This is a genomic window from Geomicrobium sp. JCM 19055 (genome assembly GCF_000698185.1).
Classification (GTDB): domain Bacteria; phylum Bacillota; class Bacilli; order Bacillales; family Marinococcaceae; genus Geomicrobium_A; species Geomicrobium_A sediminis.
Genome location: NZ_BAXL01000002.1, coordinates 168,289 through 222,491 on the forward strand (window position 1 = coordinate 168,289; position 54,203 = coordinate 222,491).

At 41.9% G+C, this 54,203-nt stretch carries 64 protein-coding genes and 14 pseudogenes (1 of these 78 running past the window's edge); 44 read left to right on the forward strand and 34 right to left on the reverse strand.

The window, feature by feature from the left end; translation table 11 throughout:
• Positions 1-547: 547 nt before the first annotated feature.
• The 6 genes and pseudogenes from JCM19055_RS31145 to JCM19055_RS22525 form a co-directional block, all read right to left on the reverse strand.
• A pseudogene (locus JCM19055_RS31145) lies at positions 548-1,359 on the reverse strand (tripartite tricarboxylate transporter permease).
• Positions 1,356-1,883, reverse strand: a complete 528-nt coding sequence (locus JCM19055_RS28265) for a tripartite tricarboxylate transporter permease (RefSeq protein ID WP_265181728.1) — start codon at positions 1,881-1,883, stop codon at positions 1,356-1,358. Before JCM19055_RS28265 ends, JCM19055_RS31145 begins: the two are co-directional and overlap by 4 nt.
• A gap of 192 nt (positions 1,884-2,075) precedes the next feature.
• A complete protein-coding gene (locus tag JCM19055_RS22515) occupies positions 2,076-2,531 on the reverse strand; it encodes a tripartite tricarboxylate transporter TctB family protein (protein ID WP_152549724.1) in 456 nt (151 codons plus the stop codon).
• An 85-nt stretch (positions 2,532-2,616) separates the two neighbouring features.
• Positions 2,617-3,641: pseudogene (locus JCM19055_RS31150) on the reverse strand (tripartite tricarboxylate transporter substrate binding protein).
• Between the two features lie 582 nt (positions 3,642-4,223).
• Positions 4,224-4,820 carry a CPBP family intramembrane glutamic endopeptidase gene (locus tag JCM19055_RS03195; protein WP_052365850.1) on the reverse strand — a complete coding sequence of 199 codons (597 nt, stop codon included), beginning with the start codon at positions 4,818-4,820 and terminating at the stop codon, positions 4,224-4,226.
• Positions 4,821-4,857: 37 nt separating this feature from the next.
• Complete coding sequence (locus JCM19055_RS22525) at positions 4,858-5,064, reverse strand: hypothetical protein (RefSeq protein ID WP_052365851.1); 207 nt, start codon at positions 5,062-5,064, stop codon at positions 4,858-4,860.
• 589 nt (positions 5,065-5,653) lie between these two features.
• Here JCM19055_RS22525 and JCM19055_RS03200 point away from each other — a divergent pair.
• The 3 genes from JCM19055_RS03200 (at position 5,654) to JCM19055_RS03210 (ending at position 7,214) form a co-directional block, all read left to right on the forward strand.
• Positions 5,654-5,881, forward strand: a complete 228-nt coding sequence (locus JCM19055_RS03200) for a hypothetical protein (RefSeq protein WP_042358483.1) — start codon at positions 5,654-5,656, stop codon at positions 5,879-5,881.
• Positions 5,882-6,123: 242 nt separating this feature from the next.
• Positions 6,124-6,906 carry a PhzF family phenazine biosynthesis protein gene (locus JCM19055_RS03205; RefSeq protein ID WP_042358484.1) on the forward strand — a complete coding sequence of 261 codons (783 nt, stop codon included), beginning with the start codon at positions 6,124-6,126 and terminating at the stop codon, positions 6,904-6,906.
• Positions 6,907-6,908: 2 nt separating this feature from the next.
• Positions 6,909-7,214: a TIGR04104 family putative zinc finger protein gene (locus tag JCM19055_RS03210; RefSeq protein WP_042358485.1), complete on the forward strand. Its 306-nt coding sequence runs from the start codon at positions 6,909-6,911 to the stop codon at positions 7,212-7,214.
• A 193-nt stretch (positions 7,215-7,407) separates the two neighbouring features.
• Here the strand turns inward: JCM19055_RS03210 and JCM19055_RS03215 are convergent, their stop codons facing one another.
• Both JCM19055_RS03215 and JCM19055_RS25100 read right to left on the reverse strand, forming a co-directional pair.
• Entirely contained in the window at positions 7,408-8,226 is an 819-nt protein-coding gene (locus JCM19055_RS03215) for a LysR family transcriptional regulator substrate-binding protein (protein WP_052365852.1), read from the reverse strand.
• A gap of 22 nt (positions 8,227-8,248) precedes the next feature.
• Positions 8,249-8,368 (reverse strand): LysR family transcriptional regulator, encoded by a 120-nt coding sequence (locus tag JCM19055_RS25100; protein WP_081833402.1) that lies wholly within the window; start codon positions 8,366-8,368, stop codon positions 8,249-8,251.
• A gap of 165 nt (positions 8,369-8,533) precedes the next feature.
• On the opposite strand from JCM19055_RS25100, the gene JCM19055_RS03220 reads away from it, so the two are divergent.
• The 9 genes and pseudogenes from JCM19055_RS03220 (at position 8,534) to JCM19055_RS03250 (ending at position 14,527) form a co-directional block, all read left to right on the forward strand.
• Positions 8,534-8,881 carry a hypothetical protein gene (locus tag JCM19055_RS03220; protein WP_052365853.1) on the forward strand — a complete coding sequence of 116 codons (348 nt, stop codon included), beginning with the start codon at positions 8,534-8,536 and terminating at the stop codon, positions 8,879-8,881.
• Between the two features lie 15 nt (positions 8,882-8,896).
• Positions 8,897-9,663: pseudogene (locus JCM19055_RS31155) on the forward strand (ATP-binding cassette domain-containing protein).
• 21 nt (positions 9,664-9,684) lie between these two features.
• On the forward strand, positions 9,685-10,818 hold the full coding sequence (locus tag JCM19055_RS03230; RefSeq protein WP_042358487.1) for an LLM class flavin-dependent oxidoreductase: 1,134 nt from the start codon (positions 9,685-9,687) through the stop codon (positions 10,816-10,818).
• Complete coding sequence (locus JCM19055_RS26970; protein WP_193745283.1) at positions 10,815-10,967, forward strand: hypothetical protein; 153 nt, start codon at positions 10,815-10,817, stop codon at positions 10,965-10,967. The genes JCM19055_RS03230 and JCM19055_RS26970 overlap by 4 nt, the downstream gene beginning before the upstream one ends.
• Positions 10,957-11,790: an aliphatic sulfonate ABC transporter substrate-binding protein gene (locus tag JCM19055_RS03235; protein WP_052365854.1), complete on the forward strand. Its 834-nt coding sequence runs from the start codon at positions 10,957-10,959 to the stop codon at positions 11,788-11,790. Before JCM19055_RS26970 ends, JCM19055_RS03235 begins: the two co-directional genes overlap by 11 nt.
• A complete protein-coding gene (locus JCM19055_RS28280) occupies positions 11,780-11,932 on the forward strand; it encodes a hypothetical protein (RefSeq protein ID WP_265181731.1) in 153 nt (50 codons plus the stop codon). The genes JCM19055_RS03235 and JCM19055_RS28280 overlap by 11 nt, the downstream gene beginning before the upstream one ends.
• Before the next feature lie 124 nt (positions 11,933-12,056).
• The gene (locus JCM19055_RS03240) at positions 12,057-12,581 is read left to right on the forward strand and encodes an ABC transporter permease subunit (protein ID WP_370542967.1); all 525 of its coding nucleotides are present in this window, start codon (positions 12,057-12,059) and stop codon (positions 12,579-12,581) included.
• A 59-nt stretch (positions 12,582-12,640) separates the two neighbouring features.
• Positions 12,641-13,926, forward strand: a pseudogene (locus JCM19055_RS03245) (LLM class flavin-dependent oxidoreductase).
• Positions 13,927-14,296: 370 nt separating this feature from the next.
• Entirely contained in the window at positions 14,297-14,527 is a 231-nt protein-coding gene (locus JCM19055_RS03250) for a hypothetical protein (RefSeq protein WP_042417270.1), read from the forward strand.
• Between the two features lie 3 nt (positions 14,528-14,530).
• On the opposite strand, the gene JCM19055_RS03255 is transcribed toward JCM19055_RS03250, so the two are convergent.
• On the reverse strand, positions 14,531-15,103 hold the full coding sequence (locus tag JCM19055_RS03255; protein WP_042358490.1) for a class I SAM-dependent methyltransferase: 573 nt from the start codon (positions 15,101-15,103) through the stop codon (positions 14,531-14,533).
• 137 nt (positions 15,104-15,240) lie between these two features.
• Between JCM19055_RS03255 and JCM19055_RS26975 the strand changes: the two genes are divergently transcribed.
• Both JCM19055_RS26975 and JCM19055_RS28285 read left to right on the forward strand, forming a co-directional pair.
• Entirely contained in the window at positions 15,241-15,747 is a 507-nt protein-coding gene (locus JCM19055_RS26975; RefSeq protein ID WP_042358491.1) for a hypothetical protein, read from the forward strand.
• Between the two features lie 54 nt (positions 15,748-15,801).
• Positions 15,802-15,933, forward strand: coding sequence for a hypothetical protein (locus JCM19055_RS28285; protein WP_265181732.1), 132 nt, complete (start codon positions 15,802-15,804; stop codon positions 15,931-15,933).
• A gap of 49 nt (positions 15,934-15,982) precedes the next feature.
• On the opposite strand, the gene JCM19055_RS03265 is transcribed toward JCM19055_RS28285, so the two are convergent.
• The 6 genes and pseudogenes from JCM19055_RS03265 to JCM19055_RS03285 all read right to left on the reverse strand — a co-directional run bounded on the left by JCM19055_RS03265 (position 15,983) and on the right by JCM19055_RS03285 (position 20,352).
• Positions 15,983-16,699, reverse strand: coding sequence for an NAD(P)H-dependent oxidoreductase (locus tag JCM19055_RS03265; RefSeq protein WP_042358492.1), 717 nt, complete (start codon positions 16,697-16,699; stop codon positions 15,983-15,985).
• Positions 16,696-17,004 (reverse strand): annotated as a pseudogene (locus JCM19055_RS28290) (deaminase); the annotation flags it as partial. The pseudogene JCM19055_RS28290 and the gene JCM19055_RS03265, both read right to left, overlap by 4 nt.
• A gap of 5 nt (positions 17,005-17,009) precedes the next feature.
• Positions 17,010-17,918 (reverse strand): deaminase, encoded by a 909-nt coding sequence (locus JCM19055_RS03270; protein ID WP_265181733.1) that lies wholly within the window; start codon positions 17,916-17,918, stop codon positions 17,010-17,012.
• Between the two features lie 26 nt (positions 17,919-17,944).
• Positions 17,945-18,928, reverse strand: coding sequence for an ornithine cyclodeaminase family protein (locus tag JCM19055_RS03275; RefSeq protein WP_042358493.1), 984 nt, complete (start codon positions 18,926-18,928; stop codon positions 17,945-17,947).
• A 276-nt stretch (positions 18,929-19,204) separates the two neighbouring features.
• A complete protein-coding gene (gene deoD / locus JCM19055_RS03280; protein ID WP_042358494.1) occupies positions 19,205-19,918 on the reverse strand; it encodes a purine-nucleoside phosphorylase in 714 nt (237 codons plus the stop codon).
• 80 nt (positions 19,919-19,998) lie between these two features.
• On the reverse strand, positions 19,999-20,352 hold the full coding sequence (locus JCM19055_RS03285) for a helix-turn-helix domain-containing protein (RefSeq protein ID WP_042358495.1): 354 nt from the start codon (positions 20,350-20,352) through the stop codon (positions 19,999-20,001).
• A gap of 136 nt (positions 20,353-20,488) precedes the next feature.
• Here JCM19055_RS03285 and JCM19055_RS03290 point away from each other — a divergent pair, with 136 nt between their 5' ends.
• The 3 genes and pseudogenes from JCM19055_RS03290 (at position 20,489) to JCM19055_RS25105 (ending at position 23,377) form a co-directional block, all read left to right on the forward strand.
• The gene (locus JCM19055_RS03290; protein WP_042358496.1) at positions 20,489-21,556 is read left to right on the forward strand and encodes an LLM class flavin-dependent oxidoreductase; all 1,068 of its coding nucleotides are present in this window, start codon (positions 20,489-20,491) and stop codon (positions 21,554-21,556) included.
• A gap of 1 nt (position 21,557) precedes the next feature.
• A pseudogene (locus JCM19055_RS03295) lies at positions 21,558-22,119 on the forward strand (NADPH-dependent FMN reductase).
• Positions 22,120-22,948: 829 nt separating this feature from the next.
• Positions 22,949-23,377 (forward strand): CPBP family intramembrane glutamic endopeptidase, encoded by a 429-nt coding sequence (locus JCM19055_RS25105; RefSeq protein WP_193745284.1) that lies wholly within the window; start codon positions 22,949-22,951, stop codon positions 23,375-23,377.
• A 183-nt stretch (positions 23,378-23,560) separates the two neighbouring features.
• Here the strand turns inward: JCM19055_RS25105 and JCM19055_RS03305 are convergent, their stop codons facing one another.
• The gene (locus JCM19055_RS03305) at positions 23,561-24,064 is read right to left on the reverse strand and encodes a hypothetical protein (RefSeq protein ID WP_265181734.1); all 504 of its coding nucleotides are present in this window, start codon (positions 24,062-24,064) and stop codon (positions 23,561-23,563) included.
• 345 nt (positions 24,065-24,409) lie between these two features.
• Here JCM19055_RS03305 and JCM19055_RS03310 point away from each other — a divergent pair, with 345 nt between their 5' ends.
• Positions 24,410-24,901, forward strand: a complete 492-nt coding sequence (locus tag JCM19055_RS03310) for a hypothetical protein (protein WP_042358498.1) — start codon at positions 24,410-24,412, stop codon at positions 24,899-24,901.
• A gap of 309 nt (positions 24,902-25,210) precedes the next feature.
• On the opposite strand, the gene JCM19055_RS03315 is transcribed toward JCM19055_RS03310, so the two are convergent.
• Complete coding sequence (locus JCM19055_RS03315; protein WP_042358499.1) at positions 25,211-25,456, reverse strand: hypothetical protein; 246 nt, start codon at positions 25,454-25,456, stop codon at positions 25,211-25,213.
• Positions 25,457-25,723: 267 nt separating this feature from the next.
• Between JCM19055_RS03315 and JCM19055_RS03320 the strand changes: the two genes are divergently transcribed.
• The 10 genes and pseudogenes from JCM19055_RS03320 (at position 25,724) to JCM19055_RS03360 (ending at position 31,107) form a co-directional block, all read left to right on the forward strand.
• On the forward strand, positions 25,724-25,981 hold the full coding sequence (locus JCM19055_RS03320; protein WP_042358500.1) for a hypothetical protein: 258 nt from the start codon (positions 25,724-25,726) through the stop codon (positions 25,979-25,981).
• A 603-nt stretch (positions 25,982-26,584) separates the two neighbouring features.
• Complete coding sequence (locus tag JCM19055_RS03325; RefSeq protein ID WP_042358501.1) at positions 26,585-27,133, forward strand: RNA polymerase sigma factor; 549 nt, start codon at positions 26,585-26,587, stop codon at positions 27,131-27,133.
• The gene (locus JCM19055_RS03330) at positions 27,123-27,611 is read left to right on the forward strand and encodes a hypothetical protein (protein WP_042358502.1); all 489 of its coding nucleotides are present in this window, start codon (positions 27,123-27,125) and stop codon (positions 27,609-27,611) included. The genes JCM19055_RS03325 and JCM19055_RS03330 overlap by 11 nt, the downstream gene beginning before the upstream one ends.
• Before the next feature lie 97 nt (positions 27,612-27,708).
• The gene (locus JCM19055_RS28295; RefSeq protein WP_265181735.1) at positions 27,709-27,870 is read left to right on the forward strand and encodes a hypothetical protein; all 162 of its coding nucleotides are present in this window, start codon (positions 27,709-27,711) and stop codon (positions 27,868-27,870) included.
• Positions 27,870-28,290, forward strand: a pseudogene (locus tag JCM19055_RS31160) (ATP-binding cassette domain-containing protein); the annotation flags it as partial. The gene JCM19055_RS28295 and the pseudogene JCM19055_RS31160, both read left to right, overlap by 1 nt.
• Positions 28,276-28,737, forward strand: coding sequence for an AAA family ATPase (locus tag JCM19055_RS31165; protein ID WP_370542973.1), 462 nt, complete (start codon positions 28,276-28,278; stop codon positions 28,735-28,737). The pseudogene JCM19055_RS31160 and the gene JCM19055_RS31165, both read left to right, overlap by 15 nt.
• Positions 28,734-29,702: an ABC transporter permease subunit gene (locus JCM19055_RS03345; RefSeq protein ID WP_042358504.1), complete on the forward strand. Its 969-nt coding sequence runs from the start codon at positions 28,734-28,736 to the stop codon at positions 29,700-29,702. Before JCM19055_RS31165 ends, JCM19055_RS03345 begins: the two co-directional genes overlap by 4 nt.
• Positions 29,689-29,970, forward strand: coding sequence for a hypothetical protein (locus JCM19055_RS03350; protein ID WP_042358505.1), 282 nt, complete (start codon positions 29,689-29,691; stop codon positions 29,968-29,970). Before JCM19055_RS03345 ends, JCM19055_RS03350 begins: the two co-directional genes overlap by 14 nt.
• Positions 29,971-29,987: 17 nt before the next feature.
• The gene (locus JCM19055_RS03355) at positions 29,988-30,806 is read left to right on the forward strand and encodes a hypothetical protein (RefSeq protein ID WP_042358507.1); all 819 of its coding nucleotides are present in this window, start codon (positions 29,988-29,990) and stop codon (positions 30,804-30,806) included.
• Entirely contained in the window at positions 30,781-31,107 is a 327-nt protein-coding gene (locus JCM19055_RS03360; RefSeq protein WP_042358508.1) for a hypothetical protein, read from the forward strand. The genes JCM19055_RS03355 and JCM19055_RS03360 overlap by 26 nt, the downstream gene beginning before the upstream one ends.
• Before the next feature lie 501 nt (positions 31,108-31,608).
• On the opposite strand, the gene JCM19055_RS03365 is transcribed toward JCM19055_RS03360, so the two are convergent.
• The 7 genes and pseudogenes from JCM19055_RS03365 to JCM19055_RS03385 all read right to left on the reverse strand — a co-directional run bounded on the left by JCM19055_RS03365 (position 31,609) and on the right by JCM19055_RS03385 (position 36,590).
• A complete protein-coding gene (locus JCM19055_RS03365) occupies positions 31,609-32,412 on the reverse strand; it encodes an ABC transporter ATP-binding protein (protein ID WP_042358562.1) in 804 nt (267 codons plus the stop codon).
• Positions 32,412-33,444: pseudogene (locus JCM19055_RS03370) on the reverse strand (FecCD family ABC transporter permease). The gene JCM19055_RS03365 and the pseudogene JCM19055_RS03370 overlap by 1 nt, the downstream one beginning before the upstream one ends.
• A pseudogene (locus JCM19055_RS31170) lies at positions 33,441-34,478 on the reverse strand (FecCD family ABC transporter permease). Before JCM19055_RS31170 ends, JCM19055_RS03370 begins: the two co-directional pseudogenes overlap by 4 nt.
• Entirely contained in the window at positions 34,471-34,758 is a 288-nt protein-coding gene (locus tag JCM19055_RS25110) for a hypothetical protein (protein ID WP_081833406.1), read from the reverse strand. Before JCM19055_RS25110 ends, JCM19055_RS31170 begins: the two are co-directional and overlap by 8 nt.
• A 41-nt stretch (positions 34,759-34,799) precedes the next feature.
• Positions 34,800-35,594 carry an ABC transporter substrate-binding protein gene (locus JCM19055_RS03380; RefSeq protein ID WP_081833407.1) on the reverse strand — a complete coding sequence of 265 codons (795 nt, stop codon included), beginning with the start codon at positions 35,592-35,594 and terminating at the stop codon, positions 34,800-34,802.
• A gap of 369 nt (positions 35,595-35,963) precedes the next feature.
• A complete protein-coding gene (locus JCM19055_RS26980) occupies positions 35,964-36,131 on the reverse strand; it encodes a hypothetical protein (RefSeq protein ID WP_193745286.1) in 168 nt (55 codons plus the stop codon).
• Positions 36,132-36,221: 90 nt separating this feature from the next.
• The gene (locus tag JCM19055_RS03385) at positions 36,222-36,590 is read right to left on the reverse strand and encodes a hypothetical protein (protein ID WP_042358510.1); all 369 of its coding nucleotides are present in this window, start codon (positions 36,588-36,590) and stop codon (positions 36,222-36,224) included.
• Between the two features lie 362 nt (positions 36,591-36,952).
• Between JCM19055_RS03385 and JCM19055_RS03390 the strand changes: the two genes are divergently transcribed.
• The 8 genes and pseudogenes from JCM19055_RS03390 (at position 36,953) to JCM19055_RS03420 (ending at position 41,845) form a co-directional block, all read left to right on the forward strand.
• Complete coding sequence (locus JCM19055_RS03390; protein WP_042358511.1) at positions 36,953-37,249, forward strand: twin-arginine translocation signal domain-containing protein; 297 nt, start codon at positions 36,953-36,955, stop codon at positions 37,247-37,249.
• On the forward strand, positions 37,225-37,539 hold the full coding sequence (locus JCM19055_RS22535; protein WP_265181755.1) for a gluconate 2-dehydrogenase subunit 3 family protein: 315 nt from the start codon (positions 37,225-37,227) through the stop codon (positions 37,537-37,539). Before JCM19055_RS03390 ends, JCM19055_RS22535 begins: the two co-directional genes overlap by 25 nt.
• 34 nt (positions 37,540-37,573) lie before the next feature.
• Positions 37,574-37,642 (forward strand): annotated as a pseudogene (locus JCM19055_RS28315) (hypothetical protein); the annotation flags it as partial.
• A gap of 92 nt (positions 37,643-37,734) precedes the next feature.
• A pseudogene (locus tag JCM19055_RS03400) lies at positions 37,735-39,463 on the forward strand (GMC family oxidoreductase).
• A gap of 12 nt (positions 39,464-39,475) precedes the next feature.
• The gene (tatA, locus tag JCM19055_RS03405; protein WP_042358512.1) at positions 39,476-39,709 is read left to right on the forward strand and encodes a twin-arginine translocase TatA/TatE family subunit; all 234 of its coding nucleotides are present in this window, start codon (positions 39,476-39,478) and stop codon (positions 39,707-39,709) included.
• A gap of 287 nt (positions 39,710-39,996) precedes the next feature.
• Positions 39,997-40,800, forward strand: coding sequence for a twin-arginine translocase subunit TatC (gene tatC / locus JCM19055_RS03410; RefSeq protein ID WP_052365857.1), 804 nt, complete (start codon positions 39,997-39,999; stop codon positions 40,798-40,800).
• 233 nt (positions 40,801-41,033) lie between these two features.
• Positions 41,034-41,300 (forward strand): autorepressor SdpR family transcription factor, encoded by a 267-nt coding sequence (locus tag JCM19055_RS03415; RefSeq protein ID WP_042358514.1) that lies wholly within the window; start codon positions 41,034-41,036, stop codon positions 41,298-41,300.
• Between the two features lie 2 nt (positions 41,301-41,302).
• On the forward strand, positions 41,303-41,845 hold the full coding sequence (locus JCM19055_RS03420; RefSeq protein ID WP_042358515.1) for a hypothetical protein: 543 nt from the start codon (positions 41,303-41,305) through the stop codon (positions 41,843-41,845).
• A gap of 283 nt (positions 41,846-42,128) precedes the next feature.
• Here the strand turns inward: JCM19055_RS03420 and JCM19055_RS03425 are convergent, their stop codons facing one another.
• Entirely contained in the window at positions 42,129-42,332 is a 204-nt protein-coding gene (locus JCM19055_RS03425) for a hypothetical protein (protein ID WP_042358516.1), read from the reverse strand.
• A 106-nt stretch (positions 42,333-42,438) separates the two neighbouring features.
• Positions 42,439-43,809 carry a phospholipase D-like domain-containing protein gene (locus JCM19055_RS03430; protein WP_265181737.1) on the reverse strand — a complete coding sequence of 457 codons (1,371 nt, stop codon included), beginning with the start codon at positions 43,807-43,809 and terminating at the stop codon, positions 42,439-42,441.
• 175 nt (positions 43,810-43,984) lie between these two features.
• Between JCM19055_RS03430 and JCM19055_RS03435 the strand changes: the two genes are divergently transcribed.
• Complete coding sequence (locus JCM19055_RS03435; RefSeq protein WP_042358519.1) at positions 43,985-44,707, forward strand: gamma-glutamyl-gamma-aminobutyrate hydrolase family protein; 723 nt, start codon at positions 43,985-43,987, stop codon at positions 44,705-44,707.
• Here JCM19055_RS03435 and JCM19055_RS22540 read toward each other — a convergent pair.
• The 4 genes from JCM19055_RS22540 to JCM19055_RS03445 all read right to left on the reverse strand — a co-directional run bounded on the left by JCM19055_RS22540 (position 44,704) and on the right by JCM19055_RS03445 (position 46,690).
• Positions 44,704-45,207: a class I SAM-dependent methyltransferase gene (locus tag JCM19055_RS22540; RefSeq protein ID WP_052365859.1), complete on the reverse strand. Its 504-nt coding sequence runs from the start codon at positions 45,205-45,207 to the stop codon at positions 44,704-44,706. The genes JCM19055_RS03435 and JCM19055_RS22540 overlap by 4 nt on opposite strands.
• Positions 45,204-45,434, reverse strand: coding sequence for a bifunctional 2-polyprenyl-6-hydroxyphenol methylase/3-demethylubiquinol 3-O-methyltransferase UbiG (locus tag JCM19055_RS22545; protein ID WP_052365860.1), 231 nt, complete (start codon positions 45,432-45,434; stop codon positions 45,204-45,206). The genes JCM19055_RS22540 and JCM19055_RS22545 overlap by 4 nt, the downstream gene beginning before the upstream one ends.
• Positions 45,435-45,463: 29 nt before the next feature.
• Positions 45,464-45,628, reverse strand: coding sequence for a hypothetical protein (locus tag JCM19055_RS26985; protein WP_193745288.1), 165 nt, complete (start codon positions 45,626-45,628; stop codon positions 45,464-45,466).
• Between the two features lie 321 nt (positions 45,629-45,949).
• Positions 45,950-46,690: an SDR family NAD(P)-dependent oxidoreductase gene (locus JCM19055_RS03445; RefSeq protein ID WP_042358520.1), complete on the reverse strand. Its 741-nt coding sequence runs from the start codon at positions 46,688-46,690 to the stop codon at positions 45,950-45,952.
• 127 nt (positions 46,691-46,817) lie between these two features.
• On the opposite strand from JCM19055_RS03445, the gene JCM19055_RS03450 reads away from it, so the two are divergent.
• The 6 genes from JCM19055_RS03450 (at position 46,818) to JCM19055_RS03470 (ending at position 51,051) form a co-directional block, all read left to right on the forward strand.
• Positions 46,818-47,471, forward strand: coding sequence for a TetR/AcrR family transcriptional regulator (locus JCM19055_RS03450; RefSeq protein WP_042358521.1), 654 nt, complete (start codon positions 46,818-46,820; stop codon positions 47,469-47,471).
• A gap of 101 nt (positions 47,472-47,572) precedes the next feature.
• The gene (locus JCM19055_RS28320) at positions 47,573-48,127 is read left to right on the forward strand and encodes a YitT family protein (RefSeq protein ID WP_265181738.1); all 555 of its coding nucleotides are present in this window, start codon (positions 47,573-47,575) and stop codon (positions 48,125-48,127) included.
• On the forward strand, positions 48,108-48,488 hold the full coding sequence (locus JCM19055_RS28325; protein WP_265181739.1) for a YitT family protein: 381 nt from the start codon (positions 48,108-48,110) through the stop codon (positions 48,486-48,488). The genes JCM19055_RS28320 and JCM19055_RS28325 overlap by 20 nt, the downstream gene beginning before the upstream one ends.
• A 30-nt stretch (positions 48,489-48,518) precedes the next feature.
• A complete protein-coding gene (locus JCM19055_RS03460; protein WP_042358522.1) occupies positions 48,519-49,448 on the forward strand; it encodes a YitT family protein in 930 nt (309 codons plus the stop codon).
• A 299-nt stretch (positions 49,449-49,747) separates the two neighbouring features.
• Positions 49,748-50,548, forward strand: a complete 801-nt coding sequence (locus JCM19055_RS03465) for an N-acyl homoserine lactonase family protein (protein ID WP_052365861.1) — start codon at positions 49,748-49,750, stop codon at positions 50,546-50,548.
• A gap of 17 nt (positions 50,549-50,565) precedes the next feature.
• Positions 50,566-51,051 carry a MarR family winged helix-turn-helix transcriptional regulator gene (locus JCM19055_RS03470; protein WP_052365862.1) on the forward strand — a complete coding sequence of 162 codons (486 nt, stop codon included), beginning with the start codon at positions 50,566-50,568 and terminating at the stop codon, positions 51,049-51,051.
• Between the two features lie 184 nt (positions 51,052-51,235).
• On the opposite strand, the gene JCM19055_RS28330 is transcribed toward JCM19055_RS03470, so the two are convergent.
• The 4 genes and pseudogenes from JCM19055_RS28330 to JCM19055_RS03485 form a co-directional block, all read right to left on the reverse strand.
• Positions 51,236-51,670 (reverse strand): cation diffusion facilitator family transporter, encoded by a 435-nt coding sequence (locus JCM19055_RS28330; RefSeq protein WP_265181740.1) that lies wholly within the window; start codon positions 51,668-51,670, stop codon positions 51,236-51,238.
• Positions 51,671-51,749: 79 nt separating this feature from the next.
• Positions 51,750-52,136, reverse strand: a pseudogene (locus JCM19055_RS28335) (cation diffusion facilitator family transporter); the annotation flags it as partial.
• A 91-nt stretch (positions 52,137-52,227) separates the two neighbouring features.
• Positions 52,228-52,526, reverse strand: a pseudogene (locus tag JCM19055_RS03480) (ArsR/SmtB family transcription factor); the annotation flags it as partial.
• A 91-nt stretch (positions 52,527-52,617) separates the two neighbouring features.
• On the reverse strand, positions 52,618-54,012 hold the full coding sequence (locus JCM19055_RS03485; RefSeq protein ID WP_042358523.1) for a PLP-dependent aminotransferase family protein: 1,395 nt from the start codon (positions 54,010-54,012) through the stop codon (positions 52,618-52,620).
• A 157-nt stretch (positions 54,013-54,169) separates the two neighbouring features.
• Between JCM19055_RS03485 and JCM19055_RS03490 the strand changes: the two are divergent.
• Positions 54,170-54,203, forward strand: a pseudogene (locus tag JCM19055_RS03490) (LysE/ArgO family amino acid transporter) (it continues 534 nt past the right edge of the window).

A 54,203-nucleotide genomic window follows, 5' to 3' on the forward strand; every position in this document is an offset into this window, starting at 1 on the left:
ACGACAATTCACCCTAAACACGTTATATTACTTTTGAGACGAAGCTGAAATATGACCGCTACTATTAAAGCTTCATAAGTGCAAAGGTCATATAACATGGAAAATCCGAACGAATTCACATTCTATTAAGTAGAATAATGAATTTGTTCGGATTTTCTTATTTCAAGGCTATCTAACGTAGCGATCAAAGAGTACGGCCTCTTACTTTCTGTCATACAGGCAGACATTAGATTTACCACGATTACTTATCATATCTATGCATTACAGGCACGTTTTTGAATGGCAATATTGTCAATACAAGTTGGATGGAATAGAAGTATTGAACAAGCAGAATTTGAAATGAGGATGTTTTATAAGGGTTTAAGTTGAAACAACCTAACTATATGTCGAGAATGCACACATAGTTGAGGTAAGCTAACCGTATCAACAAATCTGGAAAGTTCGAAGAAAAGTGAGCTGAATGTTAATGATACGATTATGCAAGAAAAATGCTACAAGAGTATACATCCCATACTCTTGTAGCGTTTTGTTTTTAATGAGTCTATAGTTAAGCTTGCTGCTTCTTAGGAAAGACTCTTTGCTTTAGCTTTTTGTAAATCGGCGTTTGAGAAAAGATTGTAAATACGATAACAATTGTGAGCACAAGACTGATTGGATTTGTTACAAATCCTGATAGAAAATCGGGCATTGAACCGTTGGCAGACATATAAGCTCGTCTAAATGAAGTGTCAATTAGTGGTCCTAGTATGATGCCTAACACAAGAGGCGCAACTGAAAAATTATGCACTTTCATAAAGAATCCGATTAATCCAAATCCAAGCATCCAATAGACATCAGTTAGACTATAATTCATTGCGTACGAACCAATCACTGTGATAACTGCAATGATTGGGAGTAGAATTTGTTTAGGAACCGTGACAATTCGAATGAATATAGAGACGACCATTAAACCGAAAATGAGTAGGAATACGTTTGCAAGAATGGAGGATCCTACCATTACCCAAAAGAGGTCACCACTTTGAGCCATCAGCATTGGGCCCGGTTGAAGTCCGTGTATAAAGAGAGCGCCGATGAATATTGCAGTTACGGCATCCCCTGGGATCCAAGTGTAAGCATTGGAATCATTGCACCACCAATGGCTGCACTGTTCCCTGCCTCAGGCGCAATAACACCTGCATGAGCTCCCTCTCCGAATGGTCGATTTGGATTCTTCGTTGAACGTTTTGCATGATCATATGAAAGGAGTGCGGCAATTTCACCACCTGCACCTGGTAATGCACCCGTCAACACTCCTAAAATTGAAACACGCAAGGAGAGAGGTAGAAACTTAAAGATAAATCGCAAAGGTGGGATAATCATCTTTTTTTTAACTCAACTGGCTTCCCTTGGCGTTTAAGTTCACGCATCTGATAGAGGATCTCTGACATTCCGAAGAGACCAAGTAATGCTATGATAAAGTCCACACCATTCATTAATTGTAATGAACCAAACGTAAAGCGTGAACCTCCACCAATAGGATCCATCCCGATCAATCCAATGATAATTCCAGCTCCAGCTGAGAAAAGACCTTTTGCGATTGTTCCATTGCTTAAGTTACCAACTAGCAAAAGTCCGAGCATTGCGAGTAGAAAATAATCACGGTTTGCGAATTGTACAGCAAATGAGGCGACAACAGGAGCTGCGCTTGCTAGTACGATGACACCAATAAGTCCACCAACAAACGAAAAGATGGTTGTCAGAAAGAGCGCAAGACCGGCTTCGCCCTTCTGAGACATTGGATATCCGTCAAGAGATGTTGCAACAGAAGCAGGTGATCCAGGGATATTTACGAGAATGGCTGCTCTCGATCCTCCGTAAACCCCTCCATAATAAACACCGAGCATGAGCGCAAGGGCTGGTAGCATATCCCAAGAATAGGTAAGGGAAAGTAATAGGCGACGGCCATTGTAACGGATAACCCTGGAATTGCACCGATAAAGATACCTGCCAGTGTACCGGCAGCCACAAGTAAGAGCAGTTCCCAATCAAAAAAAAGGAATTAAAATTTGTTGTAAGAATTCCATTATGCTGGCTCCTTAGGGGAAGACAATGTTAAAAAGCTGTGAAAACAAGAAATAAATAATCATGACAGTAACAACAGAGACAATAATATTCGTGTACCACTTAATACCTTTAAGTAAATAGATGCTGATGATCAAAAACAAGATCGTGCTTATGAGAAAAGGCAAAAAGGATAGTGACAATACATACAGGACGATAAAGATAAAGTAAGAAAAGATAAGTAGGTAATCACTTTTGGAAAATGATCGTTCTTTCTCTTCATCAGTTTTTGTGGTTACTTCTTTTCTAAGGTCGTTAATGATGGTGACGATTCCACAAATGATGAGTACAATGGCAATGATTCCGGGTAGAAAACCACCACCTGAAGGGTTCAGCTGTTCAGTTCCCTGAATTAGAAGAGATTGGTATAAAATGACCAAGCTGACGATAATCATCACAATGCCGGGTAGCGTTCGTCGTAATGTAAGCATGTACTCTCGCGTCCTCACTTTTTTTGTAGATGGAATAAAAATAAATTGAAAGAGAGGGCGCACATCGCACCCCCATCTTTAGAATTTAATTAAGATCTTCAACTCTTGGGATCCCAAATTCTTCAGGTGAACTTTCAGTTGCACCTGCATCGTAGAGTAGCCAAGCCGACACCGCCTGTGTTTGTTGCATCCACTCGACTGCTTCATCACCGCTAATATTAATAGGCTCTGCGCCTAATGAGGAGAGAAGTTCTTGAAACGATTCTTCATCGACTGCTTCATTAAATGCATCAACCAGGTTTGATTTAATGTCATCCGGTGTATCTGGGTGGACAAATGCTCCGTAAAATGGTCCCCATGGAAGGTACTTGTCAAATTCAGGATATATATCACTTAATGCAGGAGCATCCCAAGCATCAACTTCTTCGTTATGAACAATTGAAAGCATTCGTATATCGCCAGCTTCAACATATTCTTGTGCACCTGCAACACCAACAACGGTCGCATCAATTTGATTCCCAAGCATTGCAGTAAACAATGGGCCGTCTCCATCGTATGGGACTTGGTTGAATTCAGTACCAAGCTCTGCGGAAAGCATTGAGCTACGACGTGTGGCAAGCCACCTTCGCCACTTGTTCCTAACGTTAAATCACCAGGGTTGTCTTGCGCATACTCAACGAGATCTTCTAATGTTTCGAATTCTGAATCATCTTTCACGACGATTCCTGCAAGACCTTGTCCAATAATATTGACCGGATAGAAATCTTCAATGTAATCTCTTTCAGATATACCTAGAACATTATAAATGAGTGGATTCTCTGCCCCGAACAGCACATTGTAGCCGTCTGCAGGCTGATCATACACATATTGAGTTGCAATTGCACCAGTAGCACCCTCCCGATTTTGCATGACAAAGGATGCATCCAAAGCTTCCTCAGCTTGAATTGCGAGACTGCGTGCAACATTGTCAGTTGCTCCGCCTTCACCCCACTGAATAATTCCATTAATGTCTCGGGATGGATAGTTACTTTCTCCAGAAGTCTCCGATGATTCACATGCACCGAGGACACTAACTGCCATCATCCCCATCAACAATCCAAACTTTTTCATAAAATAACCCCCTTCGTATATAAAGCGCTTACAAATATCGCTAATTGTTCCATTCAATGGAATTAAATATTGTATAATGGAACTTATGATTAACAGAATTGTAGCACTGTTTTTACATCATGTCACGAACTTTTTTTATGACCTGCTTAAAAGCGTTTGACAGCGAGTGGTAATCGATTTAAACATTGGATAATGTGGGGAGCTAGATAGGTAATTAGGAATAAAGTGGACAAGATTAATGCAGTAGGTAAAGAAATTATGATCGAAAATTCAGAAATACATAGCTAACAATTGTTAATTAGTTCTTTATTTAAATGAGCACGAACTATTATAGGAAGATAAAGAGAATTGAGTTGTACTCTTGGTTTAATTCTTTTAAATGCAATAGATGTAATACTAATTATGTAAATACTAGTATTAAGAGTGCTTTTCAATTATACCTTTATTTCAATTAATTTAAAATGAAGAAGTGTACGTGTTAGTTCTATCAGAATGATAGAATGCACAAATTGAATTTGCATTCTATCAAGATCTACAGTCACTAAAACTAACTGCACACAAAAATTTTGAGTTTTTGCGAATTCATTGTTCTAAAATAGTGTAAATAAATACTAAACCTTTTTTTCTACGCAACTTTCTAACGAGCAGTAGAAGTAACATGATGCCGATGCAACCATAAATCATCGTATCGATCATGAAAGTGGGACCTAAGTTTAGTTCAGAGGTGCTTTCATACGAGACGATTGGAGATACGCCGTATTCTACGGGCATGATTAAAAATCGTGCCATCATTAAGTAGCCCAAATGAAAACCGATGGCTGCCCAAAGACTTCCGGTATAGATTCGAATGAGCGCTAAGGCAATACCGAATACAAAAATTAGAATAAGGTGAGGTAGTTGCATGAAGAACAAATCGAATGTCGACATTCCAAAGAGCACTTGCAAGAAATTAACAGTAAGTGCCATAGCCATAAACGCAATTGTTTGAAAAAGTACGGCAAGAAAGACAGCAAACCGATGGTTTAAAGCATCGAAGATCAATCCCCGTAACGCCAATTCTTCTGGTAATGCTTCATAGAAAAAAGCAATCAATAGATTTAAAAGCAGTGCTCCAACCCACACACTTGGTACATTCCATTGATTAATTTCAACAAGGTTTAACGCACTTGTAATAAACAATCCGACGATCGCTAATCCTGCTGCTAGTATAAATCCACTAAAAAAAGTGATGGGCTCGTTTCATTGAATATGCCGGTGTTCTTGATGTAGGGAATGCTTTGTTCATTTTTTTGTATAAGATGAGAATCGTCGGTACAACAACCCCACTCATCACGACTGCATGAATAAGCTGCTGCCCGTTACCTGTGATTCCGAAATTCTCTGTTGCAATCGATCCGAAAAAAAGAAGCCAAAAACAGTCCAACCGTTACGGCTGCCCACCCTGTTAAAACGTAAAACCATGCGTTTTTCATTTGAAAGATCGCTCCTCATCTGTATAGTTGTATTGAATTTAAGAACATAAGTACATGGTTAGTATGGGGGCTATTCTCAGACTAATCGATAAAGTGGTCATAAGACGTATGCATAGCGGTATGAAAAGAGATTGATGTTGTAAAGCAGGTGTTTTCGGTTGCGAAGAGAACCGAAAGAGGTTTTTGCAACTTAATAAAGTGGTCTACAAGAACAAAGTAAGCATAAGCATACAGAGTTGAGGTTTGTTATGGTGGGGATATAAATAGATAAATCGCGGTCATCCAACTCATCACTTATTGTGGGACAATTTATAATTTGCGCCCAATTTATGAGTGGTCTATGTTACACTGCCCGTTCAGTCTTTTTTCAGGTGGTGAGAAAAGGTGATTCATGTTGGATGGTCTTCCATAATGCTAATCATTGTCATAATTGGTCTAATCATTTTGGGGTTTTATGGTCTGCTCAAAATGAATAGAAAATCATAATAACTTCCTCAAGGTTTGGATCTACAAGTTTAATCGCTGGATGAGGGGTGTCGTGTGTATATTATTTGTCGTGAACACAAAGGGAAACTTGAAGTATTAACGCATGCCAACCGAACAGACGAAAAACAGTATGAAACGAAACAAGAAGCGGAGCAGATGATGCATACGTTAAATGCGTACCGATTAAGACATTTTGCACCTTGGTTTTTACAAATCGTTTCAAACACAGTAGAAAAAAAAGGTCGATGCCCCGTCTTAGACTGTCTAGAAACCAAATGTTAATGAGGCGTAAGCGCAAACGACGAAGCGGCTTCTATAGCTAAGCTTGCCACGGGTGTTGCTTCACCTTGCACTTTGCGTGATTTAGGTTTCTGTTTCAGGATTTTTCGCCACGATAGTTGCTTTTCTATTGTTCACTTCGTTCAACTCTCTAAGAAGGTTTATAAACCTTCTTTTTTATATGCAATTTTAATATCTTAGCGTACGATAATAGAAAAGAAACGTTGAAAAGGATGGGACTGACGATGGATTATTACGTTGTAGATGCGTTTGCAGAAAAGGTGTTTGAAGGAAATCCAGCGGGCATTTGTGTGATGGACCGTTGGTTAGACGATGAGACGATGCAAAAGATTGCTATTGAGAATAACCTTTCCGAAACAGCTTTTACAGTGAAAGAAGGGGAAGTTTACCATCTTCGATGGTTCACACCAGGTGGGGAAATTGATCTTTGTGGCCATGCAACGCTAGGAACCGCTTATGTGATTTGCAACTATTATGAAGAAGATGCAACCGGTGTTACGTTTCTTACGATGAGTGGCGAGCTTCTTGTGAAGCGCAAAGGAGATCTTTATGAGATGGATTTTCCGAGTCGCATGCCAGAGATCATCTCCTCAACTGCTGAGTTGGAGGATGTTCTTGGATTTACGCCGCTTGAAGTCTACTTAGGAAGGGATGTAATGGTTGTCGCTCCTCATGAAGAACTTGTTGAACAATTCCGTCCGAACTTTGAGAAAATCAAGCAATTACCGGATGGAATTGGATTAACGATTACAGCATCAAGCACAACATATGATTTTGTTTCACGGTGTTTTTTCCCTAAATTACAAGTGAATGAAGACCCTGTATGTGGCTCGGCACATTGCAACTTCATTCCCTATTGGGAACAGCAACTTGGCAAGTCAGAACTTGTCGCTCGTCAATTGTCAGCACGCGGAGGCACGCTCTACTGCAAATCAGAAGGAGACAGAGTTAAAATTAGTGGCTTCGTTACCTTGTACTCAAAAGCTACGCTCTACATAGGGAAATGAGCATGCCAACATGTTGGAAGTGTGAAGTGGCAATGAGTTGGCGCCAGTGCATCGGGTTGTATCACCGGATTGACTGCTCGGCGTGTGGTACGAGAAATTATCTTTCGTCGAAGGCGCAGTGGAATCTAGCGACACCGTATATCATCGTGCTCATCTTGCAGACGGTTCTGAATCCATTTCTAGATATCTCGTTTACAAGTGGTCTACTCTTTATCGTCGTATATGCCGTGTTCATCCATCTATTTATTCAGCCTTTCTTGCTAGAATACAAGGAAGACAAACAGTATTTAATTGATGGGTTTAACTAATTGTTGACGTTTAGGGCTCGTTTTCGTGAATACAGAAGATAGTCGAACATTTAAGCCGAGGGCTACTTCGGTTTTTCGTTTCTTTGGGAAGAGTGTTGACGATTTAGCATACATAGTGAACTTCTCCTCTAAATGGTAGTGTTCTAAGTTTAACTGGAGTATCTGTATTTGCGATGTGGCTTTTGTAAAGATTCTATGAATAGAAGCGTAAAGAAACCCGGTTTGAGTCAGCCTCAAGTCGGGTTTCTTTGTGTCTAATCAATGAGTGTAGTGGGTGGTAGATCGAATGAATATGAGCGATGAATTGAGATAGCGCGGGGCTCGGATTTAAATTGGTCGTTTTTGTCATCATTCCAATAGGGAGCTGTCCATTGAAGTCTGCTATAGGTAAGTATCGTGTTTCAGTAAAAGGTGGCTTTGCAATGATTTCTGGAATGACTGCAATGCCAATACCGGATTCTACGTATGGTTTTAAAGCTAAGAGATTACTAATTTCAATGTTTTTGCTTACTTTAATGTCATTTTCTAGTAGCACTCGGTCGAGTGTCGCTCGAAATGGACACGAAGGGGTCGTTTGTAAGAGTGAATGACCGTGTAAGTCACGGAGTGAGACAGTATCTTTTGTTGCTAGAGCGTGTGAGGTGGGTGCTAATAACCCGAATTCCTCATTAAATAACCAAGAAAATGAAACGTCATCGTTGTATGTCGTTGGTGTCGTTCCAATTGCTACGTCAAGTTCTCCAGACTGTACGAGTTCTTCAAGTGCATTTGCGTTATGCACTTGTATTGAAAGTTTCATTAATGGGTGCTCTTCTTGAAAGGCAGCGAGAAGTTGTGGCAATCGAAAGCTAGCCGTGGGTTCCATCACCCCGATCGTAATAAACCCACTTTTTCCACTTTGTAAACTCGTCATCATTTCTTTCAACATATCAAAGTCTCGCAGGAGTACATCGCTTTGTTCATACAACAACTTTCCTGAACTCGTAAGCTTTAGTTTTGGCAGGCGTTCCAATAACGTGACGCCGAGTTCTTCTTCAAGATTTTTTTATGTGCATCGTTACCGTTGATGGTGCGTAATTCAACGTTTCAGCAGCTGCATGGAAGCTTCCTAACTTCACGATGGATTGAAATGTAATAATATTGCGAAGATCCAAATAGTATCACCTCTCTTAATTCCCTACTGTAAGCGTATTCGAATGAACCGTTCAGTAAAACTGAATTCCGAGTTTACTTATTTGAAATTGATTGTACAGCACTATTGACGTATATTCAATAAAACAGATCAATTTAATAAGAATTATATGAAATGTGGACTTAGAATGACGATTCTTGCTGCAGCACTTAAGGGAGAAGAAATTGTTCCAATTGTTGAAGGCGATTGGGTTCGAATTTATAACACGGAAACAAACGGGTTTGAAGATCATCGTAACCCTGCATTATCTGTAGAGGAAGGACGACGTGGAGAGGTATTAAAGTTCGTGAACAACTTCAACGTCACTGTCTTTTTAGCTCCACCTAATACGTTTTGTGAGCGTTCTTATGATAAAGCGAAAGAACAAGACATTCAGTTTGTCCAATTAAATCCGGGCACGTTGTTTCAGCAATTTTTAGAGTCATCGTATCAATTTAGCACGGAGCTTCCGCAAAAAGAGATCGTCCCTAGCTAAGAAAGGAGAATGAAGATGACCAACCAACAAAATGGCGTGCAATTATGCATTGAAAATATGAAAAAGAAGTTCGGCAGCACGGAAGTCATTAAAGGAATTGATTTGCAAGTTGATGCTGGTGAGTTTGTCGCAATTGTCGGGAAAAGTGGATGTGGGAAAAGCACGCTGCTTCGATTAATTGCAGGACTTGAAGAAAAAACGGAAGGCACGATTTATCAAAATGATGCGCCTTTATCTAAGGAAAATGACGATGCGCGAGTGATGTTCCAAGAAGATCGTCTACTTCCATGGCAAGATGTCCTCACAAATGTTGGTTTCGGTCTGCAACTCCAAAACGATTGGCAAACAGGTGCAAAACAATTACTTCAAGAGGTCGGTCTCGAAGACCATGCTTCTAAATGGCCTTCTCTTTTGTCTGGTGGCCAAAAGCAACGAGTAGCACTAGCGAGAGCACTTGCAGCAAACCCAAGATTATTGCTATTTGATGAACCACTCGGTGCCTCGATGCGTTAACGCGTATTGAGATGCAAGGTCTCATTGAGGAGATCTGGAAACGCAATCAATTCACAGCCTTACTCGTGACACATGATGTGAGTGAAGCGATTATGCTCGCGGATCGAATTATCGTCATTTCAGAAGGGACGATCTCTTATGATCGAGACGTACCCTTACCGAGACCTCGGGAGCGTAGTCATCCAGTATTTAAAGAAATTGAACGTGAACTATATGCAGAATTATTAGAAGAAAGTCACAAACAGCAGACGTTTGCAATGCAATCGTAAGGCAACGAAGGAGGAAATAACATGGTTGAATTTATAACGATGGCACCTACTTCCGGTGATGGGCGAGTCATCGCAACAGGAAATGCCGGTTGGACGAATGGAAAAGGGAAGACGGAACGGGAACCGACCTTTGAATACATTCGAGATATTGCGTTAGCAGCGGAACGCGGTGGATTTTCTTCACTACTCTTGCCTACTGGCGCAGGTTGCTTAGACTCCCTTGCGGTTGCTGCGAGCTTGAGTACTCAAACAGAGTCATTGAAGTTCCTTTTCGCAGCAAGGCCGGGTGTGATGTCGCCGTTTACGTTTGCAAAGCAATTTGCAACGGTAGATAACTGGTCTGGTGGTCGTGCGCTCGTGAATATCGTGACCGGAGGCTCACCAACAGAGCTTGCTGCTTACGGTGATTTCCAACCACACGACGTTCGCTATCGTCGTACCGAAGAGTACATTCACGTATTAAAGCGCCTTTTCACAGAAGAAAGTGTGACGCATAGTGGTGAGTTTTATGAATTGAACAATGCGTCACTCTTTCCAGAACTTGCGCAGTCTAAAGCGCCAGAAATTTACTTTGGTGGTGCATCGGAAACAGGGAGAAATGTCGCCGCCAAACAAGCGGATGTCTATATGATGTGGGGCGAAACGCTTGATAATACGAGAGAGACGATCACTGATGTAAAGGCAAGGGCAGCAAAGGAAAATCGAGAACTTTCGTATAGCGTTTCATTCCAAGTGATTCTAGGTGAAACAGAAGAACAAGCATTTGAAAATGCGGAACAGTTAATTAAGGATCTTTCGCCAGAAGCGTTGGAACAAAAACAAACGGATCGCAAGAAAGGTGATTCTGAAGGGGTACGAAGGCTTCACGATTTAATGGAGAACAGCAGGGAGAGCAACTTCCTACTCGCCCCAAACCTTTGGGCTGGGCTCACGCAAGTGTTATCGGGGAACTCCATTGCTCTCGTTGGAACACCAGAACAAGTGGCAGCACGAATTGTCGAGTATGTTGAATTAGGGTTCGATAAAGTGTTGCTACGTGGATTCCCTCACTTGGAAGTGATTGAACAAATCGGCAGGGAAGTTCTGCCTCTCGTACGAGAGCAACTAAAAAAAACCTGTATAGAGACTAAGGTAGGGTCGGAGAGGATGAGATGATGCGAAAAGCAACAGGTGCTTTATTGGGGATGATTACGTCAGTAGGTGTGCTTTTTGCATGTAGCCATGAAGCCACGACGCATTCGCAAGAAATGAATGAAGTCACAATCGGGTATCAAAAAAAACGCGATTACGCTCATGTTACGTGAAGATGAACAATTTCACGCTGATCTGGAGGCGCTTGGTTACTCAGTGGACTGGGCAGAATTCAACACAGGTAGCTCCACACTTGAGGCACTCGGAACAGAAAGCGTGGACATTGCAAATGCGGGCGACATACCTTCTCTTTATGCGATTGCGAACAATCATCCGATCCGATATATTGCCTCAACCGAATCAGCGCCACATAGTCAAGGTATTTTAGTGCAAAGGGATACGGATATTGAGGACGTGGGTGACCTTGAAGGAAAACGTATTGCCTTTAATCGGGCATCAATTGCTCATTATTTAACACTGAAGACGCTTGAACAAGAAGGTCTCAATTTAGATGATGTGAGACCGGTGTACCTTGATCCTCCTGACGCTATTTTAGCGATGGAACGAGGAGAGATTGATGCTTGGGTCGTTTGGGATCCGTATTTAGCAGCAGGTGAAGAACGGGGACATGAGGTGATCTCAACGTCAGAAGATGTCGTTGCGTACCGCTCGTTTTATTTTACGAATGAAGCATTTTTAACGGATCATCCAGAAGCGTTGGAAGTGTATGTTGATGCGGTCATTCGAATCGGTGAAGAAGTTGAAAAGGATCCTTCCATTGCAACACCGTTATTGTTTGAGGAAACAGGGCTGTCTGAGGAGACGTGGCACCGGATATTAGATCGTGGTATTAACATTGCAGATTACAATGGACCGGGTGTGGAAGAGGATTTACAGCAACAAGCCGACGATTTACTAGAATTAGGATTTATTGATGATCCTTTAGAAATGGATTCTTATATTGTAGAAGGGAAGGAGCTGTCAAATGACGAATAAAGCAATTAGTAATCATGGTCTTAAGCATGTGTACAAAAGCTCCATTGCCCCTTGGGTTCTGCCAATCGTATTACTCGTTGTTTGGCAAGTTTCTGTTTCTACCGGAGCGATGCAATTAATTGCAAGCCTTATGAAGTGCTGACAACGGCAATCACATATACCGTAAGTGGGAGATTTTTGAACACATCGGTGTTAGCTTCTTCCGAGCAGCAGTAGGGTTCTTAATCGGTGGGGGACTAGGCTTTATCCTCGGAGTGTTAAACGGAATGTCAAACTCATCGGAGCGGTATACCGATACGACGATTCAGATGTTCCGTAACATTCCAATTCTCGCGATGATTCCGCTCGTTATTATCTGGTTTGGAGTTGGAGAGACGGCGAAGATCTTTCTCGTGACGGCAGGGGTCATGTTTCCGGTCTATATTAATACATTCCACGGAATCCGTTCTGTTGATCGCGGGTTACTTGAAATGAGCCGTATTTATTGCATTTCGAAATGGCATTTATTTACGAAGGTGATCTTACCAGGCGCAATGCCATCCATTCTCGTTGGCGTCCGTTATGCACTCGGTGTGATGTGGGTCACATTAATTGTTGCAGAAACGATTGCTGCGACATCTGGTATCGGTTATATGTCGATGAATGCAAGAGAATTCATGCAGATCGATGTCATCATTCTCGCGATTTTACTTTATTCGGTATTAGGAAAAATCGCAGACACTTTGGCGAAGCTATTGGAGAAACGACTTCTTAATTGGCACCCAACCTATCAAAACTTACGAAACTCTTAACTTCTGAAAGGTAGGAACTTGTACTATGGATCGTAAAATGAACATCGGTGTTTTTTTTGATGGGATTTGGTCATCATATCGCTTCATGGAGACAACCGAACACACCAGCAGATAGTCCTGAAAACCTTGATTTTTACCGCGATGTTGCTCAAATTGCTGAGCGAGGGAAACTTGATATGCTCTTCGTATCAGACGGATTATCATTTAATCACTTATCACATCCGTCAGAGTTAGTACGCTTTGAACCGTTCACGTTACTCGGGGCGTTGAGTGCCATGACATCGAAGATTGGTCTGGCCGCAACAGCCACAACGACGTATAACGAGCCCTTTCATATTGCGAGAAAGTTCCTTTCGCTTGATCATCTAACCGTGGACGTACAGGTTGGAACGTCGTGACGTCGTATTATACGGGTGAAGCAGCGAACTTCAGTCAGAACATTCATATGGAACATAATGAGCGTTACACGCGCGCAGATGAATTTCTTGATGTTGTGAAGAAGCTTTGGGGAAGTTGGGAAGAAGGGTCGCTCATTCGTGATAAGGAAGCAGGCACCTACTTCGATTCAGAGCGCCTACATGAAACAAACCATGACGGTCATTATTTTAACGTCAAAGGTCCCGTAAATGCTTCAAGCTCTCCGCAAGGTGAACCCGTAATTATCCAAGCAGGGTCTTCACCGCAAGGTAAGGCATTTGCAGCTAAGCATGCTGAAGTGATTTTTACGGCCCAATTGACGTTAGAAGAAGGACAGCGTTTCTACGATGAAGTGAAGAAACTTGCAAAAGAAAATGGGCGCAATCCAGACGAAGTGAAAGTCTTACCAGGTGTGTCAATTTACGTAGCAAAGACAAAAGAAGAAGCGCAAGCGAAGTACGATGAATTGCAAGAACTCATCGTCCCAGAAGTAGGATTAGAGTTGTTATCAGAGTATATGGGTGGCTTTGATTTTACAAATTATGATTTGGATTCGCCGTTGCCAGAAGACTTGCCTGAATACAACGGCAACCAAAGTCGTCGGCAACTCATCCTCGATCTCGCTAAGCGTGAAAATATGAGTGTTCGCCAACTTTACAAGCATGTTGCTGGTTCAAGAGGGCACCGTATCTTAATTGGGAATCCCGAGCAAGTTGCTGACGATCTTGAGCGTTGGTTCAAAGAAGGGGGCTGTGACGGGTTCAACCTTTGCCCAGGTAACTATCCAGACGGGCTTTCAAGCTTCGTAGATCTCGTCGTACCAGAGCTTCAAAAACGCGGCATTTTCAGGGAAGAATACGAAGGAACAACGCTTCGCGACCACCTAGGTCTAGAAAAGCCGAAACCATCGGTCGTTGTAAATGCATAAAGCGCAATGTTGAGAGACAGTCCCTTAATGAGGGTGCTGTCTTTTTTTGGAGCTCGTTTTGGCGAAAGATTTTATCTGACTGATTTGAAAATTCCGCTTGTTCGTGTTACATTACGTTTACTCTGATTGGAATGGGTGGTTGTGTTGTCTGGCATTCAAGCGGGCGTTGCACTTATGCTTATAATCGCTATGATTGCACTGTTTTTTTTGCAGGAGTGCGCGTTGTTGTGGATCGAACCTTAGGTACGTTTTATGACAACCTTTTTCGTAAATGTTATCAATTGTATCGAACCATCGTGGAGCGCCTTAGGTGAAGAAATCGGCGCGCCAACGAATGACTCTACAAACTTATATTGTCGGGAGGTTGAAGATGAGCTTAAAAGCTACGGTCGTACTCAAACAAGTCATGCGTTTATTCGTCTTAGTTTTAGGTTTGTTTATCTTCATTGTCTCACTTGTGCAATTAATGGGAGTTTCATTGTTACCAGCTGTTCATTACATGGTAAATGGTTCAACGATCTTGATGGTTCTAAGTCTCTTTTTGTTTCTCATGTTTGAAAAGCATGAGAAATTGAAACAACAAAACCAAGTTCCCTTATAAAATTTATGGACGGGTAGCTAGGTGAATATAGACAGGTTCGTTTGCAATCGTTAAATCTGGAAATAAAGTTTGACTAATCACAAAGCCCGCTTCTTCAAGTGCTGCCGACATATCTTTAGGAGATACTCTCGGCCCCCGTGACTTTTCTGTGGCTTCAATTTCTACGACTTGAATCATCCCACCTCGTTTTAGTACGCGAAATGCTTCGTCTAAAGCGCTTGAAAGTGGTTTGATTTCATGAAGCGCAATGGATGCGATTACAATATCAACATGCTCATCTTCAAGTGGAATGGATTTAAAGTCTGCTTCAAGCGTGGTGATGTTCGTTAATTGTTGCTCACTCGCAGATTGCTCTAAATAGATTAATATGTTTAAATCCCGGTCAAGTGCGTACACATCACCTGAGGTTTGCTTTGCAGCAGGCAGTGTTACATAGCCCGTTCCAGCACCTAAATCCAGAATGGTACTTTCAGTTGATAATGGGAGTAAGTCAAGTAACGTACTTGCTGGAAAATGCGTGTGGCGATGCTCATTTTCTAATGCTTGGATTTTCTTTACGTGCTTTTCATTATTCATTGTATCATCCTTTTTATATCGTAGACATAAAGTATCTTTAATAACTTTAATATAGAAATTCGAAGAAGTAAACGGGAAATTGCAGAGTAGTTTCCAGTATATTGAAAATGGGTAAAGACCTACAAAGGGGGAAGACAATGCGAATTATGATTATTCCTTTGTTTGTCATTTTTATGGTTGCTTGCTCTAATGGTGATGTTTCTGAGGCACAACAACAAGTGAATGAGACATCGTATAGTGTGAACATTCCTGAACATACGAGTTATGATATTTTATCAATTTGGGAAAACGAGTCAATGTCGTTAGATTCGCTCATCGTCAACTACGGGCACCGGGCATCGTCTGAACCGAATTTAGAGATTGCTGAACTTGCGGATTTTGAATATGTGTATGGAGGTTACGATGGCGAGCCAGAAATCAACCTTGAAATTCATGTGTCGCCAACACATCCGACCCATTCAGAAGAAGTAACCATTGGTGACCATACTGTCGAAGCTACTCAATTTGGAGAGGACAATGAGAACGTTTCGCACCATTTTCCTCACGGTGATTATTATTATTCGATTTATTATTTAGGTGATGAAGTAACGGTTGAAGATGCGGAAGCGTTCACGAAGCAAGTTCTTGATGAAGACGTTGAGTAGAATTAATTTTCAGACATGATATACTAAAGTGAGTAAACGTTAGAGGAGGCTCTTATGACAACGAAAGTTGAACTGAATCAAACACGTAACAGAGATACGCTACTCTCATCTTGGATTGGAGCCGTAGCTGACGCTTTGTTGTTCGTGCCTAGGCTAATTGCCTCTTTCTTTAGAAATGGAATGTAATTGACTACAAAGCGACCCTACTCTTAAAAACAGGGTCGCTTTGGTCATTCTATATACGATGTTCGGGCTTTAGTTGATGGTTCTCATCAAAGTGGTCATTCGGGTGATACTGGATTAATGGAATGTCATCAATGGCTTTCATATGTTGTTTAAAACTAGCCAACATAGCTTTACGTTCATCGGCGCTCGCTCGAGCTGGCTGGTAGGTAATATACGGTTCAGCAGGCTGCATGCCGCTAAAGTAAAGCATCCCGTGGTTAATGTGATAAAGAATGGTCGTCATGTCTCCATCAATTCCAGTTGGGCTAAACCCACTTTCAGCGGAACCTACCGTAACAGACAGCATCGCTTTACGACCACGTAAAGCTCCTTCACTATACCTGCCTAGCCCTCCACCATAAATGGTTCCTGCAGCAAACACTCGATCGAACCACCCTTTTAGAATTGCAGGTACACTGTACCACCATAATGGAAATTGAAAAATCACAAAGTCCGCCCAAAACAAGCGATCAAGTTCAGCCTGAATTTCAGGATGGAATCCATGTTCCTTAGAAGCATGTGCTTGTTCAGCTTGGTATTTAAAAAAATTCGGATCGATTTGTTGGGAAAAATCCTCACGATCTGCAATTGCCTTGAAGTTTGCATGATACAAATCCGATACACGGACCGTGTGACCTTGCGATTGTAGTTCTTCGACTGCCGCGTCCTTTAAAGCTCCGTTAAATGATTTCGGTTCAGGATGTGCATAGACGATTAATATGTTCAATGTAAGGTGCCTCCATTAAGCTTCTTTTGATAGACAAGTTGTCCGCGGTGAAAGCTGTACAGCACAGGGTTTTGTCTTGCTACAAACTCTGCAGCTGATGAACTGTCCACGAGAATGAAATCTGCCTCCATTCCTTTTTGTAACCAAGGCTGTCCTTTTGCTAAAGAAAAAGGTTTGTCAGTAATGAGACTCAATGCGTCGGTTAAGTCTTCTTGGCTTCTCATCCGATAGACTTCTAAATAGCGATTTAGCTTCTCAATCACATTCCCAGTCCCAAGAGGTGACCAAGAATCGTAAACATTATCACAGCCTAGTGAAACGTGTACCCCCGCTTTACGTAATTCTTCAAGGGTGGAAAGACCCCGTTTAAAGGCAAGCTAGAAATAATGTGAACGCCATTCTCGGCAAGTTCCTTAAATACTTCCTCCCGTTCTTCACCTGAAAAATCATTCAATCCAAATGCATGACTAATGGCAACTTTGTTTTGCCACTTCGCCTCTTTCGTTAATCGCAATAATTCACGAACGGTGTTGCGCCCGTGATCGTCTCGGTCATGAACGTGGATATCAATCGGCGCATTAAATTGTGTAGCCAAGTCAAACGTCTGATGTAGTGAACGTTCCACATCACCATCGAGTGATGAGGGATCAACACCACCAACGAGGGTAGCGCCAGATTGGAGTGCGGTTAATACATCGTTGTATGCATTTGAGTGAAGTAAACCGTGTTGAGGAAACGCAACGAGCTCATAATCAAAGGTTCCCTTATATTCGTGAAGTAATTCAATGGTTTCTTCTAAGTAACGTTGACCAACTTTAGGGTGAACATCTATGTGCGAACGAAAGAAGGTCACCCCATGTGATCGTTCAAGTTCAATTAAGTTTCTTGCCCGCTCTTTAAGGGGAAGGTCGAGGGCATCAAGTTCATCAATTTCTTTCGTGAATCGTTCGACAAGGTTACTTGCAGGTGTAACCGGTCGCCAAGGCACTCCTAACTTACTCTTATCTAAGTGACAATGCATTTCGCGAATGGCTGGAAGGAGCAACAGTTCCTTTCCATCAAACGCATCAGTGTCGGTTGGTTCTTCTGAAGCGGGAGTAATGTTTGAGACATTCCCATTTTTAATTTGAATATCGACGAGCGATGTCGCGCTTCCATAGACGAATTCATTTTCTTCTAAGTATCCTGTTTCTAGGCGTACGCGTTTTATGGTTGTCATGTGATCCGTCCTTTGTGGTTTAGTCGTTAAAAATCAACGTCAGTCCCGGTATTTGTTTCAAGCGCCTTTTCATAAAAGTAATTCGCAACGACAATATCAACGATTGCAAGGCCAACAGATTTGAAGACGGTAATTTCTTCATCATGTTCACGGCAGCTAAGTTCACCAGAAACAATCTTTCCGAGTTCCCCGTGAATTTGATTCACTTGATAATCACCATTTTCAATCGGAGTAATCAGGTCTCCAGTCTCTTCAAGTGCAGCATCAACTGCTTCGACAACAACTTTATGTGCATCTGTCACTGTATGTGTCGGTAATTCTTGCATCGTAGGTCGAAACGATCCGACCGCATTCACGTGAGTGCCAGGTCGAAGTGACGCACTGTACACGGGTGTTGAAGAATTGGTTGCAGTTACGACAATTTCAGCATGTGCAATGGCATCGTCGGCCTGATCATGGAAGTGGACGTTCACGGACTGACTTAAATCATGCTGTAGTTTATGAGCAAAAGCTTCGGCTTTGTCTTTGGAACGGTTATAAAGATGAACGTCTTTAATGTCTCTCGTAGCAAACACGGCAGCGGCGAGACCGAAAGCTTGTTCACCAGTTCCAATGATGGAGAGTGTCGTTGCGTTCTGTTTCGCTAAATATTTCGTTGCAACTCCTGAGATGGCCCCCGTCCTAATCATCGTTAAGTAGGAACCTTCTAATATGGCAACGGGCTCGCCCGTTTTGTAATCGGAGAGGGCGACAAACCCATTAATGAGTTTCTTGCCAAGATCTTTGTTATTCGGGGCAACGGTAACGACTTTCACGCCGATCTTTTGAAGACCGTCCGCCACAGATGGCATAAACAAGGCAGTGTTTTGTTCGTCATCGTAAGGAAGTGCCGTTCGGATTGGGGTGTTGGTCCTCCCGGAAGAGTATTCTTCTAAAGCAACTTCCACTCGCTGAATAATTTCTTTCATGTCCATAAGTGATGTTAATTGCTTCTCATTTACAATTCTCAACGTAGACCCATCCTTTTAAAGAAGTAGTAGAAAGAACTTTCAGAATACAAATCACCTACTAACATAATATCAAACTTTTTGCTTCGAGGCTTCGGGATATGAGGGGAGTTCGACCGGTTCTGCTCACAAAGGTGATTGTTTGTGAGCAGAAGCGAATAAAAATCACAATGATGGTCAAGTCCTACTCACATGATTTGAAGTAGAGAATAACGTCGATCAAGCTCAACAAAAAAAACTCCTTGCAAAGCGTCTGCTTTGCAAGGAGTTAATCAACGGTTACGCAAGGTTAAGTGCGATATCCATCATTTTCGTAAATGAATTTTGACGTTCGTCAGCAGTTGTTTCTTCTTGCTTGAATACGTGGTCACTTACAGTCAAGATCGTCAGTGCATTTACGCCAGCGGCAGCTGCGTTCATGTAAAGAGCAGCAGCTTCCATTTCAATACCGAGAATGCCCATGTCACTCCACTTTTTAGCAGCAGTTTCGTCAGCGTTGTAGAACGTGTCACTTGTGAGAACGTTTCCGACGTGAACCGTTTGACCTTGCTCGTCAGCGATGTTCTTCGCTTTCTCAAGAAGCTCGTACGATGCAACCGGCGCATAGTGGCCTGGTAAGTTGTACTGGCTAACATAGTTCGAGTTCGTAGAAGCACCCATAGCGAAAATAATGTCGTAAAGGTTCAAGTCGTCTTGAAGTGCTCCGCAAGAACCAACGCGAATTAAGTTTTTCACTCCGAAAATGTTAATCAGTTCCCATGAGTAAATGCCGATACTTGGTACACCCATGCCTGTTCCCATTACAGAGATTTTCTTTCCGTTATACGTTCCTGTATAGCCAAACATGTTACGAACGCTATTGAATTGAACAACGTCCTCTAAATAGTTATCTGCAATAAATTTCGCACGTAATGGATCTCCGGGTAGAAGAACCGTTTCCGCGATTTCTTTACCTTCTGGATTAATGTGAGCTGTTTGTTTATGTTCTGTCATGAGTATGTCTCCTTTACTGATGGTATCAAGAGTTCCCCTCCACTATCCTACATGAGACAGGGCTGTATTGTCCATTTCCATTAGGACTCGTGTGAAGTCGTATTTTCTTTCTTAAGGCGGTGGGCGTGGTGTTTCGTTCCCCACTCATGCATCGCTTCAAGGATCGGTTGAAGCGTACGTCCATAATCGGTGATGGAATACTCCACTTTCGGTGGGACTTGAGGATAGACTTTTCGTGAAACGATGTCTTCTTCTTCAAGTTCACGCAATTGCTTCGTGAGCATTTTCTGGGTAATGCCAGGCATCTGACTTCGTAATTCAGAGAAACGTTGGGTTCCGTGATTAAGCAGATGAAGGAGAATAATTGGTTTCCACTTGCCGACAATAATGGTTAAGGCGTCGTCTATTTTACAAAAGTCGGGTTCATATTTCATCGAATTCCCTCCTAAGTATCATTTAGTATACTATGGTTCCTAAAAGTGCGTACTTCCTAAATGGATCTATTTCACTCATACTATCATTAGTCACTCTCATAGAAAAGAAAAGATTCCGAAAGGGTGTTGAAATAGAATGGATAAAGGTCGTTTTAAATCAGGACAAGGTCTAGAGTTCGGGTTGTATACGTTAGGGGATCATTTGCCTCATCCGGAAACTGGGGAGCGCATCTCAGCAAAACAAAGAATTCAAGAAATTATAGAAGTCGCAAAGCTTGCCGAACAAGCAGGCATTGATTTCATAAGCGTTGGGGAGAGCCATCAAGACTATTTCGCAACACAAGCTCATACCGTCGTTTTAGGTGCAATCGCTCAAGCGACAGAAAAAATAAAGATCGGAAGCTCATCGACCATTATAAGTACGTTAGATCCTGTACGCGTGTATGAGGATTTTTCTACGATTGATTTAATTTCTGAAGGACGGACTGAGATTATTGCAGGAAGAGCTTCAAGGATTGGTCTTTATGATCTGTTAGGGTATGACTTGCACGATTACGAGGAATTGTATGAAGAGAAGTTCGAGCTTCTTCGTAAGATCAATGAAGAAGAGGTCGTCAATTGGAGTGGTAATTTCCGTAAGTCGTTAAAAGATGCAAAAGTACTCCCACGTCCATTAGAAGGGAAGTTACCGATTTGGAGAGCGGTTGGCGGTACACCTGCAAGTGCGATGAAAGCAGGGTATGCTGGAGTCCCGATGTTTCTTGCACATTTAGGAGGCGCGGCTAGTCATTTTAAAGGAACGATTGATGCGTATCGTGAAACGGCTAAGGCGAATGGACATGATCCAGATTCGTTACCGATTGCAACGGCTGGGTTCTTCTATACTGCAGAAACGACTCAACAAGCTCAGCGAGAATATTATCCACACATTAATGAAGGCATGAAGCTAACCAACGGTCGCGGTTTCCCGAAACAACAGTTTGCTCAAAGCGCAGATATTCGCAGTGTTGTGAATGTGGGAAGTCCACAACAAATCATTGAGAAGATCCTCTATCAACATGAGCTCTTCGGACACCAGCGCTATATCGGTCAGATGGATTTCGGAGGGGTTACGATGGCGCAACTTCGTAAAAACATTGAGCTGATCGGTACAGAGATCTTACCTGCCATTCGAAAATATACGTCTAAAGGACATGATGAATAAGATGAATGTAGTTGTTCTTTCCGGTTCAACGGTCGGTTCAAAGACGCGTACAGCGATGAACCAAGTAATGGAGAAACTTGATAAGCATACAGCTGATGCAACGTTAATCGATCTAGCGGATTACACAATCCAGTGGAGTGACGGACGTCATTACCTTGATTACGATGGGGATACTAAGTATGTGACTCAAACGATTATGGATGCGGACGTTTTTACTTATCGGTACACCGGTATTTCAGGCATCCATTCCAGGAACATTGAAAAACGTTTTTGACTTGCTTCCAGAACGTGCATTTGAGCATAAAACCGTTAGCATTGTGATGACAGCAGGATCTTCGAAACATTACCTGATCGTCGACCAACAGTTAAAGCCGATCTTAAATTATATGAAAGCTCATATTACGCAAAGCTTCGTATTTATCGAAGAAAAAGATTTCTTAAATAAACAAATCATCAATGACGACATCCACTTTAGACTTCAAGATTTAGTGGACGACACGTTGCTTTTGTCAGAAACGTTAAAGCAGCTTCGTGAACAAAAAGAAGCAGAGTTTGATTTTTGATTACGTAAGTAGGACTAGTAATACGTGATGAATGGCATTGCTCGTAAAGAGTGATGTCATTTTTAGTGTGTAATAGTTTAGACATCAATCCAAGATGCACACTAAAAAAAACCATCTAACATGAGGTTAAGGAATGGTTATAATATCAGACAATTATCCTATTCAGTTAAAGGGCCATTTAATGGAAAAACGAATACCAATAAAGCTGTTGTTTTGTGTTTACACGTATCCGTAATGAATCTAGTACGGTGAATGCACAACAGTGAGTGATCAACCAAATAATAATTGTTCATATAGAACATGTCTCCTGACCCAACTTACTAACCTTAATACTATAATACCAGTAGTAATTAGATTATATATAGATACTGAGTTGTTTTTAATTACAATTTCAAACATAAAGAAACCAATCTTATAATGAGAGTTGGTCTCTGTTTGGATAGTCCTGTAAATCTGAAATTACTTTATTCAGCATTCTTTTATTTTGTTCAAATTTTGACGCTCCCGCCAGTGTACCGACAATTTGTGTCACATTTAGTGAATAGTAAGAATTACATCTTTATTAAGTTAAACGAATACTGGTTATGTAACAAACCCTTAGGGTATGGTCTAATTAGCATTATTTTCTTATTTCATATTCTAACTAAGGAGTCCGTACCCTTATGGCAACTGATAACACTCGAAAACAAACAATGATTTATGTTACCTGCATCAATGTAATGTTCTTTATCGCACTCATTGTCTTCTTAATTCCAGAGCCTCATCGTTTCTTGACCTTCTAGGATTCGGAGAACGAATACCGGTATTTGGTTGGGTTACGGCAATACTTGTGGCATCAGTTTACAGTGTATACACCCTATGGATTATCCCCGATATTCGACCATTCGTTTTTGAATGGTCAAAATTAAAAATATGGGCTATACCACTCGCAGTACTGTCTGGAATTATAGAAGAAGTTTTCTTTCGTAAAATTATAATGGATGCAATACAAGGATTGGGCTATGGAGTTCTACTTCAAACCTTTATCTCTGCAACAATTTTTGCGGCTGCTCACCTAATTTGGGTACTGTTTTCAAGAGATTGGAGATTTATACTTCCAGTTCTTATAAGCACATTTGTACTCGGAGTTCTTCTCTCTCTTGCTTACGTTGCTTCAGATCGTGTCGTCTTACCTGTCATTGTTGCACATATCGTAATCAACTTAATCATTGAGCCAGGGCTTTTGTATAATTCAGCAAAAGAAGCAAACAAAACATGATTAGTTATCTAGCTAAATAAAATAAACAATTTTTCAATTAAAGGGCGCAATCCTGTAGCAAGGATTGCGCTTAATTTTGTGAGGGATCATGTAATTGGATAAGGTTATAAATACAAAAGTCATGGATAAACGCAGTAGATGGTTATATTGTGATAGAAAGGTCCAACTTTCAAAATGCAATTACTAATCTTTAACAACGTTCGCATCATCACTAATGACATCACTTAATCTAAAAGAATCTCCATCATAATCTATATCTGTTTCAAATAGACTTATAGTCTCTGTTGTAACATCGTCACCTGAAGTTGTTTGCTCTTTAATACGGTAAAATGAACTCTTCTCAAACCAATATTCTAACACTATTTCGGATTCATCATCTTCAAATACAATATAATGTGCTTCTTTACCTTCGATTTGTTCAGTACCTTGATACGAAACAATATATTCATCTAGGTTAGTGCCTAAGCCGTCTGCGAACAATTTATTGGGATTTTCAGGAAATAAGGGGTCTGAGTCCTGTTCAATGAATAATGTATCATCGTCTTCATCATAAGAATACCGATCCCCTTCAAAATAAGAGCGATATTCAGTTTCTTCTGTATTGCTGTCCCATTGTTCAATTCTTTCACTTTGATTACTATCAGTATCTACATAAACCCATCTACTTGTTTTTTTGATCCACGTCATTGCGTGTTGAACTTGTATGCCAAACTTCGTAATGAGAATGAGCATCCAAGTGCGTGTTAATAGCATTTTCTACGATGCTTATAGCTTTTTCTTCGCTGTTTATCTCCTCTTTATCCATATTGCTTTCGGTTTCACCGTTAGAGTTACAGCCACTCAGTAGTGCTATCAAAGTAATTGATATATATAGATTCTTTATTATTACCCACCCCTAAAAACGTTAGTACTTATTGTCTACCCACAAAACCTACATCTAAAACCGTTATATTTTTTATAATTAAAATTATTTGACTTTTCATTTATGACGGGATAATATAACTAATATATTAATAAAATTGGAGGTTTTATATGAAAAAAGTATCTTTTATTTCATTCTTTTCAATTGTTGGACTTGCTTTGTCTCTAGGATTTAGTAATGATGTTGGCGCAGAAGAGGAAATAAGTAAGGCTTCAAATGAAAGTGAAATTAGCATTGAAGAATTAAATTTAACGGATGATGAGTTAACAGAAATTATCGAAATATTAAATTTTGAAGGCGCCGATGATTTTATCACTATAGACGGTTCAGGAGGATTCGTAATCTTACTTAGCAGAACAACTGTAGAGAATGTGTATGGTCTTACTTCTTCTGCTGCTAGCGAAGTTATAGAAGGTGTGATGCCTGGAACTTTCACTCCTGCAGTTGTCACTACAGTGGCTGAGTGGATTGTTGATTATCTTGTAGAAGAGTACTTAATTGAACCTTTACAAATTGAAGTAGGTCCTGATGAAGATGCAGTTGTAAACTTTAATGTTCAAGAAGAGTGGACTGGTTCTTCTGTGTCAATCATAAAAGAATAAAATATTATAAACACATAGTGTAGCGTATAATATGCTCCCTCCAAAGTAGTTACTTCTTCAAGTGATTACTTTGGAGGGTTGTTATGACCCAGTTATCAAGCTAAATAGAAGAAACATCCTTTTTCAATTATCGAGCGCAATCCTGTAATAAGGGTTGCGCTTATCTTTGTGAGGGGCCATTTAATGGAACACTGCTAAACAAAGTAGTAGGTGCTTATGATCTTTAAATAGCTAAGTCATTTTTGGTATTCGAAATTGGGAGTATTCATTAGTTGAGGAACGGTTGATCGAAACCAGGCGCCGAAAAGATTAGTCAGTAGCGTCTGTTCTATTACCTTTAATAAACCCAAAAATTATTAGTGCAATTCCTATAACTAAGGAAATAATTGCTCCAATCATTTCTAAAGCGTAAAGATCCCATAAATGCATGGTTATAAATTCACGTCCGAGGGTATCACGATCCACTAAAAATGCACTTCCTGTAGTCCCTAATAGCACCACATACATAATAATACTAGACAGAATTAACGTTGAACCTAAAATAACACTTTTCATTCAATCACCCTAAATTAAGACTTTATAATTACCTCGCTACACAACCTATTTCCTAAAAATAATAAGAATAAACTTACTAATTAGATAATATAAGGAATTTAGTCAGCGATGTTTACTAAGATAATTGCGCTTTTCCCGTCAACCCAAAACGTGAATGGGGGATATGCATTAAACGGGAAGCTCGTTTACTCACCTTATTTACAGGGAATTTACAATAATGGGTAATAATTCTAAATTTACTGTTATTACTGGAAATGGAGGGTTAATGTGGGAAGGTACTTTTTAGCATCGATTTTTTTTATTATTGCTACACTCTTGTGGGTTACGCCATACATGCTCACTGTTATTTACGGAGCAAACTTTGATCCAGTCCAAACTATGGGCGAAGATCAGTTTGAGCGTTTATTGGGGATAATGGGAGTAGAAATGTTCCATACAGGTGCGATCATAGCTCTAGTAGTGGCAATTCTGATGTTTTTATGGGCAGAGTTTAATACACTACGAAATAAAAAAAAGACAGCATAAGCGATTAAACTAGCTGTCGAATGGGCGGTATTTTTTTCGACCTTCGCATAGATATTAACCTTTTCGGTTAAAGGGCGCAATCCTGTAATAAGGGTTGTGCTTTTTTATGTGTGCACTGCCATTGAGCAAAATGGTACATTGTAGAACTTCTTGTTACGGTAATGAAGAAGTAAGAACAGGACTCAACAACTGTAAAGAATAAAGAAGGATAACTAAATGGCTATTAGAATCAAGTATTTCAATGAAAGCGTTTTCTGTTTTGTGCCACACCAAAAAGTTAGAGTTACAAACTAACTTTTTGGTGGTTTTGGTGTAATAATGACCCATTTGCAGGGTGAACGGTCACTTAAAAAGGGACCCGGACACGCTGCCTCTTTTTATGTCGACTTTTCTATGCCCAGCTTTAGAAAACATCGTCAACTCGAAACTCCAACCCAATCGTTGTGGGAACCTATTTTAAGAAGCAGATTTTCACTATTTCATAGACCGCCCCTCTCTCGCCCCCCAACCCAATAATTTTTTTATAGAAAACGCAAACAATTTGTCGCTAGATTACGAATATAAGATTAGGAGAAGCAAAAGGTAGGGTGAGAATTTTGTCGCGTGAAAGAAAGCTCATTAAGAGAATACGTAAAAAAAGGGCATCATGACGCGGCGAATGAGCTCGTCTCGGTGTATTATACCGATCTACTCGGGTATGTAAAATCGAAGGTTTCCGATGAGGAGCTTGCAAGAGACCTTACTCAAGAAATATTTATCCATATGCTAGAGTCGATCCGTTCATTCGATGAAAGAAAGGCAAGCTTTCGTACGTGGCTTTATACAATTGCTTCCCACCGAGTGATTGATTATTTTCGCTCAAAAGCGTATCAACAGGCGAAGAAAACACGTGCGATTGACGTTGATGATCGCCAAAGTGAGGATTTCACAGAGCAACTGTTTCGTTCATTTGAGGTGGAGCGGATTCTTGAATTTTTGCAAACATTCAAAGAGTCTGAGCAACAGATCGTGCGAGGGAAACTGCTACAAGGAGAACGGTTTGTCGATCTGGCAGATAAGATGAACATTCCAGAATCAACGATTAAAACGAAGTATTATACGTCGCTCAAACGAATAAAGGACGCTTGGGAGGTAGATGATCATGACCAATGAGCACAGAAACGAACAGGAGATTCAAACCATTGTCAGAAAAGGCATGAGTGACAATGATCGGTTTTATCGGCGGCTGTTCAAATTGTATCGAATGATTGGTTTCCGCCATCTGTTCTATGATGGACGCGAAGCGATGTTTCTCGTCTTATCTGTCCTATTGTTCATGCCGCTCGTCGCTGTATTGTTTGCTTTGATGCAAGAAGCGAGCGCGACGTATACCGTCCCGACCCTTAGTTTGCTGTTCATGGGGACCCCTTTCTACTTCTATGCTCATATGCTCCTGTTCGTCGTGTTAAAAATGGAGCAACCTGGCATTGAAGTCGAACAAGCAACGCATTTCAATCTCGTGCAACTCACTGCTTTACGCACACTCGTCATTGCGGTTTCTTCTCTCATTGGCATCACCTTTTTTTGTTGCCTTTGCGAATGTGCTTGGTGTACACATCCCCGTACTACAAGGGTTAGCTGTCGCCTGTAGTGGCCTATTTTTATTTGCTTCAATCTACTTGACGTTGATGACGACTATTCAGAAAAAGTGGCTTTGGCATTGGGGGTTTCCAACTCTATGGATCACCATGACCATTGGCTTGTACTTAGTGCCAGGAGTGCCCCTTGAAGGTATCGTTCAAATGATTCCTACGGGTGTATACACTGTTCTTGCCATCGCTGCCTTTTCTTATTTTTATTCACAAATTCAGATTCTTTTTGACGATACAAAACAAAAGGGTGAGGTCTAGTGTTAACGATTGAGAATGTCACGAAAACGTACGGTACATCTACTGTACTAAAGGAGCTCTCACTTGAATTTGATACAGGTGTATATGGGTTGCTTGCGCCAAATGGTGCAGGCAAAACGACATTCATCAAAATGATGGCCACATTATTGTTTCCAACGAGTGGTAGCATTCGTTATAACGGTAAGGACATTTATGGGATGGGCGCGACGTATCGCGATGTGATCGGTTATCTGCCCCAACAGTTTGGCTACTATAAAAATGATACACCGACGCGTTATTTGCACTATATTGCTGCATTAAAAGGGCTCGACTATAAAAAAACGAAAGTCAAAGTTGAGGAACTGTTAGAAACGGTTGCACTCACGGAAGTCGCTCATAAAAAAAATGAAGCGATTTTCCGGAGGCATGATTCAACGGGTCGGCATTGCCCAAGCGCTTTTGAATGACCCACAATTGCTCATCCTTGATGAACCGACCGCCGGCCTTGATCCGAAAGAGCGCGCACGGTTTCGCAACTTGTTGTCCCGGCTCTCTAAAGAGCGCACCATTATTTTAAGTACGCACATCGTCGCTGACGTGGAATCGATCGCCAATGAAATCGTCATGATTAAAGACCGGCAACTCCTGTATAAAGACTCCATCGATACGCTTTGTAACAGCATCCAAGGAGAGGTGTATGAAACGTTGGTCGCCCATGAAGAGATGGAGCGGTTTCGGGAAACGTATGTGATTCTTGGAGAACGACAGGAAAACGCGCACGTGCGCGTACGTTTTCACACAACCGCCCCAGTCGAACGAGACTGGGAAGCGGTATCCCCTCAGCTTGAAGATGTGTTCTTAACGGTGTATCAGGACGAGCGGCAATGAACGTATTCGGTTATGAACTCCGGAAATTGTTGCGCTCCCCCGTTCTTCTGTCACTTATCGCTCTGCTTATTTTACTCAACGTTTTCGTCATCTCTTCTGCCTGGTACGACACGTCTGCCGCCGAAAGAAACGCAACAACATCACTTGTGGAAAACTACGGGCATGTGCTCGATGAGAATTGGGTGTTTGATGTTGCCGCTGACAATGAAGAGCGGTTAACAGCTTTTAATGAAACGAACAACAAAACCATTTCTTCGGCGAGCGATCAGGTGGCTCACGGCATCGACATTACGGACCCGCTTGCCATAGAACTCATCGAGCTTGCCGTTCGCGAAGCCTATGTCGAAGAAGCACAACTCATCTATGAGGAATATGAGCAAATTACGATGGACGGTCTCGCCGAAGAGGCGATTGATCAATACGCACTCGAAGGAAATCAAACCGAATGGATGCACAACCAGTACGCTGCCTACAGTGAGCGTTACGATGCACTTCTCCATCAAGAAGAAAACAAAACCGTCTTCTATCTCGGTCAGCAAACCCATGCAACCCTTTATGAACACGTCTTTCGTTACTCGTTAATTGGGCTTTCAATCATCCTCACATTGCTCACTGCACATAGTGTGAATTACGAGCACGCGTACGGTACTGCACAGCACATATATAGCACTGCGCGGGGTCGCCGTTTGCTGTTCACGAAATGGTTAGCAGTGAACGCCAGCAGTTTTCTCATCATTACAGCGGTGTTGGCCATTTCTTTAACGGTCTTCTTCTCCACAAACTCCTTCTCTGGAATGTGGAATACGTATGTGAGCTCGTATTTCAATATGGATGGACCGCTTCCGTATTTGACGTGGTGGCCGCTGACGATGTTGACGTTTCTAATCGGCGCCTTGATCGTCACGTACACGGTGCTTTTAACCTTCGTGCAAATCGTCTTTTTTTACGAGTGTGTTCATACGTAATAGCTATGCCGTCTTTTTCGTTGTCTTGATCGGCGCTGGTGGCTTCGTGATGCTCCCATTACTCACCCCGGCTGGTTCCAATTTCCTGTTTTACGGAATGTATACGCCCGTGACGCTCATCATGAACCCTCACATGTGGTTCACGGTTACCGCACCGCTCACTGCAGCAAAAACGTATGAGGTCGTTACACTTCTCGTTTGGAGCGGGGTTGCCTCGGTTATGGTCGCCGGAGCGTTTCGAAGCTTCAACAAACAATCGATTCATTAACAGAAAGGAAGAACACGATGCGAGTATTCATAAAAGAAGTTCGCCGCCTGTTGCAATGGCGGATGTGGCTTCTCTTCCTCCCGATCGCTGCCATTCTTTATATCATGAATATTGAATTCCATTTTCAACACTTTCCTAACGGAAGTGATGCGTATTATTACGAAACAGCTGAGAATCTCGTGCACGAATACGGGGTCGAGGTGACTGAGACGAACATGGCTGAATTTGCCGAGCATCACGAACAGCAGCTAGCCGCGGCAGACACGTTCATCGCCAATCATCCCGATGCAATTGACCTGGACGTTAACACATACGATGAGTTGTTTGCCAGTGACATCGACGAACGAGAACTGCCGGAGCTCCGAAACACGCTCATGGATAGTGCGGACGGGCTGTTTTGGTACATCCAGATGGAACGAAGTATTCTTGACCAGTACCACTCCGACACCGAAGATCCTTCCTACACAGCAGCAGCCAATGAACGAATTGCCGAAAGTGATGCACGAGGCGAACATCGTACAATCTTACCCGCACAAGTGATGGATAATTTTCATTCGTTGCTCTTTAACGGGAGCATGCTCGTCCTAGTCGCGATTGTCGTATTCATTAGCCCAGCTTTTTACCGAGACCATCATGTGCGGCCGCTTCAGTACGTCACAAAAAAAAGGAAGGCGAGTATTCAGCGTGAAACTGTGGGCAGCTCTATTTGTCGGCCTATTGCTCGCGACACTCATTCTCGGAATTTTATTTGCCGGGTATGTGGTGCTAAATGGCACGACCTTGTTCTGGGAAGCAAGCATAAACTCGTTCATGTCTCCGGCATTCTTCTGGTATGACCTTTCCTTTCAAGCGTACATGCTCGTCTCCGTTGCAATTGTCTATAGCATCGTCGTGCTCATGGTCATCATGACAAGTATCGTTTCCCGATTTGCGGGCAGCTACTTGTCATTGCTCGGTCTGCTTGTGCCAGGTACATTGCTGTTTATCATCTTCGCCTTACGAGGCATCGTAAGCTTTGTGTTCGTCGTAACCGAGCCTCGGGCACTTCCATTTTTCCTGAGTGCAGGCGTTTTACTACTCGCAGCAATTCTATTCGTGTACCGCACACGTCGTGAAGCTCGGATAGAGATTGTGTAGAAGTTTGATGTGCCCGTGGATATCAGATCTACGGTTGGTTAGGGATCGGGGGAGTTCTAGGAGATCCGCGATCTAGATCGCTTTTCATTGGTTTCGGCACCGAAGGTGGCAATGGTCGCTTCGGGTTTGGAAGTTTCTAGGAGGGTTTAGCTCAACACATTGCACATTACAATAGAAGAACTATCATTAGCTTAATATACGAAAATAGTCGATCTTTCATGTAATTTATGTTCTTTGTTGACGATGAATGCTGCTTTTCAATTAACGGGCGCTAATCCGTAACAATAAAGATTGTGCCTATCTTCGTGAATTGGTCCATCTTGCAATTGAACAGATAATCCCATTTACAAATTTTTTATAAAAATAGATACAAAATAAGTTCTCAGTTTCATCATGAAGTGTTAAATATAACTTGACAGAAAATCACCTTCGAGTAACCACGTCAAACACACCAAAGAAGCAGGTACTTGGAGGGTACCTGCTTCTTTGGTGTGTTTATCATTACGTATTCTGATGATGTCTTCCAATTGGAACGACGAGTGGGGTCTTTGATACTGGATCTAGAATTACTTCGCTTTTCATATCAAAGATCTCTTCCACTCGTTTACTCGTAATCACATCCGTTGGTGTTCCTTCTGCTATAAGCTGACCGGAGCGTAATGCGAAGATATAATCCGCATAACGAGCAGTGAGGTTAATGTCATGTAACACCATCACGATCGTCGTTCCGTACTTTTTATTCAGGTCGGTCAAGAGATCAAGAATCTCGACTTGATACGTAATGTCGAGATACGTTGTTGGTTCATCGAGAAAGAGAATATCCGTTTGTTGAGTAAGTGCCATGGCAATCCAGACCCGTTGACGTTGCCCGCCAGACAACTCATCGATATTCCGATTTGCAAGTTCTGTAATTTGCATCATATCCATCGCTTCAGCGACTGCGGCATAATCTTCTTTTGACCACCCTTTAAAAAACGATTGATGAGGGTAACGTCCTCTGCCGACAAGGTCTGTTACCGTAATCCCTTCAGGGACAATCGGAGATTGCGGCAGTAAGCCTAACAGTTTCGCGAGTTTTTTAGAGGGCATTTGGTGAATGGACTTCCCATCTAACGTAACCGCTCCTGTGTCTGGTTTTAACAGTCTGGCCATCGTTTTTAACAGGGTCGATTTCCCACACGCATTTGCACCGATAATTACGTTGATCTTATGACTCGGAATTGCAATACTTACGTTGTTTAGAATCGTCTTCTGATCGTAGCCTGCGACAATTTCTTCTGCTTGAAAATCATGCTTCGGTTTTATCATAAACTTCCCCTTCGGTTCATGCGAATCAATAAATATAGCAAGAATGGCGCACCAAGAATTCCTGTAATAATCCCAACTGGAAAGCGTACGTCAAATGCAAATTGACCAATCAAGTCCGCGGCAAGAACTAAATTCGCACCTACAAGTCCAGCGGGCAGAACATTTGAATACCCGACGCCAGCAATGCGTTTCGCAATCGGTCCTGCCAAGAAAGCAACGAAAGCAATGGGTCCTGTAACAGACGTAGCAAACGCAATCATGCATACGGAACTAACGATAAGTAGAACGCGCGTTAGGTCCGTTCGAAGCCCTAGTGAAATCGCTGCTTGTTCACCAAGCTCTAACAATTGAAGGTGGCGTCCTAAGAAGATAATGATCGGTAAAAAGATCATGACAATGAGGACGAGTGGAGCAAGGCTATTCATTTGTACACCATTAAGACTTCCGCTTAGCCAGCGAAGAGCAGAAGGAAGATCTTGATGGCCTCCAACCATAAGTAAATAAGAAATAACCGCACTCAACATCGCTTGAATCCCAATTCCGACTAAGATCAGTCGACCGATGGAAAACGAGCCACTTCGTGAAAGAAAATAAATAACAATAACGGTAAGTAACCCCGCGATTACAGCACTAAACGATGTAACGGTTTGGCTCGTTTGCAAGATTAAAATGCAAAATAGTGCAGCGACACTTGATCCCGCTGTAATTCCAAGGATTTCAGGGTTCGCTAGCGGATTACGTAACATCGTTTGGAATGTATTACCGGCAATGCCAAATGCAATCCCGGCAAGCAAGCCAGCGAGCATCCGTGGTAAACGAATGTTGTTTACAGCGAATGATACGCCTTCAACAGTTTCACCAGTAAGAGCTCGAAATACATCAGCTGGGTGGTGAAACGTATTTCCGAGCAACAACATGGCAACACAAAGAATCATAGCTGTAAGGATTAATAGAAGGTTAACGAGTAACCAGCGACGTTGTCTTTTTTTGACGACCGCGTTTAATTGTAATAAGAGAATTTGTAGTCATAGTGAACGCACTTTCAATTTAATCGCTAAGTAGATTAGTAATGGAGCTCCAATTAGAGCGGTAACGATGCCAACTTCAAGTTCACCAGGACTTCCGATCACACGGCCAACAACGTCAGCAAGCGTTAAAACCACCGCACCAGCAATGGCGGCCATTGGGATGACAATGCGTAAATCGGGGCCGAGCAATAAGCGAACAAGGTGGGTGGCAAGTAACCCAATAAAGCCAATGGGACCGGCTAGGGCCGTTGCGACTGCGCATAACACAACACCTGCAAACGCAGAGAAAATGCGCAACGTCGTGAGCTGTACACCTTGACTTTTTGCCACATCATCACCGAGTGCAAGCGCATTTAGCGCAGGTGCAGTACAGATTGCGAGTATGACGCCAACAATAAGGAACGGCAAAAACGTAAGAATTGCATTCCAGCTTGCGGATCCTAAGCTCCTACTTGCCAGAAACGGAATTGATCCATTACATCGGTTCGAGGGATTAATACGGCGCTTACGAGCGATGACAGAGCTGCACTTGTGGCTGCACCGGCTAAGACGAGCTTTAACGGTGTTGCACCGGTCCGTCCAAGGGATCCAATCGCATAGACGAAGATGGCAGTTAGTATCGCTCCTACGATGGCAAACCAAATGTATTCACTGGCAGTACTAATATTAAAAAAAAGCTAAACCACTAACAACAAACAGTGCAGCACCTGTATTGACGCCTAAAATACTCGGATCAGCAATCGGGTTACGGGTGATCGCTTGCATAAGTGCACCAGACACGCCGAGTGCAGCACCACAAAATAGAGCAAAAACCGTACGGGGAATGCGCTCGCGAACGACGCTTGCCCCGTACGAATCTTGTTCAGGATAAAAGAGCCCTGTTATAAGTTCATTCCAAGTCACGAAACGAGAACCAAAAGCAAGGGAGAGAACACTGACGATGAAAAGCAATACAATGGAAATCACAATCGTTTTCGTTAACCTTTTTGGAACAAATACGTGATTTTCTTGCGTTGAAATACGGGAATTACTCATCAACTTTTTCGACTGCGTCTCCAAGAAGTTCTACATATTCTTCAATCGTGTATTCAATTGAAAGTGGATTCGGAGTACCAGCGGCAGCGAGTGGTGTTGCATTGCCGACCATCACGACAGATCCTCGTTCAACGGCAGGGATTTGACCGAGTCTTGAATCGGCTTTTACAGCTTCATACAAGTCTTCATCGCCATAACCGATAATAATGTCAGCATCATTTAGCACGTCGGCATTTTCTGCACTTAAACTAAGGTAAAATTCATCTTTATTTTCAATCATCGCTTCAACGTCTTCAGGTGTACTTAAGCCTAATTCCTCTTTTAAGAACGAAACACGTGTATCAGCAGGTGTGTATAAGTGTAGATTCGATAGATCGTCTGCAGAGAAGTTGACCCAAACAACACTTTTTCCTTCAATTTCTGGATATCTTCAAGCGCTTCATCGATCGTTGCTTCTGTATCTTCAATCAATTGCTCACCTTCGGCTTTCATCCCCATACCTTCAGCGTTCATGAGCACTTGTTCTCTCCAAGGTGTTGTCCAAGGCGTGGTAGGGTAGGCAACAACTGGAGCAATTTGTGTAAGTAAATCATAATCTTCTTGTGTAATTCCAGAATAACTAGCAAGAATAACATCAGGGTTAGAGTCAGAGATCGCTTCAAAGTCTAAACCATCTGTATCTTGATAAATATTAGGATCGGTAACACCAAGTTCATCAAGCTGATCTTTCGTCCACGGCAGAAGACCACTGTCGTCTTGAACCCCATAGTTTGCGGCTGAGAAACCTACCGGCTCAACCCCTAATGCGAGGGCAATGTCTTGATTTCCCCATTGAACTGTAGCAACTCGCTCAGGTTTTTCGTCCAAAACCGTTTCTCCAAAGGCATGCTCAATGACAATTTGTTCATCAGAACTTTCTTCAGGTGTAGCAACTTCTTCTCCTTCATCATCAGATGTTGTTGCAGATGTCGTATCGCTCGATTCATCTGAACAAGCGACTAAAGCAAGTGAGAGTAAAGCGGATGAGAATAAAAGATGAGAACGTTTCATATTAATCGAAACCCCTTTGTGTATGTAATTGCGAATGACAGCAATGAATTCGAAAATGATAATCATTCTCAGCCAGTGTATAGCGACTGATAACGATTGTCAATTAAATTTTTTTCACTATTGTTAAAAGGTTGTCATGCTTTATGGGATTGTAAATTAGCGAATGAAATCCTGGATACCATATAACTTAAGCATTCCAGGAGGAAGTGAGTGATAAAACATTCGTTACTAAAAGGCATAAAAACTATGAAAAGAAATATGTTGAACGGTTATAAAAATGCAAATTAAAAACGCCAAATTGTGCTTTGGCGTTAAGTAAAGACTAATTGAGATATGGCGATGCCGATCAGTGTACCGATGAATGCGAGTCCGAAGTAAAGCACGTATTTTTTTTCTTAATGGATACCACCACCTTCTAGTAATCATAAGAGGCATTCAGCCTTTAGAGTCTGCAGATTGCTTACCGTTAAATGAAACGAAGAAGACGATTAAACCAACGATGAACGCAGCGAGGGCTAACCAAGCTAGCGTATTGGAGACTGGTATGACATCAAGGAAACCTAAAACAGCAATCACTGGCATTGCCGTAATACTTAAGAGCACTGTGCGATATCTTGAATGCCTCATTCCTTTTTTTAAAATGACTCATCTTTACACCTCCGAAATGTAGAAGTAACGTAAGAGAAAATCCCATTAATCAAGGTTGAACGATTCTTCGAATTCATTACCTTCAGCAGTTAACCAACGAATATCGACCTCAATCGGTTGATCAGGGGTTTGCATACACCCTGAGCACTCGCTTCCGGATGAGAACGTTCCGCTTCCATGTAAGGAAGCGCCATGAACCGCACTACCCGTACTTGAGTCAAAGCTAAATTCAACAACGTCTTCAGGATCCTCTAAATACGTTAGCGTAATGGTGCTAGTCTCTTCAGCATCAACCGTTTGGTCCGCTTGAAACTCCACTTCCCAAAACTCTCCCTCATCACTTTTCTGTAAAATTTGAGAACAGCCAGCCAATAGTGCAACGACGACCAATGAAAACACAAAACGTTTTTGCACGTGCGAACCTCCCAAAATGAGACGCTTTGTATTGAATAATAAGAATTATCCAAAGTTGTTTGTAGTTCGTAATACCCTTATTCCATTAATTGGAGAAACGTAAACGTAGAAACGTAACAACGCGTATTGTTCAATATGTGCATCTTTGATAGGAGTGGCTAGTAAAAAAAGTACAGCTTTCATGATAAAATGTAGTACTACCTTTTAAACATCTTTAGTTTAATTTCACTATAAATAGGGTATATAGTCATTGTCTTAATCTTAATTCTACCAATTGATCTACTCTTATATGAAAACGGATACGCTCTCACCTTAAAACGAAGGCTAGATTAAGGCTATAGATATAAAAGGAGGGGATGACGATGTCAGAAGAAAAGAAGTCAGAAGGGCTCACGAGACGAGAATTTATTCGAAACGGTAGTTTCGCAGTCGGTGGATTAGTCGGCGGTACGTTGCTCGGAAGCTTTCTCATAAACCCATCGTCAAGTACACAGACAGCATCAGAGAACGGTAATGGTGATCATGATCACGGTTCAAGTGACGATTATATGAGAGCCCGAATGTTTTTTTTAAGCGACAAGAAGATTTTCGAGTACTTAGTGCAGCAGTCGAGCGAATTTTCCCTGAAGATGAGATTGGTCCAGGAGCCGTATCTTTAGCAGTTCCGTATTTTATTGATCGGCAACTCGCTGGCTCATGGGGATTCAATGCACGTGAATATATGGATGGTCCGTTTGAAGATGGTGCAGAGACACAAGGAAACCAGTCGGCTCTTAATCGTCGCGATGCATTTTTGAAAGGTGTTCGTCTCATTCAAAATCAAGCAAAAGCGAACTTTGAAGGCGAAGCTTATTACGATTTAACGGACGAGCAACAAGATGAGATTCTTGAGAGCTTTGAATCTGGAGATGTAGAAATGAGAGGCATGAGTTCTTCTCAGTTTTTTTGAGCTTCTAAGAAAGGCAACGCTCCGTGGTGTTTATTCTGACCCAGTATATGGTGGGAACTTAAACATGGACGGTTGGAGAATGAAACAGTACCAGGTGGGTTAATGAATAACATGGACATCATTGAAGATGAAGAATTCCATGATATTGAACCAGTAAGCTTACACGACCATCATACGTAAAAAGGACTGAGACATATGGCGATAGAATTACCTAAAAACAAGCGGTTGTTGTTGGCGTCGGTTGGGCAGGAGGAATTATAGCTTCAGAGCTTACGAAAGCTGGGATTGAAGTCATTGGCCTTGAACGCGGTGGAGAGCGTACACCTGATGATTTTATTATGCAAAAAGACGAACTACGATACGCACTTGATCATGAATTAATGCAAGACCTTTCGAAAGAAACGCAAACGATTCGCAACACAACAGACATGACCGCATTACCGATGAGACAACTCGGTTCATACTTGCTCGGTACAGACGTTGGTGGCGCTGGAATCCACTGGAATGGACAAGCACCACGGTTCTTCCCATATGATTTCCAGATCCAGACGATGACGTTAGAGCAATACGGTGAAGGAAAAGTAGACGAGGACATTACGATTCAAGATTGGGGCATTACATACGAGGAGATCGAACCTTACTATACGAAGTGGGAGAAGATGGCGGGTATTTCCGGAGAACAAAACGAAGTGACTCCTGAAATGTCAGAAGAGTACCCAACGCCACCGATGAAAGAATCCCCAGCCATTCGATTGTTCAAAGAAGCATCTAGCGAGCTTGGCTTGCATCCACATCAACGACCATCAGCAAACCTTTCAGAGAATTACACGAACCCTGATGGACAGACGATTTATCAATGTCAATATTGCTCATTTTGTGAACGGTTCGGCTGTGATTATCAAGCGAAGTCTGATCCATTGATTACGGTAATTCCGACGGCTTTAAAGACAGGGAACTTCGAGATTAAGACCCATGCTAACGTACGTGAGATCGCCCATGAAGATGGTGTTGCGACAGGTGTTTACTATATTGATGGAACCGACGATCAAGAGTATTTTCAACCTGCTGATATCGTGATTATTACGACTTACGTAATGAACAATACGCGCTTGCTGTTGCAATCAGGAATTGGTCAACCGTATGACCCTGAAACGGAAGAAGGCGTGGTAGGGAAGCATTATTGCTATCAGATCATTTCAGGAGCAGATGGTTTTTTTTCGAAGATAAGAAGTTTAATCTTTATGCGGGAGCAGGCGCTCTCGGTGGTGGAGTAGAAGACTTTAATGCGGACAATTTTGATCATTCGGATCTGGACTTTATCCACGGTGGGGTCTTAGGGTTGCACCAAACGGGGAATCGTCCGATTGATACGAACCCGGTTCCAGAAGGGACGAAGTCTTGGGGTAAAGAGTTCAAAGAAGCATCAACACACTATTTTTACCGACAATTGCACATACAAAGCCAAGGTGCGAGCTTACCATATCGATATAATTATTTAGATTTAGATCCAACGTATACGGATGAGAACGGTGATCCGTTGCTTCGAGTTACGTACAATTTCACAGACCAAGATCGTAACCTAGCAAAGTATCAAGCTGAACGAGCGATGGAAATTATGGAACAAATGGGTGCGGACATCGTTGAAGAAGTAAACCATGCGACTGGAGATTATGATATCGTCCCGTATCAGACGACTCATAATACCGGTGGAACGATTATGGGGGCTTCTAGTGAAACATCTGTTGTGAACAACTACTCTCAAGTATGGGATTGTGAGAATTTGTTCGTTGCAGGAGCGTCTACGTTTTCACATAATGGAGGAAATAATCCGACGCCAACCGTTGCAGCGCTTGCTTATCGAGCAGCAGAAGGCATTCTTGATTATATCGATGACCCAAGGCTATTAGTTGAAGACGATAATTAAGGAGGAACGAGTATGAGTCCATTAAACATCGGAATTCCGAGTTTAATTCTTATTCTACTATTAGCATTGTTGATCTTTGGGCCGAAGAAGTTACCAGAAATCGGAGGAGCGTTTGGGCAAACGATTTCAGAATTTAAGAAGACAACGAACAAGTTAATGGATGATGAAGAGCCTACGTCTGAACAGAACGTACCGAAAGATGCTCAAGTTACGACGATTGCTCATGATGATCAAAAGAAAGATTAATTGCTGAGAACTTTGTTCTCAGCTTTTCCTCGTATTTAGCATGAAATTAAAGAAGATAAGTATAGACAGATGGATGGAGTATCGCTATATTTAATAGTTGGGGTTCATGTTCAATCTATTATATTTTCATAGCATGTAACGACGTTAACTTTTTTTCGTTTGAACGAATACATACAACTAATTTAAGGGGCAAGTCACAATAGTCTACTTAAGAAACGATACGAGTCGAACAGAAGCATTGGTCATAAACACGGTTGATTAAATGAAAGTGGATTGAACCTTAATGGATGCTCATGCTGAAGGGAACCTATCAAAAAGCGCTCGTAATGATCAACATAAGAAAGCGAGGTGAAACTGTTACTAGTAACAGTTTCAAAGCGAAGAATGTCTCTCGGAGTTACGAAAGAGGCTTTTTACGCGTTATTAGTAACAGGTCTGTTGCCATGAGTGGAACAACAACTGAGGAAATGGATCGACAGCCAACATTGGATCATATCTCCGTGTTACGAGGAGCTGTCATTCGAACACTCATCATTTTTTCATTACTTTTTATTACCATGTTTATATTGTTGCGATTTTACATGGATATCTTAGTCGGTGACTTTGAGCTCGTTATGCTCGGTCCGCTAGATGCCATTAAATTGTATTTTTATTTGTCTGGAATACTTAGTGTTGGTTTATCACTGCCATACATCGTTTTTGAAGCATGGCGATTTGTTAAACCTGCGTTAAGTGACCGTGAGTCTAAGTTGATGTTCAACTACATACCTGCTGTATTTCTTTGCTTCGTCTTAGGACTCTCGTTTGGTTATTTTGTCATCCATCCGATTGCGTTTATGTTCTTTATTGAGTTAGGTGAAATGCATTTTAACATGATGATCACAGCGTCTGAGTACTTTTCATTTCTCATGATGACGACGATCCCAATAGGTTTTGTTTTTCAATTGCCGTTAATCATTATGGCTTTAACGTCTTTAGGTATTGTTGAACCAGAGACCTTTGCAAAATCAAGAAAATATGCGTACTTCTTCCTCTTAGTCATTTCAACGTTAATTACACCACCAGATTTCTTTACACCATTCTTGTGGTAATTCCGTTTATTATCTTGTACGAAGTCGGAATATACGTATCGAAAAAGGTAATTAAGAGAAAAGCAAGCAAAGAAGCAAACAAGGAAGAAAGCACAGAGGCATAAGCGAAAAAGCCAGAATCGACAAACCATCGATTCTGGCTTTTTATTGGACTTGAAAAATATGGATTGTTATGTTTGTATTTAAGTAATTACTTAAATACTTAAATGAATGAATGTTCGTAGGAGAGAATTATGCTAAACAATGATGTGTATAAGGCGCTTTCTGATGAGAATCGCAGGAAGATCTTGGATCTGCTTCATGAGAAGGATCTTACAGCAGGAGAGATTGCCGATCAGTTTACGATAAGTAAAGCGGGTATTTCTCAACACCTCACGCTTTTAAAGCAAGCGGAGTTAGTGTATGCCAAAAAGCAAGGGCAGTATGTGTTGTATTCACTTAATACGACCGTGTTCCAAGAAGTCGTAAGGTGGTTGATGAAATTTAATAAGGAGGAATAGTTATGATGTTCGTAATGGTTTTGCTAACGATTGCTGGTGTTGTAAGTAGCGTGATTTATTACAGTTTGCACGGTGGCGGAGTCGATGCATTTGTTTATCCGGCAACTATGATCGGAGTTGTAGGGTTGCATGTCTTTACAAATCGATTGAATACACACCACGAACAGTACAATCGCTATTGTTCAGGCTTAACTATAGTGATTGCGAGCATTGTTTTTGTACTATTCGTTCTTCTTCACGTAATGAACTTGTATGTACTTGGGTTATGGTTTGATCCGCTAGTTATCGTTCCATTCAGTGTTGGACTCGTATTCTGCGTGATGGGAAATCAATTGCATCGGTTTAAAATTCATGAAGAGACACTTTCAGCCAAAGTGTGGAATAACAGTATTCGCCCATTTTCTTTTGCATTTGTCATTAGCGGACTCCTTATGATTGGGGCGATCTTTGCGCCATACACAATAACGTTGTTTTTTATCGTACTCGGACTTACGATTTTATTTTTAGTGATCCGTTTTGCATCGGAACTGCGATTCGTTTCTTAGCTCTCTTTCATCATCACATGAGCTCTCTGAAATAAATGATGAATAGATGTACCGTATACGTAACGGTAACAACAAAGACGATCGTTGGAAAAGCAAGTGAGCATTGAATTTTTTTTCTGAAGAACATAACGGACGTGAAGAAGGCAGACAAATGTTAGGAGAAAAGGGGTTAGATAAAAGATCCATATGTGATAGGGGGTAACGAACAATGAAGAGAGCAAGGTGCTACATGTTGCTAACCAAAGGCTTACGAAGAGCAACATAATATGGAAGTTACGAGTCCTCAGCTCTTCAAGCACATCGGATTCTGGCATATGCGACGGAAATAAGAATTGAATGTTAAAAAGGACATGATGAGTGCAACGCTTAAGGCGATAACGAGTTGAAATGGCGTTAACGAACCTGCAAACCCTAAGGCGAGGAGAAACACGCCGAATACAACGCTAAGTAACAATAAAACGATGAGGTAAGAAGCAATTAGTAACATAAATTCTCCTTGTTGTGCAAGTTGGTAAGACCAGTCGACGAGTAAACGGTGCAGACTACGTTCATTGAAGTCTGCACCTCTCTTGAAGGCAACGCGTTTATTCTGGTTAAAACGCTGATAAACCAGTGCTTTCTTGAACTCGATACAACCAATATTTCCATTGGGGTTGTTCGCCGTAATGAGCGTACGGTAAAGTGTATTGCTGGTCTTCTTCGTTATTCCATAAACGAACGAAGTACTCATCTAGTTGTTGCATCATCTCATGGTCAGTAGATCCTGCAAACATCACGTTTGTTTCTAAGTTGTAGTCATCTAAGTTTCGCCTCGTAAAGTTAGCTGAACCACCAGTAACGACGGCTTGATTACCATTTTTAATGTACATCATTTTTGTATGGTATTGTTCACCGTCCGTATTGTACCAGCGAACTTGAATGTTCGAATGGGATCGCTCAAGTTCATCTGCAACAGGGCGGTTGGGTACTCCGTTTTTCTCATGCCCAAACGCTTCGCTATTCCCATCTAAAATCAATCGAACGATGGCGCCTCGCTCTGCAGCATCCTTCAATTCATTAATCACATCACGATCGGAGAGATAGAACAAGCCAAGCCAGACTTCGCTTCCTTCACCACTTTCTTGAAGGGTGCGCAAAATTTCCGCTTTGATCGCATACTCTGTGACGACTTTACCTTGAATAGTTTCGTCTGAACTCTGATTTGTTGGGTTGGCCTCTAACGTTTCTAGCACGTCTTCTGCTCCAGAGAAACGAGCGACTGCTTTTTCTGTTTCTAATAAATGGTGAACAAGTTCCCCTTCTACATAAAAGGCAACGTTTGAATGGTAAGCACTCGCATCGTGTGCGTTTGCGGATGTGACGAGTCCACTTTGTTCAGTGAGCACGACTTTACGATGATTTGCTTTTGAATTAAACAGATCAAGGTACCCTCGTAACGTAACGGGTTCGGCTTCCGAGCTAAATGGACTCGGCAAATACCCACCCGCCGGTGTCCCAAACCATTGCATAAACGCACGCCAAGCTCCGGAGTAAATCGGGTTAGAGTCAGGAGCTTTTGACATGTCCGTCCAGACAACATGAATACCGACACTTCTCATAAACTCTATATGCCCTGGAACACGACTATCGTAGAAACTATTTATGCGATCTGTCGTAACAACAATGGTCATATCAGGGTTTTCTTGTTTCTTTAAAGCTAGTTGAGCACTAAGCCAATTGGAAAGTGTAGGAAAGTCCAGGTCAGCGGGGTATTCATCATTAAAAAGGAACATATCAACGAGAATGAAAGACTCTGCTTCATTGATCATTTCCTCGACTTTCTCAAAAATCACATGGTCATGAACGGTCGCCCCGTGATTTGTATACGTTTCATCCAGCAAAAGTTGTGCAGAGGATACATCGTGCCACCCACTATCATAGCTTAATGACTCATCAGGCAAAGGTTTATAAATGCCATAAATCATAAACACAATGTAAAACGGAAGCAAAAGCAATAGGAATTTGCCAACGGTATATCGTTTAAGGGGTCGCTGTTTTAAGGATCTCAAAACAAAAGCACCTCGTTTCATGATCTTCAGATCAACTCTTGTGAATTATCTAATAATGTGAAATGCTTGTAGCTAAAAAGGAGTACTAGTGATGACGAAACCAGTAATTGGAGTTACGCCACTTTATGATTATGAAAAGAATAGCTATTGGATGCTTCCAGGATACATGGAAGCCATTGAACTTGCAGGTGGCATCCCTGTCGTCTTACCTTTTATGAATGATCAGGCTACGATTCAGCAACTAACGAGTATGTATGACGGTTTTCTTTTTACGGGTGGTCACGATGTGAACCCGGCGTTATATGGAGAAGTGAAAACCAATCTGTGTGGTGAAGTATGTAAAGAGAAAGATGAATTAGAGTATGCGCTATTCCATGAAGTGTTAAACATGAATAAGCCTGCCTTCGGCATTTGTCGTGGTCTGCAGCTGATGAATGTTGCTTTAGGTGGGAGCCTTTATCAAGACCTCCCAACGGACATTGCGCAAGATGAACCCATCCTACATAAGCAAGAGCCACCGTATGATCGTCCAATCCATCAAGTGTCTATTCATCCTAATTCTTCCCTATATCATATCGTTCAAACGACCACATTGAAGGTTAATAGTTATCATCATCAAGGCATTAAGAACTTAGCAGAAGGCTTTGAGCCTTATGCGGTCGCAGACGATGGACTTGTTGAAGCGATTGGTCATCGAGATCACGAATTTGTGCTAGCGGTACAATGGCATCCTGAATTCCATGTGCATAGTCCTTCCAGCCAAGCGTTATTCCGTGCATTTATTGACCATGCGAGAGTGAACATGCCGGTCTAAGACTTTTCTATACAAAGGTGAAAGCGATCAATGATCGTCTCGGTTTTTAAGGCATCATTCGTGTACGTTATTGGTGTCGTATGTACATCGATTATTTTCACCGATTGATCTTGAAAGAAAGCGAGATCCCATTCAGGTCGCTCGACTGAACTTAGAGGCTGATGCCTTGCAATTTCTTCAATGGTATTCGTATTAATTCCTTCAAGGTGTACCGTTTGATGAGGATCATCGTACGCATTTGATTTACGAAAATTCGCATAGCGATCATCAAAAAGGTGCAAATAATGGTTGCCATCAAAGTTGAGCAGGCGACCGCCAGGTTTCAATACACGTAACCATTCATCGTATGCTTGTTCCGGTGAAGAAAGGTTCCACGTCACGTTTCTAGTGACAATGAAGTCAAACGTGTCCGAGTCAAATTGCAACGACTGAGCGTCCATAACAGAAAAATCAATCGTTAATCCTTTTGTCAGCGCATTTGCGTTGGCATGTTCGATCATCGATCAGATGCGTCTACACCATAAACCGCATGACCCATCTCTTGAAGTAAAAGGGCAAGAAAACCAGGTCCACAACCAAGGTCGAGACATTTCAACCGCTGGCCGGCAGGGATGTAGTGTAGTAAATACTGTTGCCATTTGTGTTTCGTTTCATCGGATAATTCTTCAACACTCGATTTAGAGTAGCCAAGTGCCCGTTCATCCCAATACGCTGTGATGTTATTCATCGGTGTTCATCCTTTTCTACTATGTAAAATTACTTTGCAGGTTTTGCGCCAAACAAGACAGCAAGCCCTACAATGATGGCAAGAAGTAGCCAATGTTCAAGGGTCGTAAGCTCAATCGAGAAGTAACGCAGAATCATAAACGTGAGTAGTGTGCTCACTCCAGCTAAAAGTGCAACGACAATTCGTCTAGACATAAAATCACCTAATCCAATCGTTCAGTCAAGCGTATCGTACCATGTACACGTTGAAAAGAGAACGTAAAAAGAACGTTGTCAAAAGAGACAACGTTCTTTAAATGATCGAGGAACCCCTTGGTCTGAGAAGAAGCTAGGTAGCTCAGTGGTATATGTGGTGATTACAATAATTTTTGATCAATTTAAGCATGAAATCATCCCATAAAACCAGTTATGGGATGTTCTTGTTTTACCTCGATTAAGGATCAAAATCCCATCATACAAGGCAACTAGCAACAGTAAAAGAACGTTATCGGGGAAGACAACGTTCTTTTTGAGTACTTACTTTGCCGTTACGCCGCCATCTACGGGCAGTTCAATACCGGTGATGTGATTTGCTTCATCAGAAGCGAGGAAGAGGACAGCATTTGCGACTTCTTCAGCATTTCCAAGTTGCGGTAATGCGACTTGCGTTAAGAAATAATCTTTATATTGTTCCATGGAAGGGGCGCTCATCGGTGTAACGATGTACCCTGGATGAACGGAATTAACGCGAATGTTCTTCTTTCCATAATCAACAGCTGCAGCCTTTGTAATTGAGCGAACAGCCCCTTTGGATGCTGTGTACGCTCCAGCGCCAGCCATTCCTGTTAATGCAGAGATGGATGAAATGTTCACGATTGAACCACCATTTTCCTCCATGAGTGGGATCGCTTGTTGCATCCCAAACATAACGCCGTTGATGTTAATTCCGTACGTTCTTGACCAATCTTCTTCCGTTTGTTGCTCAAAAGGTGTTGGTAATGAAATGCCTGCGTTATTGACGAGAATATCAAGGCGGCCAAATTGATCTTTAACATCTGCCATGATCTGTTTCCAATCATCATGTGAAGCGACGTTATGTTTATAAGCAGTAGCTTGGCCACCTGCTGCAGTGATTGTTTTTACAACTTGTTTTACAGCTTCTTCATTAATGTCTGTGGCAATGACCGTTGCACCTTCTTTAGCAAAACGAAGGGCCTCTGCTTCACCCATTCCGCTACCGGCACCTGTAATCAAAGCAATTTTATTTTGAAGTCTCATTTGAAAAAGCCTCCTTAATTACAATTATGATAGTTGAACTATCATTTTAATTATACCCTCTGCTTTCCCTTCAGGCAATAATTTTGTACTCTACAATAAGGTATCGTTTGTAGTAAAGGAGATTATTATGACCACTAACGGAAAACGCATGCAAAATAAAACGAGACGTTATGAAAGCATCGTTCAAGCGGCTGAGAAGCTTTTTCTTGAGCGAGGGTTTGATCGGGTGCAAATGCAAGAAGTTGCCGATAAAGCAGATATAGGCGTTGCAACGTTATTTCGTTACTTTCCGAAGAAAGATCGCTTAATCGTTGCCGTTGCAAGTTACAACCTTGAAAAGCACATTCACTCGTTTGAGTTCGTTGTGAACCAACAGACGACAGCTTTCGAGCGACTCGTAAAGATTTTTGACTTATTAACGATTCGAGAAGATGATACACTCACTCAAAGTGCAACATTTCGTGAAGCATTTGAAAGTTATGCGTCGTTCTCAGAAGAGCCTCTGGACACGATTGAGGAGTATATTGAGACGCAAAAACGCATCGCTGACCTCGTTATGCAACTCGTTGACGACGGAACAGAAGACGGTACTTTTCGCCGTGACATTCCGATAAAAGAGGCGATAATCACCGCAGTTAACAGTTATGGAACGTTCGGAAGCAACATTACTTTAAAGTCTGCCATTACGTTTTTAGAAGAAGACATTGCCCCGCACAAGCAACAAGAGATGCTTAAAGAGATGATACTTTCTTATGTCCGTAACGATTCATCCCCAATGTAGCCGACAGGATCTCGTTCCTGTCGGTTTTTTACGTGTTTTTCTCAGGGAAAACGGGAATCATAAACTGTGCTTGTGTTGATTTTGTGAAAGTAGGTTGTTTTATGCTGAAAAACTATGTGTTTCTCGTTACCGGAATTTTATTTTTCTCTTTATCTGTCACGTTGTTTGCGATGCCGAACAATCTTGCAGAAGGTGGCGTTCCAGGGTTGGCGCTTTTGCTTTATCATGGTTTCGGTCTCTCACCGGCGCTCGTAACGCTCGTTGCAAATGGAGTCACGCTATTAATTGGCTATCGCTATTTACCACGGGATATGATTATTAAATCGCTCGTCACAATCCCGCTTTTCTCTTTATTCATTTACATATTTGAAGGTACAGGTCAGAGCATTCCGGATCCTATGCTTGCTGCGTTATTCACAGGTCTGTTCTCTGGAATTGGTTTTGGATTTATCTTTCGATCTGGAAGCACGACTGGAGGCACCTCCACGATTGCTCGTATGCTCAATTACAAGTTTGGCTGGGAACTAACGGGGACGAATTTCGTATTAGATGCGCTCATTGTACTTTCAGGGGTATTTATCATCGGACCGTTAATGACGATGTATACGGTACTTGCGTTGTTCATCGGAAAAAAAAGTGACCGATTATGTGCTTGAAGGCTTTGAGTCAAAGAAGGTTGTTCACATTTTCACGCCGAAAACGGTGGAAGTTGCAGAAGCGATTCGGACAAGCCTCGGATCTCATACGACGATTTTGAAAGGGACGAACGACCATGATAATTCAGAAGAAAACTTAATCTATGTTGCCATTCCTAAGCAACGTCTGTTTTACTTAAAGAAAATCGTTCGACAAGTGGATGAGAACGCGTTTACCGTCGTGCACACGGTTAAGGATGTGAGTGGGGGGAGTTTTACTGAGGCGCATGACCCTTCACAGAAAACGTTTCAAACGGAGCAAAAAGAACAACGATATTATGAAAAACAAGCGGGTCGAACGAACGTCTTTAAAGGGCGCTAAAGTTTCACTTGTTTTAGGTGGAGGTGCAATATGAAACAAGCCATATTCGTATTATTCGGGACGGCGCTTTGTGCGCTCTCTGTCACGGTGTTTGCCATGCCAAACCAAATCGCCGATGGCGGGATATTGGGGATTGCCTTACTTTTGTTTTACGCATTTGGATGGTCCCCAGGTGTGATCACGTTTATTTCATTTATTTTGCTACAACTTGTGAGCTATAAGTTTTTACCGCGTAACATGTTCATGAAGACGATGATTAACGTTCCGCTGCTCTCATTGTTTATTTTTATAACAGAGGGAATGGTAACGACCCCTCTCGGTGATCCTCTCGTTGCTGCAATATTTGCCGGGCTCACGATGGGGATTGGATTCGGGTTTATCATTCAAGCAGGAAGCTCAATTGGCGGCACGTCAACGATTGCCAGATTACTCGCCCAACGTTACGAGTGGAATGTAATTTTAACAACGTTTATTATGGATGCCGTAATCGTATTTGCTGGTGTGTTCATTATTGGACCGTTGTATACACTCTACACGATCATTGCTTTGTTTATTGGGAAAGTCGCAAGCGACTACGTGATTGGTGGTTTTGATGCGAAGAAAGCCGTCACGATTGTTTCACCAGAATATCGCGAGATTGCAAAGCGTGTCACCGTCAATATGACTTCTAGTGCGACGTATTTCAACGGTTCAGGGACGTTTACAGAAAAAGAACATTACATTTTGTATGTCGTTGTACCGAGCTACCGATTGCTCATGCTAAAGCGCCTCATCCGAGAAGTGGATCCGAATTCATTTGTTGTCGTTCACAACGTGAAAGACGTGTCAGGCGGCACCTTCTTCGCGCCACCGGTAGAAACGACCGAGGAAGAAATTGAAGAAGAAGTTGAAGCACTGAGCGAAGACGAAACCAACGACGATAACCGAACCAAGCACGGGGACAGTCCCCCGGTAATGTAAAGCATCACCGCGCTGGGGGACTGTCCCCCAGTAGAGTAAAGCGTCACCGCGCTGGGGGTCTGTCCCCGCGTGAATGTAAATAGTTTCAATCTTTTGTTTAGTGTTCGTTAATTCTATTGTATCTATGGGGGAATTTTTGTACTGTGAAGAAGACCCCTTTAGATCTATATAAAAATCCCACATGCCTTTGGGTGAAAGGAAGACAGCCTCTTTGGTACGAGAGGCTGTTTTTCTTTGCATTATAGATGACGCGTCATCTATAATTGAGTGACGTAACATCTAAAAGGGAGTGAGACTGATTGAACGTACATCTTATGCACTCTGGTAAAGTGCAAATTGACCAAGCGTTAGCACTCAAAGAAAAGGGATGGCATCCAGCACCGTATACCGGTTGGTTGAGAAGTTCTAAGAGGAAAATATGGGTACCGGTTTCTACATACTTAATTGAACATCAAAAAGGCCTTCTACTACTTGATACGGGGTGGCATGAAGAGATTCGAACGAATCAGCGAAAGCATTTGGGCACATTAGCACATTCTATGTTTAAAGGTGTCTTGCCAGAAGGTGAGTCGATTCTTGAGTTATTGCAAATTCGAGGGTACCGTGCGAAAGACCTCGACTACGTATTGCTCAGTCATCTTGATGCAGATCATGTCAGTGGTTTAAGCCATGTTCAAGACGCATCATCTATACTCGTCAGCACAGAGGAATGGACGGTTGCAAATCGAGGAATGCGTTATAATAAGACGATGTGGAAAGGCGCATCGCTCATTACGTTTGATTTTGAAGAGAGTGGTCTAGGACCTGTCGGTAGAAGTTATGATCTGTTTGGTGACGGCAGTGTTAGACTCATCCATACGCCGGGTCATAGCCGAGGCATGTTCAGCGTTTTACTGAAAACAAGTCGTGCATCGATGCTGCTCGTGAATGATACAGGCTATTGTCCTCAGTCGTGGGAAGAATTAGTCGTACCGGGGATTACGGTCGATGATCAGCAAGCAAAACAGTCATTGCGCTGGGTTCAACAACAAGCAAGTCAAGTCGATTATGTATTTGCAAATCACGACCCTACTATAAAGCCGATGACGATAACGCTGTAACGAAAGTGAGGGATTCGGTGCATTATCAACAAGAAGAACGATTTCGTTATCATATTTTAGCGATGCAACGGGCGGGCAATCGTGAACTAACAGTTCAATTGAAAGAATTAGATTTAACACCATCTCAAGCAGAAGTACTGACCGTGTTAAATGAACGCTCAATGCTCACACTTAAAGAAATTGGACACCATTTAATTTGTGAAACGGGCAGTCCTTCACGATTGGTAAACACGTTAGTGAAAAACGGGCTCGTTGAAGGCAAGACCGATGAACAAGATCAAAGGGCAAGAAGATATCGTCTTAGCAATCAAGGAAAACAAAAATGCACAGCGGTAAAACAGATTGAAGACCGGTTGTATAACCACATTCAATCAATTTACACAGAAGAAGAGTTGAACATCTTGAATCAATTATTTACAAAATACATTGAGCAGACCGATTTTCATTCTGTCTTTAGAAAACGTTCGTTATATGAGGGTGATCCCGATTCGGGGGGATTATGATTTTAGCTACATTGTTACAAATCATTAGTTGGTGTTGTCTTTTATTAAGTGTGTATTTTTTTTCTTTCTGTTGTTGGCATATCCAGACGTAGCACTTTTACCATTCATCGCATTTTTTTATGCTCGGCTTACTATCTCGCATCATCGTAAGAATCATCAAAAACACAAAACATCGAGAGAGACCTTAATTGGGGTCTCTCTCGATTTGAATTGTACTTTTAGCAATGTGTAGGGAATCATGAACGTACGTTTTAGCTTTATGGAGGACGTCGTCGTGAGTTGAGGGTTGATCTGAGTTGATTTTTAAATGGACGGTTAATTTCTCGATTCCAGAAGTAATCGTCCAAATGTGCAGATCACTAACCGTTGCAACCCCTTCAATCGAAAGCAATTCATTCTTAATCTCGCCGACGTCAAGGTGAGCTGGCGTTCCTTCAAGTAGAACGTGAACGGTATCTTTTAATAATCGAAATGCTGAGAGAGAAATCATCAGTGCTATAACAATACTTAAGATTGGGTCTGCAAAGTACCATCCTGTCGTCAAAATAATAATTCCAGCTACGACCGCAGCGACCGAACCGAGTGTGTCTGACAATACATGAAGGTAGGCTCCGCGCATATTTAAGTTGTTTTTTTACATCGCCACGCATTAAAACAAACAATGCGGCAACGTTAGCAATGAGACCGATGAAAGCAATAACGATCATTGCACCACCCATTACGGCTTGTGGTTCAATAAAACGTTGAATTGCTTCACGGATAATGAAAAATGCAATAACGAGAAGCATAACACTATTTAAAAGTGAGGAGAGAACTTCATAACGATGGTTGCCAAACGTTCGTGTTGCCGTTGCTGCTTTACTGGCAAGTACGATCGCAAAGAAGCTGATTAGTAAATTGGAGAAATCGTTGAACATGTGCACGGCATCAGCAAGTAAAGCCAAGCTTCCCGTCCAAAGGCCCCCAAAGAGTTGGATGATCATCCAACTACCAATAATGATCATGGCATAGACTAAGTTTTTCTTGTTTGCTTCACCGGTGGCATGATGATGGTGGTGATGTCCGTGATGATGATGGTGTCCCATGAGTGTAACTCCTTTCTATCTGTCTTATATGATCATGTGTGCATATAATGTGTGTTAAGAAACGACGCAGATGAGAAGATTTAATCGTGCGTCGCGTGTTGAATTGTTTTTTTTCTAGAATTTTTAACACATGTTCATCTTCGGGTGAGTAATAAATCGACGTCCCTGCCCGTCTTGATTTTACGAGACGGAGGTTTTTTTTAGAAAGCGTAGTTGATGCGAAACCGTTGATTGGCCTAGCGATAAATGCTCCACAATTTCTCCGACCGAGCATTCCTTTTCCGCTAACAAATGTAAGATTCTTATTCTCGTTGGGTCGCCGAGTGCCTTAAATGTTTGAGATACGATAAATAGTGTTTCCTCATCGAGGTCTATGTATGAATGTTCCATGAAGCCACTCCCTTTATATGAGCATATGCTCATATTAGCATTTTAAGAATAGAGGTTCAAGAGAAAATTCAGGGGACAGTTCCCCGGCGCTTTAACGCAGTGGGGGACTGTCCCTGGAGGCTTCCTCCGCGAGTATTTGAATTCCTTCATGTAGTTGATCGTTGGTACAGTAAGCGAATGAAATTCGTAAACTATAGTAGTCTCGAGGGTTGTACACGTAACCAGGGTTGATTAAGACGTTACGTTTGAGCAATCGAAGAAAGAGCGATTTGGTCACGATCGGCTGTTTAAATGTTACCCAAATGTAGAATCCTCCTTTTGGACTTTCCCATTGGACATCATTTGAAAAATAGGTCGTCAATAATTGTTCTGTATAATAGGCTCTCTTTCTTAGCTGGTCGCGAAGTTGTTGAATATGGTCGTCATAGTCATGTGAAGAAAATAAACGTTCTACGATGTGTTGAGACAATGCATTGCTTCCGTAATCAAGCTGCATTTTCACATCAGCCAGACGCTCGATAACTGGTGTCGGTGCAACCACCCAACCAATGCGTAATCCTGGGCTTACAGTCTTTGAAACACTACTTATGTAGATAACTTGACCGGTAGTGTCCATGGTTTTTAATGCTTTTGGAGTCGGTTCAAATGAAAGGTCATGATACACATCGTCTTCAATAACAGGAATTCCTCTTTTGCTTGCATCTTGAAGAAGTTGCTTTCGATCATATTCATTCATTGTTTGCCCAGTTGGATTATTTAACGTTGGAATTGTGTATAAAATACCGTTCTTTATCCGATTTATAGAAGTTTCTAAAGGTGTCGCCTGCAACGACGGAATTGATGGAATGTAAGAAGGGCCATCAAAATAAAGGTGAGAGCCTTGCTCTAACAATCCTAATGAAATGAGCTGTAATGCTTGCAGCGCTCCAGAAACAATTAAAACCCCGTCTTTAGACGTTTCAATCCCACGCTTCTTTAATCTCTGAACGATTGCTTCACGCAATGCTTCATTTCCTTTTGGTTCTGAATAGCCCAACTCAACGTTTGTTAAGTAAGATGTATGCATCAATTGTCGTAATCGTTCTGTGGGAATTAGTTCAGGTGACAATTCCCCTGTACCAAGACGAATGACGTGTTTCTTTGTTTCATACTCGTTAATGAGTTGAATCGTATGTACATTGGCTTCTACATGTGAATTTGTCATGCGACCACGCCAATCCACTGGTCGGTTGTGATAAATGGTCGAAAACGGTTGCTTAACAAAAACACCACTTCCTTGACGACTTTCTAATACGTCTTCAGCTTTCAATTCATCAAGAGCTTCGACTACGGTCGATCGATTAACATGAAGCAATTCTGCGAGTGCCCGTTGTGAGGGCAGTTTGGTACCTGCTGGCCATTCATTTTGATCTATTTTTCTTAAAATCCAAGCTATCAATTGTTCAACAAGAGTTTTACTTGAATGTTTTGATATCTTATCGCTCATCGTTATCTCCTTGAAAGAATTGGTTGGCTAAATACACTAGGAATTGGTCCTACAGTTCATGGTAGGAACGAGTTACTGTTAAGTCAAAAGGGGGTGGCATGAGTTGCTACAAGCGTTTCTGCACGGACTTATTTTATCAATTGGATTAATCTTGCCGATGGGTCCACAAAATTTATTTATATTTAGCCAAG

Bases quoted from the DNA above. Each gene is read 5' to 3' on its own strand.
- JCM19055_RS28265 (WP_265181728.1), bottom strand. From the start codon at position 1,883: ATGCTCGGTGTTTATTATGGAGGGGTTTACGGAGGATCGAGAGCAGCC.
- JCM19055_RS22515 (WP_152549724.1), bottom strand. From the start codon at position 2,531: ATGCTTACATTACGACGAACGCTACCCGGCATTGTGATGATTATCGTC.
- JCM19055_RS03205 (WP_042358484.1), top strand. From the start codon at position 6,124: ATGGATTATTACGTTGTAGATGCGTTTGCAGAAAAGGTGTTTGAAGGA.
- JCM19055_RS03210 (WP_042358485.1), top strand. From the start codon at position 6,909: ATGCCAACATGTTGGAAGTGTGAAGTGGCAATGAGTTGGCGCCAGTGC.
- JCM19055_RS03220 (WP_052365853.1), top strand. From the start codon at position 8,534: ATGACGATTCTTGCTGCAGCACTTAAGGGAGAAGAAATTGTTCCAATT.
- JCM19055_RS03230 (WP_042358487.1), top strand. From the start codon at position 9,685: ATGGTTGAATTTATAACGATGGCACCTACTTCCGGTGATGGGCGAGTC.
- JCM19055_RS26970 (WP_193745283.1), top strand. From the start codon at position 10,815: ATGATGCGAAAAGCAACAGGTGCTTTATTGGGGATGATTACGTCAGTA.
- JCM19055_RS03235 (WP_052365854.1), top strand. From the start codon at position 10,957: ATGTTACGTGAAGATGAACAATTTCACGCTGATCTGGAGGCGCTTGGT.
- JCM19055_RS28280 (WP_265181731.1), top strand. From the start codon at position 11,780: ATGACGAATAAAGCAATTAGTAATCATGGTCTTAAGCATGTGTACAAA.
- JCM19055_RS03240 (WP_370542967.1), top strand. From the start codon at position 12,057: ATGTCAAACTCATCGGAGCGGTATACCGATACGACGATTCAGATGTTC.
- JCM19055_RS03250 (WP_042417270.1), top strand. From the start codon at position 14,297: ATGAGCTTAAAAGCTACGGTCGTACTCAAACAAGTCATGCGTTTATTC.
- JCM19055_RS03255 (WP_042358490.1), bottom strand. From the start codon at position 15,103: ATGAATAATGAAAAGCACGTAAAGAAAATCCAAGCATTAGAAAATGAG.
- JCM19055_RS26975 (WP_042358491.1), top strand. From the start codon at position 15,241: ATGCGAATTATGATTATTCCTTTGTTTGTCATTTTTATGGTTGCTTGC.
- JCM19055_RS28285 (WP_265181732.1), top strand. From the start codon at position 15,802: ATGACAACGAAAGTTGAACTGAATCAAACACGTAACAGAGATACGCTA.
- JCM19055_RS03270 (WP_265181733.1), bottom strand. From the start codon at position 17,918: ATGACAACCATAAAACGCGTACGCCTAGAAACAGGATACTTAGAAGAA.
- deoD (WP_042358494.1), bottom strand. From the start codon at position 19,918: ATGACAGAACATAAACAAACAGCTCACATTAATCCAGAAGGTAAAGAA.
- JCM19055_RS03285 (WP_042358495.1), bottom strand. From the start codon at position 20,352: ATGAAATATGAACCCGACTTTTGTAAAATAGACGACGCCTTAACCATT.
- JCM19055_RS03290 (WP_042358496.1), top strand. From the start codon at position 20,489: ATGGATAAAGGTCGTTTTAAATCAGGACAAGGTCTAGAGTTCGGGTTG.
- JCM19055_RS03305 (WP_265181734.1), bottom strand. From the start codon at position 24,064: ATGACGTGGATCAAAAAAACAAGTAGATGGGTTTATGTAGATACTGAT.
- JCM19055_RS03310 (WP_042358498.1), top strand. From the start codon at position 24,410: ATGAAAAAAGTATCTTTTATTTCATTCTTTTCAATTGTTGGACTTGCT.
- JCM19055_RS03315 (WP_042358499.1), bottom strand. From the start codon at position 25,456: ATGAAAAGTGTTATTTTAGGTTCAACGTTAATTCTGTCTAGTATTATT.
- JCM19055_RS03330 (WP_042358502.1), top strand. From the start codon at position 27,123: ATGACCAATGAGCACAGAAACGAACAGGAGATTCAAACCATTGTCAGA.
- JCM19055_RS28295 (WP_265181735.1), top strand. From the start codon at position 27,709: ATGACCATTGGCTTGTACTTAGTGCCAGGAGTGCCCCTTGAAGGTATC.
- JCM19055_RS31165 (WP_370542973.1), top strand. From the start codon at position 28,276: ATGATTCAACGGGTCGGCATTGCCCAAGCGCTTTTGAATGACCCACAA.
- JCM19055_RS03345 (WP_042358504.1), top strand. From the start codon at position 28,734: ATGAACGTATTCGGTTATGAACTCCGGAAATTGTTGCGCTCCCCCGTT.
- JCM19055_RS03355 (WP_042358507.1), top strand. From the start codon at position 29,988: ATGCGAGTATTCATAAAAGAAGTTCGCCGCCTGTTGCAATGGCGGATG.
- JCM19055_RS03360 (WP_042358508.1), top strand. From the start codon at position 30,781: ATGTCTCCGGCATTCTTCTGGTATGACCTTTCCTTTCAAGCGTACATG.
- JCM19055_RS25110 (WP_081833406.1), bottom strand. From the start codon at position 34,758: ATGATTGAAAATAAAGATGAATTTTACCTTAGTTTAAGTGCAGAAAAT.
- JCM19055_RS03380 (WP_081833407.1), bottom strand. From the start codon at position 35,594: ATGATTATCATTTTCGAATTCATTGCTGTCATTCGCAATTACATACAC.
- JCM19055_RS03390 (WP_042358511.1), top strand. From the start codon at position 36,953: ATGTCAGAAGAAAAGAAGTCAGAAGGGCTCACGAGACGAGAATTTATT.
- tatA (WP_042358512.1), top strand. From the start codon at position 39,476: ATGAGTCCATTAAACATCGGAATTCCGAGTTTAATTCTTATTCTACTA.
- tatC (WP_052365857.1), top strand. From the start codon at position 39,997: ATGCTCATGCTGAAGGGAACCTATCAAAAAGCGCTCGTAATGATCAAC.
- JCM19055_RS03415 (WP_042358514.1), top strand. From the start codon at position 41,034: ATGCTAAACAATGATGTGTATAAGGCGCTTTCTGATGAGAATCGCAGG.
- JCM19055_RS03420 (WP_042358515.1), top strand. From the start codon at position 41,303: ATGATGTTCGTAATGGTTTTGCTAACGATTGCTGGTGTTGTAAGTAGC.
- JCM19055_RS03425 (WP_042358516.1), bottom strand. From the start codon at position 42,332: ATGTTACTAATTGCTTCTTACCTCATCGTTTTATTGTTACTTAGCGTT.
- JCM19055_RS03430 (WP_265181737.1), bottom strand. From the start codon at position 43,809: ATGATTTATGGCATTTATAAACCTTTGCCTGATGAGTCATTAAGCTAT.
- JCM19055_RS03435 (WP_042358519.1), top strand. From the start codon at position 43,985: ATGACGAAACCAGTAATTGGAGTTACGCCACTTTATGATTATGAAAAG.
- JCM19055_RS22540 (WP_052365859.1), bottom strand. From the start codon at position 45,207: ATGATCGAACATGCCAACGCAAATGCGCTGACAAAAGGATTAACGATT.
- JCM19055_RS22545 (WP_052365860.1), bottom strand. From the start codon at position 45,434: ATGAATAACATCACAGCGTATTGGGATGAACGGGCACTTGGCTACTCT.
- JCM19055_RS26985 (WP_193745288.1), bottom strand. From the start codon at position 45,628: ATGTCTAGACGAATTGTCGTTGCACTTTTAGCTGGAGTGAGCACACTA.
- JCM19055_RS03445 (WP_042358520.1), bottom strand. From the start codon at position 46,690: ATGAGACTTCAAAATAAAATTGCTTTGATTACAGGTGCCGGTAGCGGA.
- JCM19055_RS03450 (WP_042358521.1), top strand. From the start codon at position 46,818: ATGACCACTAACGGAAAACGCATGCAAAATAAAACGAGACGTTATGAA.
- JCM19055_RS28320 (WP_265181738.1), top strand. From the start codon at position 47,573: ATGCTGAAAAACTATGTGTTTCTCGTTACCGGAATTTTATTTTTCTCT.
- JCM19055_RS03460 (WP_042358522.1), top strand. From the start codon at position 48,519: ATGAAACAAGCCATATTCGTATTATTCGGGACGGCGCTTTGTGCGCTC.
- JCM19055_RS28330 (WP_265181740.1), bottom strand. From the start codon at position 51,670: ATGCGCGGAGCCTACCTTCATGTATTGTCAGACACACTCGGTTCGGTC.
- JCM19055_RS03485 (WP_042358523.1), bottom strand. From the start codon at position 54,012: ATGAGCGATAAGATATCAAAACATTCAAGTAAAACTCTTGTTGAACAA.